This is a genomic window from Trinickia sp. (assembly GCF_051954495.1).
Lineage (GTDB): Bacteria > Pseudomonadota > Gammaproteobacteria > Burkholderiales > Burkholderiaceae > Trinickia.
In genome coordinates this window covers 1-44,500 of record NZ_JBQCHR010000149.1, presented here as the reverse complement: position 1 = coordinate 44,500, position 44,500 = coordinate 1, and the positions used below count along the sequence as shown (strand labels likewise).

General features: G+C 62.8%; 39 protein-coding genes and 1 pseudogene. 16 read left to right on the top strand and 24 right to left on the bottom strand.

Translation table 11 applies throughout. The features are described from left to right. Positions 1–159: 159 nt before the first annotated feature. Positions 160–2,397 carry a hypothetical protein gene (locus tag ACTHNR_RS20180; RefSeq protein ID WP_440549432.1) on the top strand — a complete coding sequence of 746 codons (2,238 nt, stop codon included), beginning with the start codon at positions 160–162 and terminating at the stop codon, positions 2,395–2,397. Between the two features lie 54 nt (positions 2,398–2,451). Here ACTHNR_RS20180 and ACTHNR_RS20175 read toward each other — a convergent pair whose 3' ends face one another. Together ACTHNR_RS20175 and ACTHNR_RS20170 are read right to left on the bottom strand one after the other, a co-directional pair. After that, entirely contained in the window at positions 2,452–3,861 is a 1,410-nt protein-coding gene (locus tag ACTHNR_RS20175; protein ID WP_440549431.1) for a hypothetical protein, read from the bottom strand. Between the two features lie 311 nt (positions 3,862–4,172). Next, positions 4,173–4,952: a ShET2/EspL2 family type III secretion system effector toxin gene (locus tag ACTHNR_RS20170; protein ID WP_440549435.1), complete on the bottom strand. Its 780-nt coding sequence runs from the start codon at positions 4,950–4,952 to the stop codon at positions 4,173–4,175. Between the two features lie 1,025 nt (positions 4,953–5,977). Between ACTHNR_RS20170 and ACTHNR_RS20165 the strand changes: the two genes are divergently transcribed. The 3 genes from ACTHNR_RS20165 (at position 5,978) to ACTHNR_RS20155 (ending at position 10,480) form a co-directional block, all read left to right on the top strand. Beyond that, positions 5,978–6,955 carry a FecR family protein gene (locus tag ACTHNR_RS20165; RefSeq protein WP_440549430.1) on the top strand — a complete coding sequence of 326 codons (978 nt, stop codon included), beginning with the start codon at positions 5,978–5,980 and terminating at the stop codon, positions 6,953–6,955. Positions 6,956–7,085: 130 nt separating this feature from the next. After that, on the top strand, positions 7,086–7,829 hold the full coding sequence (locus ACTHNR_RS20160) for an energy transducer TonB (protein WP_440549429.1): 744 nt from the start codon (positions 7,086–7,088) through the stop codon (positions 7,827–7,829). A gap of 362 nt (positions 7,830–8,191) precedes the next feature. Next, positions 8,192–10,480 carry a TonB-dependent siderophore receptor gene (locus tag ACTHNR_RS20155; protein WP_440549428.1) on the top strand — a complete coding sequence of 763 codons (2,289 nt, stop codon included), beginning with the start codon at positions 8,192–8,194 and terminating at the stop codon, positions 10,478–10,480. Positions 10,481–10,515: 35 nt separating this feature from the next. Here the strand turns inward: ACTHNR_RS20155 and ACTHNR_RS20150 are convergent, their stop codons facing one another. Both ACTHNR_RS20150 and ACTHNR_RS20145 read right to left on the bottom strand, forming a co-directional pair. After that, positions 10,516–10,830, bottom strand: coding sequence for a hypothetical protein (locus tag ACTHNR_RS20150; RefSeq protein ID WP_440549427.1), 315 nt, complete (start codon positions 10,828–10,830; stop codon positions 10,516–10,518). Positions 10,831–11,026: 196 nt separating this feature from the next. Next, on the bottom strand, positions 11,027–11,368 hold the full coding sequence (locus ACTHNR_RS20145) for a hypothetical protein (RefSeq protein WP_440549426.1): 342 nt from the start codon (positions 11,366–11,368) through the stop codon (positions 11,027–11,029). Positions 11,369–11,737: 369 nt separating this feature from the next. On the opposite strand from ACTHNR_RS20145, the gene ACTHNR_RS20140 reads away from it, so the two are divergent. After that, positions 11,738–12,313 (top strand): chorismate mutase, encoded by a 576-nt coding sequence (locus ACTHNR_RS20140; protein WP_440549425.1) that lies wholly within the window; start codon positions 11,738–11,740, stop codon positions 12,311–12,313. 104 nt (positions 12,314–12,417) lie between these two features. Here the strand turns inward: ACTHNR_RS20140 and ACTHNR_RS20135 are convergent, their stop codons facing one another. The 4 genes and pseudogenes from ACTHNR_RS20135 to ACTHNR_RS20120 all read right to left on the bottom strand — a co-directional run. After that, positions 12,418–12,729: a hypothetical protein gene (locus ACTHNR_RS20135; RefSeq protein ID WP_440549424.1), complete on the bottom strand. Its 312-nt coding sequence runs from the start codon at positions 12,727–12,729 to the stop codon at positions 12,418–12,420. A 423-nt stretch (positions 12,730–13,152) separates the two neighbouring features. Continuing rightward, positions 13,153–13,803, bottom strand: coding sequence for a GntR family transcriptional regulator (locus tag ACTHNR_RS20130; RefSeq protein ID WP_440549423.1), 651 nt, complete (start codon positions 13,801–13,803; stop codon positions 13,153–13,155). Between the two features lie 14 nt (positions 13,804–13,817). Continuing rightward, on the bottom strand, positions 13,818–15,449 hold the full coding sequence (locus ACTHNR_RS20125) for an HAL/PAL/TAL family ammonia-lyase (RefSeq protein WP_440549422.1): 1,632 nt from the start codon (positions 15,447–15,449) through the stop codon (positions 13,818–13,820). A gap of 118 nt (positions 15,450–15,567) precedes the next feature. Next, positions 15,568–15,702 (bottom strand): annotated as a pseudogene (locus tag ACTHNR_RS20120) (alpha/beta fold hydrolase); the annotation flags it as partial. A 205-nt stretch (positions 15,703–15,907) separates the two neighbouring features. Here ACTHNR_RS20120 and ACTHNR_RS20115 point away from each other — a divergent pair. The 3 genes from ACTHNR_RS20115 to ACTHNR_RS20105 are packed head-to-tail and all read left to right on the top strand — an operon-like array spanning position 15,908 to position 20,206. Beyond that, positions 15,908–18,265: a tetratricopeptide repeat protein gene (locus ACTHNR_RS20115; protein WP_440549421.1), complete on the top strand. Its 2,358-nt coding sequence runs from the start codon at positions 15,908–15,910 to the stop codon at positions 18,263–18,265. Continuing rightward, complete coding sequence (locus tag ACTHNR_RS20110; RefSeq protein WP_440549420.1) at positions 18,262–19,479, top strand: hypothetical protein; 1,218 nt, start codon at positions 18,262–18,264, stop codon at positions 19,477–19,479. Before ACTHNR_RS20115 ends, ACTHNR_RS20110 begins: the two co-directional genes overlap by 4 nt. Before the next feature lie 13 nt (positions 19,480–19,492). Further along, positions 19,493–20,206 carry a DUF1266 domain-containing protein gene (locus ACTHNR_RS20105; protein ID WP_440549419.1) on the top strand — a complete coding sequence of 238 codons (714 nt, stop codon included), beginning with the start codon at positions 19,493–19,495 and terminating at the stop codon, positions 20,204–20,206. Here ACTHNR_RS20105 and ACTHNR_RS20100 read toward each other — a convergent pair. The 3 genes from ACTHNR_RS20100 to ACTHNR_RS20090 all read right to left on the bottom strand — a co-directional run bounded on the left by ACTHNR_RS20100 (position 20,203) and on the right by ACTHNR_RS20090 (position 23,406). Beyond that, the gene (locus ACTHNR_RS20100; RefSeq protein WP_440549434.1) at positions 20,203–21,363 is read right to left on the bottom strand and encodes a porin; all 1,161 of its coding nucleotides are present in this window, start codon (positions 21,361–21,363) and stop codon (positions 20,203–20,205) included. The two genes, ACTHNR_RS20105 and ACTHNR_RS20100, sit on opposite strands and share 4 nt — an antisense overlap. Before the next feature lie 156 nt (positions 21,364–21,519). Further along, complete coding sequence (locus ACTHNR_RS20095; protein WP_440549418.1) at positions 21,520–22,404, bottom strand: amidohydrolase family protein; 885 nt, start codon at positions 22,402–22,404, stop codon at positions 21,520–21,522. A 21-nt stretch (positions 22,405–22,425) separates the two neighbouring features. Next, entirely contained in the window at positions 22,426–23,406 is a 981-nt protein-coding gene (locus tag ACTHNR_RS20090; protein WP_440549417.1) for a Bug family tripartite tricarboxylate transporter substrate binding protein, read from the bottom strand. A 365-nt stretch (positions 23,407–23,771) separates the two neighbouring features. On the opposite strand from ACTHNR_RS20090, the gene ACTHNR_RS20085 reads away from it, so the two are divergent. Genes ACTHNR_RS20085 through ACTHNR_RS20070 form a run of 4 tightly spaced genes read left to right on the top strand, consistent with a single transcriptional unit; the run spans position 23,772 to position 27,610 of the window. Further along, the gene (locus ACTHNR_RS20085; RefSeq protein ID WP_440549416.1) at positions 23,772–24,689 is read left to right on the top strand and encodes a Bug family tripartite tricarboxylate transporter substrate binding protein; all 918 of its coding nucleotides are present in this window, start codon (positions 23,772–23,774) and stop codon (positions 24,687–24,689) included. A gap of 13 nt (positions 24,690–24,702) precedes the next feature. Next, the gene (locus ACTHNR_RS20080) at positions 24,703–25,515 is read left to right on the top strand and encodes an amidohydrolase family protein (RefSeq protein ID WP_440549415.1); all 813 of its coding nucleotides are present in this window, start codon (positions 24,703–24,705) and stop codon (positions 25,513–25,515) included. A gap of 30 nt (positions 25,516–25,545) precedes the next feature. Then, on the top strand, positions 25,546–26,052 hold the full coding sequence (locus ACTHNR_RS20075) for a tripartite tricarboxylate transporter TctB family protein (protein ID WP_440549414.1): 507 nt from the start codon (positions 25,546–25,548) through the stop codon (positions 26,050–26,052). Positions 26,053–26,056: 4 nt separating this feature from the next. Beyond that, the gene (locus ACTHNR_RS20070; protein WP_440549413.1) at positions 26,057–27,610 is read left to right on the top strand and encodes a tripartite tricarboxylate transporter permease; all 1,554 of its coding nucleotides are present in this window, start codon (positions 26,057–26,059) and stop codon (positions 27,608–27,610) included. A gap of 50 nt (positions 27,611–27,660) precedes the next feature. Here ACTHNR_RS20070 and ACTHNR_RS20065 read toward each other — a convergent pair whose 3' ends face one another. The 11 genes from ACTHNR_RS20065 to leuC form a co-directional block, all read right to left on the bottom strand. Continuing rightward, a complete protein-coding gene (locus ACTHNR_RS20065; protein WP_440549412.1) occupies positions 27,661–28,560 on the bottom strand; it encodes a LysR family transcriptional regulator in 900 nt (299 codons plus the stop codon). A 185-nt stretch (positions 28,561–28,745) separates the two neighbouring features. Further along, complete coding sequence (locus tag ACTHNR_RS20060) at positions 28,746–29,678, bottom strand: SMP-30/gluconolactonase/LRE family protein (protein WP_440549433.1); 933 nt, start codon at positions 29,676–29,678, stop codon at positions 28,746–28,748. A gap of 35 nt (positions 29,679–29,713) precedes the next feature. Next, positions 29,714–30,736, bottom strand: coding sequence for an ABC transporter substrate-binding protein (locus ACTHNR_RS20055; protein ID WP_440549411.1), 1,023 nt, complete (start codon positions 30,734–30,736; stop codon positions 29,714–29,716). Between the two features lie 78 nt (positions 30,737–30,814). Then, positions 30,815–31,657 carry a fumarylacetoacetate hydrolase family protein gene (locus ACTHNR_RS20050; RefSeq protein WP_440549410.1) on the bottom strand — a complete coding sequence of 281 codons (843 nt, stop codon included), beginning with the start codon at positions 31,655–31,657 and terminating at the stop codon, positions 30,815–30,817. A gap of 121 nt (positions 31,658–31,778) precedes the next feature. Then, complete coding sequence (locus ACTHNR_RS20045; RefSeq protein ID WP_440549409.1) at positions 31,779–32,543, bottom strand: SDR family NAD(P)-dependent oxidoreductase; 765 nt, start codon at positions 32,541–32,543, stop codon at positions 31,779–31,781. A gap of 111 nt (positions 32,544–32,654) precedes the next feature. Then, entirely contained in the window at positions 32,655–33,461 is an 807-nt protein-coding gene (locus ACTHNR_RS20040; protein WP_440549408.1) for an ABC transporter permease, read from the bottom strand. Then, a complete protein-coding gene (locus tag ACTHNR_RS20035) occupies positions 33,442–34,296 on the bottom strand; it encodes an ABC transporter ATP-binding protein (protein ID WP_440549407.1) in 855 nt (284 codons plus the stop codon). The genes ACTHNR_RS20040 and ACTHNR_RS20035 overlap by 20 nt, the downstream gene beginning before the upstream one ends. Further along, positions 34,293–35,708 carry an MFS transporter gene (locus tag ACTHNR_RS20030; RefSeq protein WP_440549406.1) on the bottom strand — a complete coding sequence of 472 codons (1,416 nt, stop codon included), beginning with the start codon at positions 35,706–35,708 and terminating at the stop codon, positions 34,293–34,295. Before ACTHNR_RS20030 ends, ACTHNR_RS20035 begins: the two co-directional genes overlap by 4 nt. A 107-nt stretch (positions 35,709–35,815) precedes the next feature. Then, positions 35,816–36,880, bottom strand: a complete 1,065-nt coding sequence (gene leuB, locus ACTHNR_RS20025; RefSeq protein WP_440549405.1) for a 3-isopropylmalate dehydrogenase — start codon at positions 36,878–36,880, stop codon at positions 35,816–35,818. Positions 36,881–36,927: 47 nt separating this feature from the next. After that, on the bottom strand, positions 36,928–37,518 hold the full coding sequence (gene leuD, locus ACTHNR_RS20020) for a 3-isopropylmalate dehydratase small subunit (RefSeq protein WP_440549404.1): 591 nt from the start codon (positions 37,516–37,518) through the stop codon (positions 36,928–36,930). After that, positions 37,518–38,948: a 3-isopropylmalate dehydratase large subunit gene (gene leuC, locus ACTHNR_RS20015; protein ID WP_440549403.1), complete on the bottom strand. Its 1,431-nt coding sequence runs from the start codon at positions 38,946–38,948 to the stop codon at positions 37,518–37,520. Before leuC ends, leuD begins: the two co-directional genes overlap by 1 nt. Positions 38,949–39,087: 139 nt before the next feature. On the opposite strand from leuC, the gene gcvA reads away from it, so the two are divergent. Next, a complete protein-coding gene (gcvA, locus tag ACTHNR_RS20010) occupies positions 39,088–40,011 on the top strand; it encodes a transcriptional regulator GcvA (protein WP_440549402.1) in 924 nt (307 codons plus the stop codon). A gap of 55 nt (positions 40,012–40,066) precedes the next feature. Here gcvA and ACTHNR_RS20005 read toward each other — a convergent pair whose 3' ends face one another. After that, the gene (locus ACTHNR_RS20005; RefSeq protein WP_440549401.1) at positions 40,067–40,783 is read right to left on the bottom strand and encodes a FadR/GntR family transcriptional regulator; all 717 of its coding nucleotides are present in this window, start codon (positions 40,781–40,783) and stop codon (positions 40,067–40,069) included. Between the two features lie 121 nt (positions 40,784–40,904). Between ACTHNR_RS20005 and ACTHNR_RS20000 the strand changes: the two genes are divergently transcribed. Then, positions 40,905–42,431 carry a UxaA family hydrolase gene (locus ACTHNR_RS20000; protein WP_440549400.1) on the top strand — a complete coding sequence of 509 codons (1,527 nt, stop codon included), beginning with the start codon at positions 40,905–40,907 and terminating at the stop codon, positions 42,429–42,431. A gap of 237 nt (positions 42,432–42,668) precedes the next feature. Here ACTHNR_RS20000 and ACTHNR_RS19995 read toward each other — a convergent pair whose 3' ends face one another. Then, positions 42,669–43,301, bottom strand: coding sequence for a hypothetical protein (locus tag ACTHNR_RS19995; RefSeq protein WP_440549399.1), 633 nt, complete (start codon positions 43,299–43,301; stop codon positions 42,669–42,671). A 124-nt stretch (positions 43,302–43,425) separates the two neighbouring features. On the opposite strand from ACTHNR_RS19995, the gene ACTHNR_RS19990 reads away from it, so the two are divergent. Next, complete coding sequence (locus ACTHNR_RS19990; RefSeq protein ID WP_440549398.1) at positions 43,426–43,833, top strand: YciI family protein; 408 nt, start codon at positions 43,426–43,428, stop codon at positions 43,831–43,833. Between the two features lie 375 nt (positions 43,834–44,208). Then, positions 44,209–44,445 carry a hypothetical protein gene (locus tag ACTHNR_RS19985; RefSeq protein WP_440549397.1) on the top strand — a complete coding sequence of 79 codons (237 nt, stop codon included), beginning with the start codon at positions 44,209–44,211 and terminating at the stop codon, positions 44,443–44,445. The last annotated feature ends 55 nt before the right edge of the window (positions 44,446–44,500 follow it).

Below are 44,500 nucleotides of genomic sequence, written 5' to 3'. Positions count from 1 at the left end.
TTCCCCCGGGGTGGGGGGGGGTTGGATAAATTTAACCGCCGTCCGCCTGGCTCCCGGGGGGGGGCGCCCATCTTCCGCCCCCCCGCTGCCGGGTAGCCGCGGGATGCGATTCGTGAGCGGCAGGCTGCCTCCCCCTCCCTCGCACGACTTAGGATGCATATGGTTCGGCCAATCGGCACACAGCAGCCCGTACCGCCGCAAAGCACGGGCGCGCCCTCTTCGACCGCTGAGTCCCGCGAGACCGAGCGAGAACGCGGCACCCGTGAAACCAGCCCCGGCCCGTTGCGCGATCTCGCGCCGCGCACATCGACCGCGGGCGGCGCCGGACCGTCCACGCGGGGCCTGGCGAGCGCGCGCCCCGCGCCGCGGGCAGCCATGATCGATGCATCGATCACCCTCCTGAATCGCAGCAACGACGTGAAAACCGTCGTCGCGTTCGCGGACGGCATCGGCCGTTTGGAAGCGCAGCTTGCCGCGCTCAAAGCGCCGCCCGAGCCCCACGCGGAGGCGGCGCCGCCCCTCTCGGAAGCCGAACTGACGCAGGCGATCCGGCGGCTGCGCACGAGTCGCGAGCTGGCAAGCGGCAAACTTCAAGTGCTTGGCGCCAAATGCGACGAAGCGCGCGAGGTCGTCGAGCAGTTGAACGCGACACAGGCCGGCAAAGAGCAGCGGCTCGAGCATCTGCAGCGAGAGTACGACGCCGCGACCGCATCGGAGCCGGCGGTCGCTACGACGCCGTCACGTCCCAGCACGGACGCCCTTATCGCGGATGCCAACGTCAACCATGGTCGAATGAGACAGATCTCGCGGCAGATCGAATCGCTGTCGGCGAGCCGAGAGACGGCGGCGAACGAAGCGAAGACGATGGCCGAGCGCGCCGCGCTGAGGGAAGCGGCCGAGGCTGCTGCGCTGATCGGTGCCGCAAGTCCGGCTCTGTACGAGCAAACCACTCAATGGCTGCGGGGAGAATCGCAGGCATCGCGTCGTTCGGCGCGACCTCTTCGCGATCGGCAGTTCCAAGCGAGCCTCACGACGGCGTTCGAACTCATCGCGGCGCACCGCGGGGATCCACTCGAGGCTGCGCGGGCGTTCATGCGCGCTGCGTCGGGGACTGGGCTCGAGCATGTCTCCGCCAATGTCGAGCAAATGCTCGTCTACGATCTCGGACACAGCTTGCGGCTATGGAATAGGGAAGCGCACCAAGGCAAACTGCGCGGCCAGATCGACAAGGTGAAGGGTTGGATTGGGCAATCGCCGCCACAAGTCACAACGCGTCGTATATGCGGGGAGATCGAACGAGCGGCCATGCAGATGCACAGCGCGCTGCGCAGAGACGCCTCGGTCACTCAGCTCGGCGATCAGGTGCTCAGCAAGCCGGAAATCGAAGCGGCCGCGGCGAGGCTCGACGAATTGTCGACGAGACTGGATCGTCATCAGGACGCGTTCGCCACGATGGTCGGCGCGCTTGAACGGCATCTCATCAAGAGTCTGGAAGTCAACGACGCGCTCCGAGAAGCGATGGCGCAACGGGTTGCGCCCCAGCTCGACGGCTACTACGCCGCAAGGATTTCTGAACTCGCAGCTGAGAAAAAGGCGCTGACCCAACCCTCCGCGCCACTGCCGAAAACGCGTACCGCACCGGGCGCGCCGGGCATGCCCAGCACGAGCCGAACGAGCACCCATCTCGAACAGCTCGAAGCGAGGATTCTTCGCCTGCAGGGCGAAATTCCGCGATACGCCGAGCAGCACAGAAGCGAGTTCGAGCACTACGCGAGCCTCAGTGCGCGCCATTTGTCGGCGGCCGACGAGCTCGAGGCGATCGACGGCGAATTGGCCGACCACCAGAACCGGCTCGGCGAACTCCGTGCTTCGCGCCATCAGGAAACGAAGCAGCGTGGCGCGCGCAGCGGCGAAGCCGAGCGCGTCGAGGGTGAGCTCGAAGCGCGATGGAACGCGGCGATCCGCAGCCCAGACCTACACCGCATCATCTCGCCGGCAGCGCTCGTGCGCGCGATCGACGTTCATTTTGGACAGAGTCCCGAGCAGATGCGGGCGCGCCTGAACAAGTCCGGGGGTACGCTGTCGCGCACGGGGACGTTTTCGTCGCGGGCCGGGCTGCTGCGCGCAATCGCCGATATTGCCAATCACGAGCTGTCGAAGCCCCATTCAGCGCTGCTCGCGCGTAGCGAAGCCGAGCTTGAACGGATCGCGAGCGGCTACGCAGGCGGGCGCATCGACGCCCTTTGCAATCACGGCCGCGCGATCGGAGTCGGCGTGCGTAAAAGCGCGAGCGGCATCGTCGAAATGAGAACGAACACGAGCCAGTACTCGATCCAATGGGAGCGGGGAACGGGAGCACGCATCAGCCACTTGCATCCGTGGGTCTCGCCGTACTGAGCCCCGCATCGTCACCGGTGAAACATCCTCACCGGTGATTCCTGCAAAAACGCGTTAGCCGCCGGCGTTGCCGCTGGTGCTCGCCTCCTGCGCAGCCGCCTCGAGCAACTCCGCTATCCGAACGATCTGGAACATTTGCCGTGCGATCGATTCATGGTCGCCATCGAGGAGCCGGACAGGCGCCGTGTCGCTTCGACCGTCGTCCAGAAAGCCGACGTCGTCGTCGATGGCGTCGAGAATATCTGCCGCGATCGCCTTCGCCTTCGGCACGTCCCGATTCAACGCCGCCGCGCGCGCTTCATCGATTCGGCCGATGTAGCTGCGTGCTCTCGCTTTCTGCTCAGGCGTGGCTTCTCTCGCGGAGCCCAGGGCGGCGCGCTTCCGATCGAGTTCGTTCAGCGCCCCGATCACGCTGCGCCGAGGTTCCTCCGCACGCATCAGATCGAGCAGTTGCCGATAGCGCGGCATCACGCGAACCATCCCTTCTAGAATGCTGAAGGCATTGTGCCGATGATCGTCGGTTGCGCGCAGATCGAAGTCCTCGCGGCCGCGGGCGGCGTGCAATACCCCCGTCAACGTCGAGTTCAACCATTCGACATGCAGGTCGACGATAGCGGGATGAGCCAACGCCCCGGCCTGTGGCTGAAGCTGAACGATATGCGTCAGCGGCGTTCGCCCATTGGCGTGACGAGCCTGCGGATCGACCCGCGGATTCGCAACGAGGTCGTTCAGCATCGACTCCCAATGCGATGAGCGCCCGTGGTAGTTCAGGGCGTCTTCCCACTTTTCGAGTACCTGCCACAACGGCGTTCTTCCCTTGGCGTCGAGCCTGTTCGGATCCGCATTGGGATGTCGTCCGATCGCTTTCACGATGGAAGGACTGGCTCGTTCGATTGCGAGCTGCATCGGCGTTCGCTCGCCGCCCGGCGCAAGATCGGGCAACGCGTCGTCGCGCTCGAGAATCGCAAGGGCCACTTGTTCCGCCCCGCGCGCTCGCCTTCCGTTCATGTTCCTGAGTGCGAGATTGAGGGGCGTCAGGCCGTTTCGATCGGGCAGGTTGACGTCGAACAGATGCGCCTTGACGCCGGAAGCGGGCGCGGCATGCAGACCAAGGAACAGCTTCGCGATCGCGTCGTCGCCCTGGAGCGCGGCATGCGCCAGCGCCGTGCGTCCTTGTGCGTCGGGCAGATTCGCGATGTGGCGAAAATGGGTGTCGTCATCCGTACCGGGTTGCGCAGCCAACGCTTGCGCCAAGCCGGCCGCTTGAAGGACGACGTGTACGGCATCTCGATTGCCGGTGGACACGGCGTGAGTCAGCAACGTATGGCCCGTAGCCGTGCGCTGCGTCAGCAAATGCGGCAGCATGGTCAACAGTTGCCGCAGGCGCGGCGCGTTTCCCTTGTCGATGGCAGCGACGACTTCCTTGATGGCCGAGTCGGGAGCGGCCGCTCGGGCGCTCGCCATGCCCGGAATCGCCGAGCGGGGTCTTGGCGCGCCGGGCGATGCCGCCGCCCTGGTGGCAAGAGGCAGCACTTGCGCCCCTCGGGAAGATTGCGCCGCCGATGGCGAAGGCGAAGGCTCCAGCGGGTGCGCCTCGGGCGACGTGGCCGGATTCGATGCCGGGGTTTCCGGGCGGGTGGGTGCAATGGGTCTCATGATCGAAAGCGAATGCGCGGGCGGAAGAAACGATGCTCGAAGTTTGAGCGCGCGACCATGACCTATGCACGTCGCTCAGCGAAATCGCGTGGCCAACGTGGAAATAACCGATTGCGCGGCTACTCCGGGCTCGGAGTGCCGTTTTCAAGGTCTGCCAGCAACCGGCGCGCACTGTCGCCGTCCAGCTCGCCGCCACGCTCGAGGTCCTTGACCGCGTCTTCGAAATCGAAATGACCGAATGCCGGACGCATGCTCCGCAGATAGTCGGCCCGTCGCTCCCGCGGCTGCGTCTTGGCGGCCTCGACGAGCGCTGTGTGCGCCGGCATGCCCAGGGCCCGGAGATGCTTCCGATTGATGGCGTGCGAGACATCCTGGTCCGCGAGGTAGACGTTGACCGATCGATGGCCTCCGGGCGCGTAGAGCGGTTCGCCCGATTGCTTCATAAATGCGTCGTTCGGTATCGCTGCGACACTCGTCACCGGGCCGCCGGTTCTGAATTCCCGATCCGGCCCGTAGTAATACGCCCGCGTGTCAGCGTCACGGATGAAATCCTTCATGCTGAGCGTGGCGAATTTCGAGTAGTCCGTTTCCTTGACGCGAACATGCTCCGACATGCTGTTCGGGTCGAAAAACCCGACTACGTATTCCATGTCGTCCGTGCCCGGCGGTTGACCTTTTACCCGCTTTGCGGAAAGAAACATCGCCATGGCGTGCTTGTTCGTCTCCAACAAAAGGCTCACCCGACCAGGCTTCGGCATGTGCGCGAATCGATCCGCGATCAATTGACCCCACTTCTCATGGCTCAGCAGATAGTTTTCGATGCTGCATTGCTTGATCTCGTGGTACCTCGTTTCGATCGATACGTCGATGTGTCGGCTCATTCTCGAGCGCGTGCCCATCAAACTATGACGGACATCGGCCCGTCTCTGGGGGCGCGTTGTCACGCCCCGATGCGCCTGATCGGCGTCGGATCGTTCCGCGTCTAGGAGCTCACGGAGCGTGCGTCCCGTCGCCGGCACGCCATGTTCCTTCCGCGCGTCGAATCGCTGCGCGTCCAAAATCTCTCGAACCGCGATATGCCGGCACCAGATCAATTCGCCGCGACGGCCCCGGAACGCAACCTCTCCATTCAGGCTGTCGGAACTTCGCGCTTTACCCTTCGATAGATAGACTTGGCTGGTAGCCGTGCTCGTGCCGACCGTCTCACCCGCGACGACATGCTTGACCAGCGTTTTTTGGCTTGCATTGGTTCGGTTCTCCACCTGCGTCGCCGGCGGCACCTTGACCTTCGTCAGCTTTGGCGCGCGCAACGTCAGTTTTTCTCCCGCGAATCCGCTTGCATCGACGCTTTTCAGCCCCCTGCATGAAGCCGCCCTGCCCGCTGCGCGAATCGTCCGCGTTCCTCGCACCTCGCTCCTCGACCGGCGATGTTGCGTCGGCCGAGTGGGAATTCACATTGGCGGGATGAACCGCGGAGATGGGCCGCAGTGGCATGGGAAATCGCTCCTTGCGCGGGCTTTGTTCGGCCCCGAGTAGGGCGCAACGGGTCGCAAGGTATCAAGCGCGGCGGCCGACGCCTGCGCAACGGAGCGAAAACGGCGGGCCGGCAGCGAAGCGACTAGTCGCCCACTCGCTATGCGAGCGGTGGGCGAGCGCTGAATGCAAGCGTAGTCAGCCGGTCTTTGACTTCGCCGCATGTTTCGCATTGTCATACTATTGACATGATTTTCGTTTAGTCTTCCGCCTCCGGTGGCCGTCTACCCCTCCATTTCCCTGATTGATAGGACTTTTTCGTTCCCTTACTCTGCAACATGACGCACGCCGAAATCGCCGAGCGGCCCAGCGTGTCGAAACGAACAGTCCCAGACTATCTCTCCCAGGCGACGCACGCGTGCTGTCTGGCTTCGCTCCGGTAATCGACGATATGGCCCAGAACACAGCTTTCAGCACAGGCGCCAACGAGACCGAGCAAGCCATCAGCGCCGCAATTCGATGGATGGTGCTGCTGCGTTCGGGCGATGCCACGGAACGCGATCGTCAGCACTTCGACGCATGGCGCAAGGCCGATCCCGCCCATGCGAAGGCGCTGGCGCACGTGGAGGCATCGCTCGGTGCGCTCCTACCGCCCACCCCAGCCGGCGTACCGCGCCGCGCCGTCGGCGATGCGAAGCTGCCTGCCCCCTCGCGCCGCAAGCTCGTGCGCGGCGCGCTTTCGTTCGGGGCGATCGCCCTCGGCGCCGGCGCGATCGTCGATAGGCTGACGCCGATCGGCCAGTGGACAGCGGATATCCACACCAACACGGGCGAGCGCAAGGAGACGATGCTCGCCGATGGTTCCACCGTCACGCTTGGCGCGCGCAGCGCGCTCGACCTGGCCTATAACAACGAAGCGCGCGGGCTGGTCCTACGCAACGGGGCGGCGCTCGTCAGAGTGGCAAATCGCGATGCCCGTCCGTTCGTGGTTCGCAACGGCAACCGTCGCGTGCGCGCGCATGCCGGTTCATTCTCGGTGCGCACGGAAGGGCAGTGGCTGCACGTCGCGGCGCTCGACACGCCGCTGCAGATCTCCGTGGCCGGCGGCGACGCCATGACGCTTGCGCCGGGCCGTACTGCTCGAGCCGGCAGGCAGCGGATCGAGCCTCTGCGCGAAAGCGCCGCGTTCGAGACCTCGTGGACGTCGGGCCAGCTGCAAGTCGACGAAATGCCGCTCGGCGTCGTCGTCGAGCGCCTGCGTCCCTATTTCCCGGGGGTAATCCGAGTGGCGGACGATGCGGCCTCGCTCCCGGTCACGGGTGTGCTGCCGCTCGACCAACCGGTGCGCGCGCTCGATGCGCTTGCCCATACGCTGCCCCTTCAGATCAGCCGCTACGCGGGTTATCTCGTGCTCGTCGAACACGCCTGAATGCCGTCACGCTCGATACCCCGCCTAAGATAACCGGCCGTTGAAAAGATTTTGCCCGCGAATGCCGGGGCGCAAACGCGCACCGACCAAGCAATCGATAGAGATGACGAGTACGGTCCGCCCCCCAGCGATGCAGCCTCCTCCGGCCGAGCCCAACTCGAACGCGCGGACAGCCGGCGTCGTCCTATTCGTCGTCTTGGCGCATCTCGCGCTGTTTGCAGTCCATACCCACGCCGTGCGCTCGGGTGTATCCGGTCTGCGCGAAGCACACGCCGTCGCGCCGTCCGGGCCGCTCGAAGTCACCTTGCTCGCCGCACCGTCTGCGATCGATCGGCCGGCGCCCGCCGGTCCCCCATCCCATGCCTCGGTCAATCCGCACGTGTCGCCGTCCCAACGCCGTGCGATTTCGCGCAAGCCTGCGCCAACCGAGTCGCCTACGGCGGCGCCGCACGCCGCTGCGCCGCGAGAAATCGCGCTAGCCGAGCCGGCTGCCGCAACGGCCGGCGCCGCCAGCACGCCCGGTGCCGCTGCTGCTAACGCCGGGAAAGCGCCGACCGCGGCGGACGCGGCGCGATTCAGCGCCCGCCCCGCGATCAAGCGATCCGATGAGGTGGTCTGCCGGATTCCGACACCGTCGTATCCGGCCCGAGCACGACGGCTCGAAGAGGAAGGCACGGCCACGGTGCGCATGACGCTCGATACCGACGGACGCCCGACGGCCGTGAGCGTCGAGCAAGGCACCGGCTTTGCCGACCTCGATGCGGCCGCGCTCGACGCGGTACGCAGCGCCGCCTGCGAGCCGTATATGGAGCGCGGGGAGGCCGTGCCGGTAAGCGTCGTCCAATCGATCGATTTCGAGCTCACCCAGCCATGAGGGCGGACAGACGTCTCAGCCCGCTCGCCACGAAGGGATCGTCGTGAATTTCGTATGCCTGCGATCGACGCGCTCGCCACCGATGCGGCCCCGTGCACGGTCGTCAGCCACGCGGTCAGAAAACCCTGACGCGACAATCAGCCCCTTCTGACACCCGCGAACCCCGATAAATCGCTATTTTGGCCGCTTCATCCGAAACCGGCGCGCAGACATCGAGCGCGTTTTTTTTCTAAACAGTAACCGCACCGGATTCGCATCGCGCTAACGGAAGCGATAGTGTCGACCGTGCTTTAGTCGAGATCAATGTAATGGCGGGAATGGGGCGCGTTTCGCGCGCGCGTTGGGCATGGCTTGCAATGGCCATGGGGTGTTCGACTGCCACGCCGCATACCTGGGCCGCGGATGCGCCGCCCATCGAGTTTCATGTGGCGGCCGGCCAACTCGACAAGGTGCTCCTGCAGATCGCGAAGCTCGGGCACGTCGTCCTCTCGTTCAACGCGTCACTCACGCGCGGCCTCTCGGCTCCCCCGATCGACGGCACGATGACGGCAAAAGAGGCGCTCGCCAACGCGCTTGCCGGCAGCCACCTCGAACTGATCGAGATGGCGGGCGGCACGCTCACGCTGCGCCGCGCCGAAACGGCTGGCGAGCCGGGCGCCGAATCGGCGACGGACCATGTGCTCCCCAACATCGATGTGCGGGCCCGTGCCGACGACGACGACGCAACTCGGCACAGCTTCGTCGTCGAGCGTTCGTCGACAGCCACGCGCACCGACATGGCGCTCTCGGACGTGCCGCAATCTGTCGGGGCCGTCAGCCAGGAAGTGATCGCCACTCAACAAGCCGCGACCGTTGCCGACGCGCTCGCCAATGTGAGCGGCGCCACGCCGTTCTACGGCTTCAATAGCTCGGACTACGACGTCAAGGTGCGCGGCTTCCAAACGACATCGCTGCTGGCCGACGGCATGCTCTACGAAGCGATGGCCTATCCGCCGCTCGAGGGAATCGAACGCGTCGAAGTGGTCAAGGGGCCTGTCACGTTGATCGCGGGGGGCGTGCCTGCAGGCGGCATCGTCAATCTGATCACGAAGAAGCCGGAGTTCAAGACACAGCGCACGCTCGCGACGCAGATCGACTCGAACGGCCAGCGCAGGGCAAGCGTCGACCTAGCCGGCACGTTCGGCGACGCTTCGCATTTGGGCTACCGATTCGTGGCGGCCGGCGAATTGGACAACCGCAACTACGGCGGCTACGACGGAAAACGCGAGTTTTATCTGGCGCCGTCGCTGCGCTATCGCGATTCCGCAACCGACATCACGCTCGGCGTCGAGCATTACCGCAATCGTTTGCCGATCCTGCCGTATACGGTCGGCGGACCCGACGGCAATCCGCTGCCCGATACGCCACTCACACCGGTCAGCGCGCCGAGCGACTACATCTCCAATGAAATCACCGAGGTGCACCTGCTCACCGAGCACTCGTTCGGCGATGGTTGGAGCGTGCGCGCGCGAGCGCGGCTGCTGCGCTATGAGACCGATACGTTTTGGGACCTGCCGCTAGCCGTATTCGACTCCGCCGGCGACGTGGGACTCGATGCAATCCATGCCCGCACGGTCCAGCACGAGGCCACGGTGGCGAGCGAACTGGTACGCAAGTTCAAGCTGGGTGGGGTGTCCGGTACGCTGCTCGCAGGGCTGGATTTCTGGCGGTTCGGCTACGCCAACGATCAAGCGCCCGATAACTTTTCGCTGCAGAACCTCTATACGCCGCAGCCGTTGCAAACCGTCCCGGGCGGCCCTCTCATGCCGTTCTCTTCTTATGATTCGAGGCAATGGAGCACCTATGTGCAGGCGCAACTAGCATTCGGATCGCGCCTTCGCGTGCTGGCCTCGCTGCGGCACACGAACGTCCTGTTCTCCGATCAGCTCAATCAGTTCAGTCAGCACAACAACGCCTGGACGCCGAATCTCGGCGTCAGCTACCGGCTGACGTCGTCCGCGACGCTCTACGCCAATTGGCTGCACGGGTTCGATCAATCGCTGGGCAACCAGACGTCGAGCGGCACAGGTTTGCCGCCGATGCGCAGCGAGCAGATTGAGACGGGCGTGAAATTCGATTTACTCGACGACAAGCTGTATGCGACAGCGGCTGTCTATCGCGTACGCAACGACTTTTCGATCGGCGTCGACCCGGCGAATCCGCTCTATGCGTCTCAGGCGCCGGGCCAGCACAGTCGAGGGTTCGAGTTCGATGTGCAAGGAGAAGCGCTACCAGGTTGGAACGTGATCGGTACGCTCACCGTGGCGAGCGCGAACGCGGACAGCGGCGATACAGGTTCCCCCGGGATCCCGGCGCGCAGCGCAAGCCTGTGGTCCACCTACGCGTTCAGCCACGACCCATCGCGCGGCTGGAGCGTGGGCGGCGGCATCTTTTGCCATTCGCGCGAGCCGACCGATATGCCGGGCTATACGCTGCCGGGCGACGCGCGCGTCGATGCGACTATCTTCTATCGCGCCAAGCACTGGTCCGCGCAGCTAGGCATGAGGAATGTATTCGATCGGCGCCTGTACGGCGCATCGATGCACGCGATCGCCGTTCCCGTGCTGCCGGGCCGCAGCGTCACATTGACCACGACATTCGATCTGAGCTGAACATACCGTCTTGCACGGACATGACGGCGCTATCGCTAGTGCAGTGTCGCCCTCTCAGGGCGCTCATCGCCGAACAGGACGTGCTTGCTTTGGACAGCCCCGCTTATGGCGTCGAGAAGCTGGATTGCCGCTTGCGCGCTGAAGCGGATTCGGCGCTCGGCAAAGTACTCGGTTTCGTCCCGCTGCATTAAGTCGATCACGACGATGTCGATGTCGCCGGACGCGTGCTGGACCATCGAAATCGGCACGGACACGTTGAATGCTTCGTCCGGCGCATCCCATGCGTCGGACGGTTCGTTGTTCTCGAAAATCACCCGGATGTTCTCCCGATTGCAGTTTTGTTCAGCCATGCAACGATTGTCCGCAAACGGTCTCGCGCTGCCCGGCTATGAAACGAAATGTCGAACACGCTGGCGAAGCGCGATCGGCATGCCAAAACGGGCGCACGAAAAAAAGGCCGTCGATCGACGGCCTAATGAGCACCAACGCAATGACGCGTGGGGAACGCTGGCGCTACAGGGGACTCGTCGCACCGATTGTCAATGCTCAAGCCGATGTGTTCGGTGCAAGTGCGGTCAGATATCGGTTCACTTCCTTCACCAGTTCTGTTGCATAGATGCTGGGCAAACCGTCGTCGTCACCGAGCGCGAGTAGCCGCTCGATCCGTTGACGAAACGTACGTTCGACGTCGGAACGCGTCTGCGCCGGCAAATGCGCTGCGATCGAAGCGAGCATCTCGCCCGCGACCAACATCCATGTGCCGTGCTGAACGATGGCGTTGCTATGCGCTGCGCACAGCTCGGCAATCGCTGCTCTGAGCTCGTCGAAACTCTCATAATCGTCGCGCCTTAGCAGTTCATCCCCCAGACGGTTTTGCTTCGCCACCAATCTTCCTATATTTCGTTTACGTCGGCCGTTGCGTTCACTCAACGTGGGTTGGACCTGCTCCGAGCTGATTTTAATGCGTGATCATCATGATGTACGGACCGAAAAGGATGAATCGACCGTCAGGATTTCCTGATAAACCCATAAGGGATACGGATGCAGGCACGCCCAGTTCGGCATCGGTCCGAGAAAACGCCGTGAACCACCGGTTCAGCTTGTCGATAACGAATCGTTTGAAACATCGAGAAAGATGAGCGCTCTTAACGCATTTGACATCACTGAAAATAATGCTTTCCCATACACTAAAAATTATTTATATTGATTCGATATTTAATTTCCTTTCAATTTCATCAACGATAGCTTTCGATATAAATGATACTTTCCCGTTTGAAGGTGGTTCTAGCTGCGGCCTGCGTCGCGTTCGGCATGCAAGCTGCACACGCGGCAGACGCCAAAGATCCGCTGCGCCCGCTCGTCGAAAGCGCTGCGCAGCGGCTCGGAATCGGCGAAGAAGTTGCGCTGTCGAAGTGGGACAGCGGCACAAGCGTCGAGGACCCGGCACGCGAAAGCGCCGTCATCGCGCACGCCGTTACCGAAGGTCAGCATGCGAATCTGGCCGCCGCTGACGTAACGCGATTTTTCAGGGCGCAAATTGAAGCGAACAAGCTCGTGCAGTACGAGTTGCTCGCCAGATGGAGACGGGCCGGCTCGGCGCCGCCGCACAAGCCGATTGACCTGGGTCGGACAATCCGCCCCGAACTCGACCGTCTGCAGACGACGATGATCGCCCAGCTCGTGGATGCGAATTCGGTGCTGAACAACACGGAATGTGCACGCGAGGTGGCGGGTGCGGTTGGCCGCTATGCATTCGAGCATCAGTTCGATCCCGCCGATCTGCCGGTGCTCGCGCTCGATCGCGCGATGGCTGGCTTGTGCCGGGTCGATTGATAAAGAGATAACGCCCGGGGCCCAGTCTAACCGCCGGGCTGAACAGGGCCCGAGCTATTAGCGCGTTTGGCGCGCGGGCTGCGCCTTACCTGCGGCGCCAACGGCTAATGGAACTGCGCTGCGACGAAGTACGTGGCGGCGACGAGTGCGGTACCGAAGCTACAAACGAACGTCACCAGCCGCCAAGTTTGCGCGTTGACCTCCTTGTGGAGATCACCACGAGTGGCGACGGAATCCAAGCGCGTCTCGATCCTTGCAAGCCGATCGCGCGTTTCAAAATTGGCCGCTTCAAGGGCTACGATTCTGGCTTCCATGCCCCCATGATCGCCGCCGCCGCCTCCGTTGTCAAACGGTGGGGGATGTGGCCCGAGGTCGGCACTTCTCAATCGGCGGCGAATATCCGAGATCGTCATCATGTCGGTCGTGAGAGTGCCGCAAGCCGTTGAGGGATTTCATTCGGCAGCGGCAAACATTGATCGGCCGATACTATGCGGAAATGCGGCCCTTGGGTGGTTCTTCCAATTTTCTCGGACCGATTACGCTCATCGATAGAGCGCAAATCCGCAATGAGCGGGAACGCGAATCCGACAGCAAACCGCTCGAGCAAAGTCCTTTGCGAAGGAAGGGGACATCGTCTGATTTTCCGGATCACCCGCACTGCAACGCCCGCACCGATGGCAAGATTGCCGGCTCTTGTTCCAGCCCTTCTTTGGCGCCGGGTCAACGACCCGATGGTGCTGGAAACGCTGCGCAAGGGTGTCATTCAGCAAGAGCCGGTCGAGCTCCGGCGACAAGACCCAAAGCGCCCCATCCCTACCTCTCGGGGCAACAACATCCGCTCAGGGCTGCAGCGCCCCGACAGCCGCCACCAGAATTTCCCCGGCATCGTCGATATGCTTTTCCAACAAAGCACAGGCCGCCTCCACATCGCGAGCCCTAATGGCATCCAACAACGCCGAATGCTCTTCCGCCGATTTCGCCTCCCACTCCACCATCGTGGCGGTCGCGTACATATATCGAAGTCTCGCCTCATGGAGCGCATCGATGTTCGCTAAGAGGCGCGGCATATTGCAAGGGCGATACAAGCTCGAGTGGAAGTTCCGATTGGCCTCTTCCCAAGCGCTTATATCCTGACAGCCGTCCGCTTCGTTTATGGCGGCCTCCGCCAAAGCAATATCGTTCTGCGTCAAGTTCGGTATCGCATACCTCAGCGCGAGCACTTCGAGCGCCGCGCGCATGCGCGTGATCTCGACGATCGACGCTTGATCGAGCAGCGGCACGTACACGCCCTTGCGCTCGCGCGAGACGAGCAAGCCGCGTGCTTCCAGCCTGCGAAACGCCTCTCGCACCGGCACATGACTCGCGTTGAATTCCGTCGCCACCGTTTCTTGGCGAACGCGATCGCCAGGCTTCAGCGTTCCCCGGATGATCTGCTCCGCCAACGCGGTTGCAATGCGCGCGGGTAGCGATTCCGAGCTTTCGACATTCACTTGTGTTTTGTCCTCTAAGGGGCGGGCGCCCACATGTCACCGCAGGCGGCCGTCACCGCACCGATCAGTTTGCCGTCACGCACGAGACGCCTTACGGATTCCACGTCGTCGTAGACCCAGCGATCGTCGCCGAGCATGGCGGGAACCTCGGATCTTACCGTTTCCAGTGCGGCCTTGGCCCCCTGCCCCAACGGAAACGCCGTCATAGCGTGGTCGACGATGTCCAGCGCCTGTGCCGCTATGAGAATTTCGGCGCTGACCACCGCTTGTGCGTTTTCCACCACCGTGCGCGTGCGCCGGGCGGCGAAACAAGCGTTGCTGATGTGGTCTTCCTGGTTTCCCTTGGCCGGCAGACTCGTCACGCTCGCGGGGCTGCAAAGGCCCATGTTTTCGAGCACGAGGCCTGTGCCCATGCTTTGAACGACGGCGAAACCCGTGTTGATGCCCGGTTCAGTCGCGATCATATTCCGGGGCAATCCATAGTTGCAGGCGGGATCGATTAGTTGATTGTTCCGGCGGTCGCATATCGCACTGAGATCGGTCACGACGAGCGCCAGGAGATCCATCGCCTGAGCCACGTACTGACCATGAAAATGACCGCACGAGACGATATCGTAGCCGCCGTCTGCAGCAAAGATCAGGGGGTTGTCCGTCGCGCTGTTCATCTCCGTAACGAGGATCCCGTCGATATAGTCGAGCGCATCGAGCACCGGCCCATAGACTTGCGGAGCGCAACGGAATGAATAGACGTCCTGTATGCGCGGCTGCGCGGCTGTCGAACTTGCGGCGCCATCGATCGACGTGGCGCGCGCCTCGTTCGTGCAGCGCGATGTGCCCTGCAACAACCGTCTGATGGCCGATGCGACTCGGCGCTGGCCCGCATGCGGTCTTGCCGCCATGACTCGGTCGTCGAAGCAGCTGCGCTCCGCTCTCATCGCCTCGAGCGAAAGCGCCAGCGAAATCGTGGCGTTCGACAGCAGACGACGGGCATCGAATGCCGCGATCACGGCATAGGCCAACGATGCGGTAGACCCGTTGATCAACGCCGTCGCATCCTTCGCTTCGACATCGAAAGTGGGTTCCAATCCGATCTGCTCAAAGGCCGATCGAGCACTCATCACGGCGCCCCGGTACGACACGTTCGATTGTTCGAGCCCGAGCAATGCGCCGCTCATGAGGGCCAAAGGCGCGAGATCCCCGCTCGCGCCAACGCTGCCCTTTGCCGCGATCACCGGGGTAATGCCCGCGTTCAACATGGCAATGAGTCGATCGACCACCTCGATGCGAATGCCTGAATGATTTCGGGCGAAGGTGTTGGCTCTGATCGCCATCATTGCGCGGACCACTTCGTCCGGCATGAGTTCGCCCGTGCTGGCCGAATGGGAGTGGATCAGGTTCCGCTGAAACCGTGCGATGTCGGTCGCGCTAATTCTCTGATTCTTGAGCGCCCCTACCCCTGTGTTGAAGGCGTACATGAGCGGAGCGTCGTCCACGAGCCAGCTCTCGTCGATGAATTTTCGCGTGGACACAAGGTTCGTCCGCACGGTGTCGCTCAAGCAGACCTGCGCTCCGTTTCGCGCTATGTCGATGATTTGGTCGATGCTCAGGTCGTCGCCGGTGAGCGCGATCGCACGTGCTTCACTCATGGGTTGTTCCTCCGATGTCGTTTTATCTATTATCTACAAAACGTCTGGACCATGCAATGGAAAGAGTGGGGTACTGTGCGCCGCCGCCCGCATCGACGTCCGGCGTGCGTTCCGGTTCGATGACGTCGGCAAACGCCTTGGGCGCCTCTTGCGGCAAGTTATGACCGATGACGCCACCGATGTCGCGATGTCGATACGCGCCTCGGAACTTCTTGGCGTAGGCCGCGGGTTGGGGATGCGGCGCACCGTTCGTTGATTTAGTGAGCCAAATTCAAATCTGCAAAAATAAAACCCAGCGGTGATTGCGCATACCGCATGTGTTCGCTCGCTTGCCGATAAAGCCCTGTTGAGCCCATCCGGTAATGTCGCCCACGTAGTGGACGAATTACGCAACGGTGTTGATCCAATGCTGACGCTGTTAATCTATTGCCATTCCAAAAGAAATCGTGGAGAAGTGAATGGCTCCGATTCCCAGTGTCGTAACGGGCCGGCAACTGGATCAATTTCTAGATCGAATTGAAAGCGATCTGGAAGAAAACGATCGGGGCGAAACCGACGATTTGCTTACGAGGCTGCGCGCCCAACCGTTGCGCGCACATTCAATCGAGGCAATCGCCCGGCTTCACGCCCTGTGGATGCGCGCCGGCGATACGGCCGCCGCACGCACCGTGCTCGATGCCGACGGCGCGAGCGTGCTGGCGAGCGCCGCGCCCGACGCGCGTCCAGACATCCGAATGTCGCTGGCGCTTTACCGGCTGCAAGTCGGCACCTTCCTGAAGGAAGACGATGCGATCGCACACGCGCTCGTCGAAATGCGCAACGTCATCGCGCAAGAGCCTGGCCTTCATGCAGACCGCTACCGCCGCTGGGGCGGTCTCGACAGCATCGAACACCATCACCCGGCGCATGCGCTTGCGGCCATCGAGCTGCGCCATGCGCTATGCGCCGCGATCCCCGAACGCGCGGCGCTACGCGCGGTGGACGAGGCCGACCGGCAACGCCGGCGCGCGTGGGCGTTAGCGCGAACAGGAGCCAACGCCGACGCGGTGGCCGCGGCGGACATCGCGCTCGCCGCACTGGCCGGCGCCGCGTCGGACCAGACGGTCAACGCACTGGACTGGCTGCAGCTCGGCGATTCGCTGATCGAGATCGCACCGCATGGATTTCCGATCATCGAGCGTGCCGTCGCCGCGCTGACGTCTAGCTGGCCGCTGGCGAGGCGTCGCGAATTCGAGATCCGACTGGCACGCCTCGCCGCGCGGGCCGCTTACGCACGCGATGGCGTGGCGGCCGCGCTCGCGGCCTGTGAGCTGGCCCGTCACAGCCTTTCGTCGGACGGCACTGACGATTTCATCGAATACGAGCTGCGATGGCTGATCGAAGCCGGACAGCTGGACGATGCCGGCCGACGTGCGTTCTTCCATCTATACGAATGTGAAGAACAGACATGGGCGCCGATGTCGCGCATCATCAACGAGCGACTTGCCGACGACAGCGACACGTCGGTGTGGTGGCCGCTGTGCGTGATGCTGGCCTGCGACACGGCGCGTTTGCTCGAGCGCCTGATCGCGACCGGCCAGGCTGGCGGGGCGAATCTTAAGCTGCGTTCGCCCACGCACGGCGAACTGTTCGCCGAGTTCGGCGAAACGCACGGTGACGCACTTCACGAAGCCGTCCACGCGGCGGCCCGCGCGCTCGCGCAGCGGCGTGCTCCCGGCCACCCTTGGATCGCCTGCGTGAGCGCGCTGCACGACGCTCGCGCCGGGCTCGACGACCCCGCCGCGCGGGCCGACCGCCTGCTGACGGCCATCGAGCAAGGCGCAATGAACGACGACCGTTCGCATTACGCGCTTTTCGTCGCCCGCCAGCAGTCACTCGGCCTGGCCGCCGCAATCCGGTTTCCGCTACCGGCGCTCGCGAGCGGAAGGGCTTTCTACCGGTATGCAGCCGGACTCGATGAAGACGACGACGCCTTCCTAGAAGGCGTGCCGGCGCCGTCGCGCGCCGACGTACGCGTCGAACTGCAGCGGTTCAAGATCGCCGCCTATGAGCAAGGTCTCGCGCGCATGGAACGCTTTCTCGAAACGGGGAGGGGGCACCCGTACGACGGCTGCGCGCAACTTTACTCGATGCTTTGCAACAATCTCGGCATCCGCTATACGCACGACGGACGCCACTCGGAGGCGATCGAACTACATCGGCGCGGCATCGACGCAAGTCCTTTCGCCGATCACTACGCCAGCTTGATGAGTGCGTTGCGAACAAGCGGCGAGCACGCGGAGGCGGTCGACACGGCCGAGCAGCTCTGGCATTTCTCGATCGAGCACGGCTTCGGCGATTACTCGCCGAACTGGTTCGTTCGGAATGTCGTCAGGTCGCTCTCGAAGCTCGAGCGCGAAGATGAAATCCTGATCTGGCTCGAACGGCTCGTGACATGGCAACGGAAAAAGGAGCGTGTCGACGAAGCCCGACTCCCGCTAGAAGCGCTCGGCGCACGCCTAATCGTTGCGTTGGAGCTGGCCGCCAGGCGGCCGAACGAAGCGACGTCGCTTTGGGAAAGCCTGCGGACTCAGCTCGAGGCGAGCAACGACCCCTGGATCGTCTGGAATGCCGCATCGACGCTGTACGACCTGCAACGCTATCCCGAAGCGCGCGCATGGTACGAGCGCGTGTTGAGCATGAACGCCGCGCGGCCCGAGCACGAACGCATCGACACCCAAAATATCGAAACGCTTCTGGCGTCATATCCCGATGAAACCGTCGCGCAAATGCAGGGTGAATCTGCGCGCAAGCGTCGATGGAGGTTTTGGCGTTGAACACCCCAACGGTCAGGCTCGGCTACGCGCCGCGCAATGCGCTCAATGCCGGTGAATTGAAAGCGGGCATCGCCGCGCGCAGCCGCACACGCGGCGACGGCGACGACATCCGTGCGTGGCTGCTCAATCATTTCTACCGCCACGTCGTTGCCAACTTCGAGCCGGCGCGCGCGATCGCATCGCTCGACGATGCACGCCGCACGCTTGCGCCGGCTCCGGTGCCCGCGTGGGTCGTCGCCCGTTTCGGCGACGCGGCCGACGCGCGCGGCGGTCAACCGGCTACGGAGCTCGCCCCGGTCGTCTGGGTCGATCCGGCCGATCCGTCATTGCTCGCGCTCGAAGCGCGCATCGTCGAGTTTCTCGAATCGCGCGTCGGTACCTCGCTCGCCGGAAAGCTCGATCGCGTCAACTGTCCGCAGGCGCTGGCGGTATGGGAGCAAGAGCATGCGCGGATCGCGGCCCGCGTCGAGCGTGGCTGGCGTGAAAGCAGGCCAGAGGCGGTCCGCTCGCTGCTCGATTTGCCGGGCGGACAGTTCATCGAGTTTCGTCACGACAGCCCGCTGCTTCGCGCGGAGATGGCCTACGAAAGCTATGCGATGCGCCATTGCCTCGGACAGTTCGAGGATCGACGCTCGCTCGAGGGCGGTTACGGTGAACGCTACGCGCAGGCGATCGAAGCGCAGCGTATGCGGCTGATCAGCTTTCGCGATGCGAGCGGGCAACCGCACGTCACGATCAGCGCGATCGTGCACGAGGACGGCGCGCTCGAAATCGAGCAGGTGAAAGGCAAGCAAAACCGGCCACCCGTCGCGCGCTACGTGAACGAAGTCGTTGCTTGCCTCAATGCGCTCGGCACGAACGACGCAATGCCGGCCGACTGCATCGCGATCGGCGTCGTACGCACGCCCGCGGGATGGATGCACATCGACCATGTTCCGGACACGGCCGTGCAGGCGTGCTTGGTCGCGCGCCACCCGACACTGTTCTCGCACCTTCGCGCGCCGACGCCGGCGGTCGAATGGTTCGTGGCTGCCCGTGCGCCACATTTGCTGCACGCGCGTGCGCCGCGCGCCGCAGCGGTCCGTTATGCGGTGCGCAGGGCCGACGGTGCGAACCACGGCGAAAGCGCATCGTTCGTGACTGAAGGCATCGAATGGCCCGGATTCCACGAAGCCGACGTCGATCCAATGGATGCATCCGGATCCACCGAATGAGGAAGCTCTGACGATGTCCCAGCCGTGGTGGTTCAACCTCTTCGTCATCGTGTTCGCAGGCTGGTGGATGTATCGCTTCGTCCGGCAACTGCGCCCTGAACCATTACCTGCGCGGCGGCGCTGGGCGCTCGCGTTGGCCCAGCCGTTTGCCGCCGCGACGCGGTTCGGCACCTTCCACGTGTCGGCCCACCTCGTGCTGACCGATACGATGCGCGCCCGGTTCCGGCCACAGTTGCTGCACCAAATGGGTTTGCGTACGGACGCAAGCGGCGACGACGCCCGCGCGCATCTTGCGGGCACCCTCGAGTCGCATTGGTTCCGTACCGATCTGCACGAACTGTTGCCGACCGACGATCCACGCGCGGCGCTCGCGTTCGCGTGCGCGCGCACGGCCTTTCTGGTGCGCATGACGATGCTGATGGGATGGCTCGAGCCGCAGGTCGCATGGCGCGTGCTGCTGCTCAACGCGCAGCGCGCGCAGGATTGTTTTGCAAGTTGGGAAGATTACGGGCGGGCATTCATCGAGGGCCGCCGCCAATGGGTGGCGGCGTTTCGCGCCGATCCGTTCGGCAAGCCGTTCGACGAGCAAACGCTCGCAGCGTGGCTTGCCTCGCGAAATCGCGGCTGGCGTAGTTTGCCGTGGCCGGGGCCGGCGGCGTTCAGCCCGGTTGTTGCGCCGGGCCGCCCGAACAACGCGCATGCAACAGGGCGCCCGCAGGCACATTAGAACTTCTCGCGCAGACCGACCCGCACCACCGCCTGGCGATTCGAACTGGACGGCGTGACCGTGTTGATTGCCGCGACAGCTGGGGCGCCCAGAGAATTGGTGCCGTTCGCGAGTTCGTAGGCAGCGCTCGCATAGACATCGACGCGTTTGGACAGGAAGTAATCGGCGATCATGCTGAACTGGCTGTAGTGTTGCGCACCGTGACCGCCGACGGCCGCACCGTCGGTGAACTGGTAGGCGCCCGCCAGCATCAATGCCGGCGTCACACGGTAGCGGCCGTTGAGTTCGAAGGTATTGAATGCCGCCGTGCCATCATGGAAATGCATGGGATTAGGCCCCCCGTTCGAACCGAGCCCGTTGAAGCGGTAGTTGGTGTAGTTCACGTTCACACTCGCCGCGCCGTTGTCGTAGCCAGCGCCCACACCTGCAATCTTCAACGAATTCGCCGATGCATAGCCGCTGAAAATCGGAGCGGAGAATAGAAGTGGGCCGAGCGAGGTCGAAGTGCCGTCCCACATCGACGTATTCGGACGGTTGTAGTTGCCGTATGCGGCGCCCACCGCGAACGGGCCGTGCGCGTAGCGTAAGCCGACGCTGAAGGTGCTGTTGGTGGAGACCGAACCCGCCTGGCCTCCGAGACTGCCCATCACGGTAGCCGCAAAGCCATGCAGCTCCGGCGTCGTGTACGAGACAGAGTTGTTGATGCGGTAAGACCCGACCAGATCGTCGACATCGCCGGGGTGGCCGCTCATCGAGCCGATCGAGGATTGCGCGCTGCCAAACGGGCCAACGTAGGTTGTCATCGCGTCATACATGCGGCCAGCCTTGAGCGTCCCGAAGCGGCTGCTCGACAAACCCACGAATGCCTGCCGGCCGAACATTCGGCCGTTCTGCGACAAGTTGCCATTATTGGGATTAAAACCGTTTTCGAGCCTGAAGATCGCCTTCAACCCGCCGCCGAGGTCTTCGTTGCCTTGCAGCCCCCAACGGCTCAGCCCAGGTCCGCCGTCGATCATCTGCACATTGTGTTTACCGCCCTGATTGCTCGTGACGCTCAACGTTGTGTCCACGATGCCGTACAGCGTGACCGAACTTTGTGCGGCACACACCGCGGGAATGCCGAACGCGGCGATACCGCACATGATGATAGATTTCATTGAATTGTCTCCGGACTGATTGTTTTTTGCTTCGGTTACAAATGGGTAGTGAGCGCGGGATAGGAAAATCGCCGCGGCAAGAAACGCAATGCGAAAGGCCAAACTAGGCGAGCAGCCGATCTGCGGCCATCGTCGTGAGCGTTGTGATGCTCGGCTTTACTGCCGTGCGTTGCCGAACTGTCCGTAGACCTCGCGCGGATTCGTCACCAGGATCTGCTCGAGCGTGTCGGCGTCGTCGATCCAATCGCTGAGCAGATCGACGAGATCGCCGTCGTTGGGCATCCCGCGTCCGTTCATGTTGACGTGCGGCCAGTCGCTGCCCCACAGCAGGCGCTGCGGCGCATGCGCGACCAGCGCGCGGGCAAGCGGAGTGACCGGTGCGTACGGATAGTCGCCGGGCGTGCAGCGCATCGGGCCGGACAGCTTGACCCAGATGCGGCCGGTGTCGAGCATCTTCAGCAACGCGGTGAACGCAGGCTGGTCGACCCCACCCTCTGCTGGAATGCAGGCGAAATGATCGAGCACGACCGGCACCGGCAAATCGAGCAGCGCCTGCGCTTTTTCCAGCAGATCGTCGGGGCCCGGATAGAACTGCACATGCCAGCCGAATTCGGCTATCAGCGCGGCGATGCGGGGCGACAGCCGCGGCAGCGCACCTCGATGAGCCGATCCGACGAAGCGGGCGCCCCGCACGCCGAGCCGGTCGAGCCGCCCGACGTGCGCGGCATCGGCATCGTCCGGCAGCAACGCGACGCCGCGAAAACGCTCGCCAAAGTTTTCCAACACATGCTCCAGGTGCCGGCTGTTCTGACCGTAGCCGCCCCCGCTCACGACCACCGCGCCGGCAAGGCCTAGGATGTCCTGCTGGGCAATCTGCGTCTCGGGCAGCGCGTCGGCGGCAATGTATTTGCTGTCGGGATGAAACGAATATTGAGCCGCCGGGCCGAAGAGATGAATGTGCGTATCGATGGAGCCGGCAGGCAGCCTAAGCTTTGGCGTCTTGGGACATGGGTCCGGTGGTTGGGTCAGTGATGCAGGCATGTTCGCGATTCTCCTTGCTGCTCAATTGGCGGTGATATTGGCGCGACGGACGACCGTCGCCCACTGCTTGAGTTCGTTCGAGATTTGGCTCTGGAACGCGGCGGGCGTGCTGCCGACCGGCTCGACGCCGTACACCGCAAATTGCTTGAGCAAAGCCGGGCTCTTCAACGATCGAACGACGGCTTGATTGATCGTGTCGACGACCGCCTCAGGCGTGCCTTTCGGCGCGACGATACCCATCCAAAGCGTGCCTTCGTAGCCGGCCACGCCGCATTCGGCGATCGTCGGAACATTGGGCAGAAGGGGCGAGCGTTGAGCGCTGGCGAGCGCAAGCGGCTTCAAGCGGCCGGCGTCGATCTGAGGCAGCGATGTGACGATGGTGTCCATCTTGATCGCCACCCGGCCGCCGAGCAGATCGTTCATCGCGGGCGCGGCGCCCCGATAGGGAATGTGCGTGACCCTGAGGCCGAGCTTTTGCAGCAGCAGTTCCATCGTCACGTGGGGCAACGTGCCGATGCCGGCGGAGCCGTAGTTCAGTTGACCTGGATGGGCTTTCGCGTATGCGACAAATCCCTTGAAGTCCGAATACGGCTGCTTTGCGTTCGCGATCAGCAGTTCGGGGATCTGCGCGGCGAGCGAGATCGGTACGAAGTCGCGTTCGGTATCGAACGGCAGATTGCGCAGAATCGCGGGATTGATCGTGTGGTTGGGCGTCGCGAACAACAGCGTCAGCCCATCGGGTTTCGCGCGCGCCACGCGCTCCGTGGCGATGGTGCCGCCCGCGCCCGCGGCGTTCTCGACGATCACGTGGGTTTTGAGTTCGGCGCCCATCTGGGCGGCCAACATACGCGCGACCGAATCGACGGTGCCGCCGGCGGAAAACGGCACGATCAGCGTAATGGGGCGGTCGGGATACGCACTGTGCGCAGCGGGCGCCACGCAACAAGTCACAGCCGCTAAAACGGTACACATGTGCCGCCGCAGATGATGGATGACCTTCAAGATCGTCTCCGTTTGGGATGCGCTGGATCCCGATTCATTTAGTAGAGCGAAACGATAAAGTGTGAGGACGAGCCCGACAAATGATTGGTTTTCACCTTCCCATGAATTGTTTGAGATGACATCGCCGCAGCTCGCGCCGGTGAAAAAAACGAATCGCCTCAGCAAAACAATTCATTTGATACGGCGGATGGCGCTCTCTAGACTAATGGCGGACCGTTCGTACGGGATCGCTCAGCTCGCCTGCCCGACAGACAGAAACGGCCTCTCATGGAGACAGACAGATGATTTCTCAACACGCCGGATCGCCGCTGCGTCTTGCACGCCGCCTGCTGGCTTCGTTCGTTCTTACCGTCGGCGCCATAGGCTTGTGCGCCGCCCCCGCAGCCGCGCAGTCGACCTACCCGACGAAGCCCATCCGCGTGGTGGTGCCGTTCGGGGTCGGCGGGTTAGCCGACATCACCATGCGCATCGTCGCGAAAGAATTGAGCCTGCGTTTCGGCGACAACATCATTATCGAAAACCGCCCGGGCGCGGGCGGCATCGCCGCGGCAAACGCCGTGCTGAGCGCCGCTCACGACGGCTATACGGTCGCACTGTTTGCCAACGGCACCGCGATTGCCGGCTCGCTGATGAAGCTGCCGTTCGATCCGGAAAAAGACTTCAAGCCGGTGTCGCGGATCGCGTACTTCGACCTGCTGGTGCTTGCCAAGGGCGGCGGCAAGCTGAAAACGCTCCACGACGTGCTGGCGGCGGCGGCCAAGCGACAGATCACGATGGGCGCGATCAACCCCGGCAGCACACAGAATCTTTCCACTGAACTATTCAAATCCACCGCGAAGCTCAATGCGGTTGTGGTGCCCTATCGCAACACCGGGGACGTGATCTCGGGGTTGGTGCGCGGCGATATCGACGTCGGTTTCGAATCGTACGCGGCGGTCAAGGGCTCGATAGAAGCCGGGCAAATCCGCGCGCTCGCCACCACCGGCTCGAAACGCACCGCATGGCTGCCGGATGTACCGACGGTGGCCGAAGCCGGGGTCCCGAATTACGAGGTGACCGGCTGGAATGCGCTCTATGTCGCGAACGGTACGCCGCAGGTAGCGATCGACACACTCAACCGCCAGCTCGGCGAGGTGCTGTCCTCACCGGCGCTGCGCAAGCAATTGCGCGCACTCGGCACCGAGCCGATGGGAAGTACGCCTGCCGAAATGGCAAAAATCTTTCACGACGACGCAGTGAAGTGGCATGCGGTCATCGAACGCGCCGGCATCAAATCTCAATGAACAAAGGAACAATGTGCAAGCAAATCTGGTGGAAAACGACCTCTTGATCATCGACACGCACGTGCATGTCTTCGAACGGAGCATGCCGCTCGTCGACAACCCTCGTCATACCCCGACTTACGATTTCTCGACCGATCAGTTGCTTGCGGTCATGGAAAGCAATGGCGTGAAGCAGGCGGTGATTGCCGCGGCAAGCCCCTGGGGCGACTACAACGACTACGTGATCGCCGCCGTGCGTCGTCATTCGAGACTGCGCGGCACGGTGATTCTCGAGCCCGGCGTCGAACGCGTCGTACTCGACGAGATGGACCGCGCCGGCGTGGTTGGCGTGCGTCTGCCGTTCATCAGCATGAGCACGCTGCCCGATCTGACCGAATGGGAATACCGCAAGTTGCTGCGGCGTATCGCGGACCTCGACTGGCACGTGCATTTGCATCTCGACGGTCCGCGTTTGCCACAGGTGCTGCCGCTGCTCGAAAAGTCGGGTGTGAAGATCGTGATCGACCATATCGGGCGGCCCGATCCGCAGACGGGCATCGAAAGCGAAGGCTTCAAGGCGATGGTGCGCTCGGTCGAAAAGGGCCGAACATGGGTCAAGCTTTCGGGCGCGTACAGGCTTGGCGCCAATGCGCGGGCGTGCGCACAGGAGCTCTACCGCCGGGTGGGTGACGACAAGCTGATGTGGGCAAGCGACTGCCCATTCGTAGGCGCGGAAGGGCAGTTCGAATATGCTCAAACCATCGAGTGGCTGCGCGACACCATTACCAGCCCGGAATCGCAGCGCAAGATTTTTGGCGAAAATGCGCAGACGTTCTACTTTTCGTGAGCCCAGTACGGGACAGCCATGGAGATTCGCATGAACGACCTGATCGACCGCATCGGCAAAGACCGTCTTGGGGGCGCGCTGATGCTCGTGATCGGCGCCGGCGCCGCACAACAAGGCATCGCTTATTCGCTGGGCTCGCTGGCCGCGCCCGGTCCGGGTCTGTTTCCGGGCGGGCTTGGCGTCTTGCTCATGCTGATCGGTCTAGCGATCGCGTTCACCGGCAAGCGCCGTCCCGCTAAAGGCAGCGAGGCCGCGGGCAAGCTGGAGAGCGGCGACGCAGCCCCGCTCGATCCCCGCCCGCGGGCAGAATGGCGGGGCTGGTTCTGCATCGTGCTGAGCATCGTTGCATTCATCGTGCTGGGCAGTCACGGCGGCCTCGTGCCGGCGAGTTTCGCGGTGGCGTTCATCGCGGCGCTCGGCGATCGTGACAATACGCTGCTCAGTGCGTGCGCGCTCGGCGTGGCGATGGCGGTGGTGTCGGTCGTGGTGTTCTGGTGGTTGCTGCAATTGCAACTACCGTTGTTTCAATGGGGTTGATTCAATGATTGCGCAATCGATTCTCGATTTGTTGCAGGGCTTCGGCGTCGCGCTGCAGCCTCACAATCTGATGTGGTCGTTCGTCGGCGTGCTGATCGGCAATCTGATCGGCGTGTTGCCCGGAATGGGTGCGCTGTCGGCGATTTCGATGCTGCTCCCGCTCACGTACACCATGCATGCCGTACCGGCGATCCTCATGCTCGCCGGGATCTTCTATGGTTCGCAATATGGCGGCGCGATCGGCGCGATTCTCCTGAATCTGCCTTGTCATCCGCCTCACGCCGTCACCTGTCTCGACGGTTACCCGATGACCCGCCAAGGCAAGGGCGGGAGTGCGCTCGGCATTACGATGATTGCGTCATTCTTCGCCGCGTCCGTGGGCATCGTCGTCATGATTTTCGCTTCGCCGCTGCTGGTGAAGATCGCCTTCAAATTCGGGCCGCCCGAAATCTTTTCGATCATGCTGCTCGGTTTGCTGGCGGGGGGCACGATGTCGCGCGGTTCACCGCTAAAGGGCATCGCAATGACGATCTTCGGGCTGCTGGTCGGCAGTGTCGGCACCGACGTGAACAGCGGGCTGATGCGCTTCACGTTCGGCTTACCGGATCTCTCGGACGGAATTGAATTGGTCGCGCTGGCGCTGGGGTTCTATGGCGTCGCCGAATTTCTGCGCAACGTGAACCGTATGCACGCGGTGGGCCACAGCACCACACTGCGCATGCGCGACATGCGCCCCAGCAAGGCTGAAGTGAAGCAGGCGTTTTGGCCGATGGTGCGCGGCACCGCCGTCGGCACGCTATTCGGCGCAATGCCCGGCACCGGCCCGACGATCACCACGTTTATCGCATACGCCCTGGAACGGCGCATTTCGAAGAATCCCGAACGTTTCGGCCATGGCGCGCTGGAAGGCGTCGCAAGCCCGGAAGCCGCGTCGCACTCGAAGACTCAAGTCGATTTCATCCCGACCATGAGCCTGGGTATTCCCGGAGATGCCGTGATGGCGCTGATTTTGGGCGCACTGCTGATTCACGGCATCCAGCCGGGGCCGCAGTTGATTACCGAACACGAGGATCTCTTCTGGGGACTGATCGCGAGTTTCTGGATCGGCAACATTCTGCTGGTGCTGCTGAACGTCCCGATGATCGGCGTGTGGGTGAAATTACTGCGCGTGCCCTATCGTTTTCTGTTTCCGTCCGCGCTGTTCTTCATCTGCGTCGGCGTGTACAGCACGAACAATAGCCTTTTCCAAGTCGGCGAGGTGGCCGTGTTCGGGCTGATCGGCGCGTTGCTCGTCGCGCTCGATTTCCCCGTATCGCCAATTCTGCTCGGCTATGTCCTCGGACCGATGGTGGAAGAAAACTTTCGGCGCGCGATGCTGCTCTCGAGGGGCAGCCTGACCATCTTTACCGATCGCCCCATCGCGCTCGGTTTCCTCATCGTTGGCGCGTTGTTGATCTTCGCTCAGTTGTTCTTCGCATCGCGCACCTGGATGCGGCGGCGCGATGTGCCGCTCGAGCCGGCCCTGCCGGCGGGGACAGCGTCGATGGCGGACGACTGAGCGGCACGGCTGCTCTCTGTCTCATCGGGCTCGCGCACGCCTTGCCGGCGTTATCTCGCGGCGGCAGGCTCACTGAATGCCGCGAGGCGCTTGTCGATGTCCTCGGTGATCATGTCGCACAACGTGGCCGCCGCGGGGACCAGCAAGGTTTCGGGCCGCATCACTGTCGCGAGGCAGCGCGTGATTTGCGGCTCGACCAGCGGCAATGCAACCACGCCCGGATAGCTGGTAGCCGCGAGACACGGCACTACGGTCAGCCCCAGTTCGGCGCGCACGAAGTCGATTGCGGCGCCCGTGTGCTGCGTCTCATACCCCCAGCAATACTGCATACGGCGATTGCCTAGCGCGTCGTCGATCGTCGTGCTATTGCCGGCGTGCAAACTGATGCGGATCAACGTCTCATCGACCAGATCGTCCCACCGCACCACATCGCGTTCGAGCAATCGGTGGCCGAGCGGGCAGACCAGTGCAAACGGTTCCTGAGCGAATCGTTCGACGGTTAGATTGAAGCGCGTCGGCGAATTGACCGATATGCCGAACGCAGCCGATTCAGAATCCACGAGTTCGGCAATCTCCGCGATCGAGTTGTCGAACATGCGTACGGCGACGTCGGGATAGGCCGTCGCAAATCGTTTCAGCACGCTCGGTATGTGCGAGGCGGCCAGCGTCGGCAGGCAAGCGAACGTCAACCATTGAGGCGCGCTGCTGCGATGCTGCCGCAAAGTGTCGTACGAGGCTTCGAGTTCACGGATCGCACCGCGCACGCGCGGCAATAAGGCACGGCCCGCGTCGGTCAGCGTCAATTCTCGTGTCGTGCGCGCGAGCAGGCGCACGCCCAGCGCTTCTTCGAGCTTACGGATGCGGTGGCTGACGGCGGTCTGCGACAGATTGAGCTGTGCGGCGGCGGGCTGGAAACCGCCGTTTTCGACAATGCTCAGAAACGCCTGCATGCCAAGAAAATCGATTTGCATCCGGGGACGGTAAAGGCAAGCGCGCGATCGTGCAATCGTGGCTTGCCCGGAGATCGACTCGATAGAATTGCCGAACCGATCGTCGATGGTTCCCATCCACCGGAATGTGCGGCAGACAGTCCCCAAAGCCGCGGACGCACATCGACGTTCCTTTCATCTGGTTTTCAACCATAGTGCAACGGCAGGCCGGGTTCCGGCCAGTCCATCGAGACGAGCTGCCCGGTCCCGGACAGCGTGATGAACGCGGTTTTCATATCGGCGCCGCCAAAACAGATATTGGTGACCATCGGATCCGGCAGCATCGTCTGGCGCAGCACTTCACCGGTCGGTGCGATCACCGTAATGCAACCGGTCACCAGGGTCGCGACGCAGATATTGCCGTGCGCATCCACTGCCATGCTGTCAAAACGCTGGTACCCCGGCAACCCGCAAACCAGACGGCCGCCATGCGGCGAAGGGTGCGGATGCTTCTTTGCGCGGCCCGGTTCTTCCAGATCGAAGGCCCACAGGCGGCCGGTCTCTGTTTCCGACACGTACACCACCGAATCATCGGGCGACAAACCCACGCCATTTGCCGTGGTCAACGGATAAGCGACCGGCACGATCATCGAGCCATCAGCGCGCGCATAGTACAGGCCCGCATGATCGCGTTCGCGTAAGCGGTTCTTACCGAAGTCCGTGAAGTAGAAGCCGCCGCTCCGATCGAAGACCAAATCGTTCGGACCGCAGAGCGGGAAATCTCCGCAGCGATCGTATAGCGTGCGCAATTCCCCGGTATGCGGATCCAAGCGCTCGATCCGTCCGCTGGTGTAATTCGGATGAACACCCGCGCGCGTTCTGTTGAAGCCTGCGATGGTCTGGAACAGAAAACCGCCGTTGTTGCAGATGTAATAGGCGCCATCGGGGCCCACGGCCAGCCCGTTCGGTCCGCCGCCCACCTGGGCCAGCACGCTCACCATGCCATCGGGCGACACGCGGCTGATCGTTTCCCGTTGTATCTCGACCAACGCGACCGACCCGTCCGATAGCGCAACCGGTCCTTCGGGAAACTGAAGCCCCGTTGCCACGACATTGAATGACTGCGTTGAATTGACCATCATCGCGTTGATAGGTTGGCGCAAGCGCGCGGGCCTCAGTGTTTTCCGGCTCGCAGGACGTAGCTGTTGTCATAGGTCGCAGCGAGGTCGATGTGCGCCTTCGCCACGTCGGCATCGAACGCGGCCAGTACGCTGCGCACCGTCTCCGGCGCGTCGGCCGCCATCAAGCCATCGTGCGACAAACATTGGTGCATGTTGGTATAGGCCCGCACGAATGCGGCCTTGTCGGCCATCGCATACTGCGGCGGCACGGCCTGGGCAACCTGCTGCGGCGTAGCGCCCGCCATCCATTTCTCCGCCGTCACCATCGCGTTTGCGATCGCCTGAACAGTCCTCGGATTTTTTGTGACGAAGTCCCTCGTGGCGTAAATGCTCGCCTCGGGATAGTTGCCGCCCAACGTGGCTTGCGTCTCCTTTTCATTGCGCATTTGCACGAGCGGAAACAGATCGCCGCTGTCCTGCAGCACCGTTGCAACAGGATCGTTCGTCATCAACGCGTCCACCTGGCCGCTGCGCGCCGCGGCGATCGCGCCGGAGGAGGATCCCACGCCGATGATCGACACGTCTTCCGGCTTAAGGCCGGCTCGGCTCAACAGATAGTTCACGCCCATGTGAAAACTCGAACCCGGCGAACTCACGCCGATCCGCTTGCCCTTCAGGTCTGCATAGGTCCGAATCTTGTCATGGCTCGCCTTGGTCACGCCAAAAACGAAACCGGGGCATACCGCCTGGGTGACGAACGACACGAGCTTCTGCCCCTTCACGGCCATCGTGATCGTGTTCGAGTAGGCCCCCGCGACGATGTCGGCGCTGCCGCCCAGCAACGCCTGCAATGCCTTGGCGCCACCACTGTAGACACCGATCTCGACATCGAGCCCCTGCTGCTTGAAATATCCTCGGCCACTGGCGATCAAGAACGGCAGATAGGGAAATCCAACGCCGGCCGCCGCGAGATGGAGCTTGGGCTGCTCAGGCGCGGATTGCGCATGCGCGTCGACGCAGGCGATGAACGCCGACGACAGGGTCAAAACTATCGCGGGGGTATAAAGACGCTTCATGAGTGTTCAGCTCCTCAACGCGGAGACACCGGCACGGTCCCATCGCGTACGCAACGGCGCCGCGCCGGCCGACGACGATCAAGCCTGCAAGACTTCCTGACGCTGCGAACCCAGCCCTTGAATGCCGAGCGTTACGACATCGCCGCGTTTCAGATACACCGGCGGCTTCTGTCCAAGCCCCACACCCGGCGGCGTACCGGTAGAGATGATGTCGCCCGGGTGAAGCGACATGAATTGCGACAGATACGACACGAGGTAGCGCACGCCATACACCATGGTCGCCGTGCTGCCGCTCTGATAGCGGCGGCCGTTCACATCCAGCCACATGGGCAACGCCTGCGGATCGGCGATCTCATCGGACGTGACGAGCCACGGACCGATCGGCCCGAAGGTATCGGCAGACTTCCCCTTGGTCCACTGACCCTGGCGCTCGGCCTGGAATGCGCGTTCCGACACGTCGTTGATCACGCAATACCCGACCACGTGAGCCATCGCCTCGCTCTCGTCGACATACTTCGCGGGCTTGCCGATCACCACGCCCAATTCGACCTCCCAATCGGTCTTCTCCGAGCGCCGCGGAATTTCGATGGCGTCGTTGGGACCGACAATTGCGCTGGTCGCTTTCATGAAGATGATGGGCTCGGGCGGCACGATCGCGCCGGTTTCAACCGCGTGATCGGAGTAGTTGAGCCCGATGCAGATGAATTTTCCGGTCCCGGCGACGCAAGCGCCAAGACGCGGACTGCCTTCGACCAGCGGCAGTGTCGTCGGATCCAGCGCCTCGAGCCGTGCGATGCTCTCAGGCAGCAATGCATCTCCCCCAAGCTCCGCGATCCGGAGCGACAAATCTCTGATACGCCCCTGCGCATCGAGCATTCCAGGCTTCTCTTGGCCGCTCGGGCCATAACGAAGTAGCTTCATATCGAATCGGGTGGCAAGTATTTAAAGGTTGAACCGCGCTCGAGGCGCATTTGCGCCGTGTCCGCAACGTGCTTGCATCGGGTGGTCGGCCACGCGCGTTGCGCTTCGCTCGGCAAGTGGCTCAGTAAGTGGCCCGGCCACCGGAAAGATCGAACACCGCGCCGGTGGTAAACGAGTTTTCCTCACTCACGAGCCATGCGATCATCGCAGCTGCTTCGTTCAACTCTAGGAAGCGGCCGCGAGGAATCTTGCCCAACATGTACGCGATATGATCGGGCGCCTGCTCCATCGCCCCCGGCGTTCGCGCTACCGCCGGCGTCACGCAGTTGACCGCGATGTCGTGCATTGCGACTTCCTTGCCGAGCGATTTGGTCATCGCGATCACCGCCGCCTTGGCCGTGCTGTATGCCGACGCATTTGGATTGCCCTCCTTGCCCGCAATCGACGCGACGTTCACGATGCGGCCGTACTTCTGTTCGGTCATCACCGGAATCACCGCACGGCAGCAATAGAACGTGCCATTGACGTCGACATCGATCACCTGACGCCAGTCGTCAAGCGGGTAGTTGGCGAGCGTCGCGTTCGGGCCCACGATCGCCGCGTTGTTGATCAGAATATCGATGCGGCCCATCGCGCGAAGCGTGCCCGCGGCAGCTGCTTCGACGCTGTCGTAATCCGCGATGTCGACCTGTTCGGTATGCACGGCGATATCGCCGCATGCGCTTAGTTCCGCTTTGGCTTGGGCAAGACGTGCTTCGTCGATGTCCCAGACCGCCAGCTTCGCGCCGGACGCAAGCAGGCGATGACCGACGCTCAGGCCAATCCCCCGAGCACCGCCGGTCACGACCGCTACGCGGCCGGTCAAATCGATGGCGTTGGTTTGCAAGATGTTCCTTCCTATTAGCAATGAAATGAACGCCAGGGCTTGATTTCCCGGCTGGAAACGCGAATCCGAAAATTCAGGCCGTCCGCACCCGGCTTCGCCGACTCGCGCCGTTCAGGCGCGGCTCTGCACCGTCTGCTCCGCGCCCGGTTGCCAGCGCATGAAGTGATTTTCGAACATGGAAACCGTGGTATCGAGCGCCAGTGCGAACACGGTAAGCAGCAAAATTCCGGCGATGACCGAGTTGATGTCGAACACGCCCTCGGCCAACAAAATCAAATAACCCACACCCTTCTCCGACCCGAGGTACTCCCCCACCACGCTTCCGACGAACGCAATCCCGACCGCGTTGTGCAAGCTGGAAAAAACCCAGCTCATGGCCGACGGCAGATAAACGTGACGCATCAACTGGCGTGAATTCGCGCCGAGCATGCGGGTATTCGCCAGCACCGCCGGGCTGACTTCACGTACGCCCTGGAATACGTTGAAGAACACGACGAAGAAAACCAGCGTCACGCCAAGCGCGACTTTCGACCAGATGCCCAAGCCGAACCACAGTGCGAAGACCGGTGCGAAAATCAACCGCGGCATCGAGTTGAACGCCTTGATGAAAGGATCGCTGACGACTGCAAGAAAGGGATTCAGCGCGAGCCATAAGCCGCACGCGAGACCCAGGACCGTGCCGATAAAGAACGCCAAAATCGTTTCGATCAGCGTGGTGTAAAGATGCGTATAGACCGAGCCGGCGGCGAACCATCCGATCAGCCGTTGCATCACGCCCACCGGCTCGCCGAAGAAGAACGGCGAGATCAGGCCGCTGCCCGTCAGCCCCCACCAAAGTGCGATGAAACCTCCCAGCAACAGGCATCGTGCGAATACAACCGCGAGACGGCCCCTGCGATCAACGATGATTGCGCGCATAGCCTTTTAATACCTCCCCTCGAAGTACCTGCCAGATCTGCGCATGCAGTTGCAAAAAACGTTGCGTCATGCGGATTTCCGACACCTCACGCGGACGCTTCAGATCGATTTCGAATTCCGCGATCGGCCGAGTTGCGGGTCCTGCGGACATGACGATCACGCGATCGGACAACGAGATCGCTTCTTCCAGATCGTGGGTGACGAAAACCACTGACTTGCGATCGGTCGACCATAACCGCAACAACTCATCTTCCATCAGCTGACGGGTCTGAATATCGAGTGCGCTGAAGGGTTCGTCCATCAGCAAGATGCGCGGGTCGAGCGCGAGCGCCTGCGCGAGGCCCGCCCGCTTTCTCATGCCGCCCGACATCTGATGGGGGTACTTGCCGCCATGACCATCGAGGCCGACCCGCACCAACCAGTCACGCGCGGTGCCGAGCGCTTCCGCCTTGCCCCTGCCATGAAAAATCAGGCCTGCGACGATATTGTCTTGCGCCGTCTTCCACGGCATTAGCGCATCGACCTGGAACAGATACGAGGCCTGCGTATTGAGCCCCTGATCGAGCGGCTTGCCGAATACGCTCAAGGTGCCCGACGAAGGCCGAATGAGGCCGGCCGCGACGTTGAGCAGTGTCGACTTGCCGCAACCCGTCGGGCCGACCACCGAGACAAATTCACCGTCGCGCACCGTCAGGTTGACGTCACTGACAGCCGTATACGCGCCGCCGCGACCGTCGTTGCCGGCGAATGTGCAGGTCACGCCCTCGAATCGCAATGCTTCCAGTGCGTCGGCCGGTCGGCGCTCCGTATCGACGCTGCGCAGTGCCGCGGTCATTGCGACAGCTCCTCCAGACTGCGATTGAGCGTCCGCGGCCCGAATCCGCCGACCGCCACGATCATCACCAGCATTGCCGCGCCGATGAACAGCGCGACGCCCATGGTGCCGCCCGCATGCAGGAAGAAGCCAATCATCAAGCCAGCCAGCGCCGCGCTCACGCGGCTCCACGAATAGACAAAACCGATCGCGCGCGCGCGGATGCGCGTCGGGTACTGCTCCGCCTGAAAACCGTGAAAGACGAACGAAATCCAGTTGTTGAACAGCGTGACAAGGACGCCGAAGCCGATGATCCACATCGGATCAGTCTGTTTGGCGAAGCACAGCATGAAGACACCGATCCCCACGCCCGCCGAAACGATCTGCCACTTGCGCTCCATCTTGTCCGCGATCCAGATGCCGAGCAGAGGCCCCACCGGATTCGCCAGCGCGATGATGAACGCGTACTGGAGACTCGTGGTCACATGAATGCCCTTGGAGATCAAAAGCGTCGGCACCCAAGCGCCGAAGCCGTAAAAAGCGATGGTCTGCGCGAGGTTGAATACCGACAACACGAGCGTGCGTTTGCCGTAGGGCGCTTCGAACAGTTCGGAAAACTTGCCGTCGCCGACGACCGCTTCCGTCGCTGGCGCCGGCGGCAAGGCGGCGACCCCGGCCTCGCGGGCGATCCGCGTTTCAAGATCGCGCATGATCTCCTCGGCTTTGTCGTTGTGACCGTGCAGCGCCAGCCAGCGTGGACTTTCCGGCAAGCCCCGCCTCAAGCCCCAAGCGGCCACCGCGCCCACGGCGGCAATCATCGCCACCCAGCGCCAGCCGTCGATACCGAACGGGCTGATCGGCACCAGCAGCCAGCCGAGCAACGCCACCACGGGCACAATCAGGAATTCGATGAATTGGTAGAACGCGAATGCCTTGCCGCGCCCTTGAGGCGGCACGAGCTCGGTTAAGAACGTATCGATCGTGACCTGTTCGAGTCCCACACCGATCGCGGCGATGAAGCGGCACAGATCGATACCTGCCGACGAGCTCTGGCAGGCCATGACCGCGGTGGCCAGTGAATACCAGATCAGCGAGAACGTGAACATCGAGCGGCGGCCAAGCCGGTCCGCCACCGAGCCGAACACCATGCAGCCGAGCCACATCCCGGCAAACGTGCAGAAGACGAAGAAACCTATGCCGTTGGTACTGAAGAACCCCACCGATCCGCTCGTGAACAACCCGCTTCGCACCAGGCCCGGGGCGATGTAGGCCGTCATGAAGAGGTCGTATAGTTCGAAGATACCGCCGATGGAAATCAAGAACACGAGCCGCCAAAGGGCGCCGGTGAACGGGAGGCGGTCGAGCCGCGCCGCGACTTGTCCGGCGTAACTGTCCGCGACGGGAATCGTCGCATCGGCATAGATGTCAGTCATCTTTGTCTCCGCACGGCGTGCTGTCGCCACCGTGTTTATCGTGGGGAATCAGGCTGCGCGCCCGACGCAGGGTCAGGCACGCCTACCGAGGCTGCAATCCGGCTGAATCAATGAAGCGCGGCGAGTACCGCCTCGCCCATCTCACGGGTTCCAACTTTGCGCGTGCCGGGCTCATAGATGTCCGCGGTGCGATAACCTTCGGCCAGCACGGTACTCACCGCGCGCCGGATGCGCTCGGCCGCGGCGGGCAGATCGAACGAAAGGCGCATCATCATTTCCACCGATAGGATCGCTGCGAGCGGATTCGCGATGTCCTTGCCCGCGATGTCCGGAGCCGTGCCGTGTACGGGCTCGTAGAGGCCAAGCGTGCCGCTGCCGAGCGAAGCCGAGGGCAACATCCCGATCGAACCGGTCAGCATCGCGGCGGCATCCGAGAGAATGTCGCCGAACACGTTGCCGGTTACGATGACGTCGAACCGGCGCGGATCGCGCATCAGCATCATCGCGGCGGCATCGACGAACATATGCGTCAGTTCGACGTCCGGATATTCCTTGCCGACTTCCGTCATCACGTCGCGCCACAATTGCATGGTCTCGAGCACGTTCGCCTTGTCGACAGAACAAACCTTGCGATTGCGCAGACGCGCGGCACGAAACGCCGCATGTCCGATGCGACGCACTTCGCTTTCCGAATAACGCATCGTATTGACGCCGACGCGTTCGCCGCCTTCAGGCGCAACGCCTCGCGGTTCGCCGAAATAGAGGTCGCCGGTCAGCTCGCGCAGGATCATCAGGTCCAGACCGTCGACGATCTCCGGCTTGAGGCTCGAAGCATCCGCGAGTTCGGGAAACAGGAAGGCCGGTCGGAAGTTCGCGAATAACCCGAGCGCCTTGCGCAAGCGCAGCAAACTCGCGCCGGGCCGCATATCGAACGGGATTTTTTCGTCGCCGGGCTCGCCGGCCGCGCCGAACAGAATGGCGTCCGAGCGGCGTGCCACTTCGAGCGTCGCATCGGGCAACGGATCACCCGCGGCCTCCACCCCGGCGCCGCCGATCGGCGCGTGGGTCACTTCCAGCGCCGCGGTTCTCGGCGCCACCGCCTGCAATACCTTCAAAGCCTCCGCGGTGACTTCCTTTCCTATTCCATCACCTGCGAGTACGGCAATCTTCATGTCCTGTCCTTTAGTATGACGATGAGTGAAGCGAACGACCGGGCCGGTCAATGCGAGTAATCGCGCTCGAACGCTTCGATCCGGTCGAGTAGGGTCAGCGTGTAGCCGAGTTCGTCGAGCCCTTCCCGGAGACAGCGCTTCCGGTAGGGGTCGATGTCAAAGCGATGGGATACGCCGTCGGGCGTGGACACCGTCTGCGCTTCCAGGTCGACACTGACGGTCAGCCCGGGCCGCGCCTCCAGCTTGCGGATGATCACGGCCACGTCACGAGCCGGCAGCAGCACGATCAGCAAGCCGTTCTTCGATGCGTTCGACGCGAAAATATCGCCTACGCTAGGCGCAATGACAGCCCGCACGCCGTAGTCGAAGAGCGCCCACACTGCATGTTCGCGCGACGAACCACATGCGAAGTTCTCATTCGCGACCACGATCCTCGACCGCCGGTACGCGGGGGCATTGAGTAGGAAGTGCTCGTTCTCCGAGTTGTCCGCGCGGTATCGAAGGTCGTGAAACAGATAGGCGCCAAAATCGTCCGAACGCGGCTTCTGCAGATAACGCGCGGGCAAGATCTGGTCGGTATCGAGGTTCGATTGCGCAATCGGCAGCGCTACCGCTTCGAGGCGAACGAATTTTTCCATCAGTTATCCCGCTCAAGAAAGAGCCTGACATCCGCGAGGCGGCCGCTCAACGCGGCGGCGGCGACCATCGCGGGACTCATCAGGTGAGTACGCGAGCCCGGGCCCTGGCGGCCGACGAAGTTGCGATTGGTCGTCGAGGCGCTCCGTTGCCCCGGTGCGACCGTGTCGCCATTGGTGCCCAGGCACATCGAGCAGCCCGCTTCGCGCCATTGAAAGCCCGCCTCCTTGAAGACCCGGTCCAGACCGAGCGATTCCGCTTCTTGTTTGACGAGCCCCGAGCCCGGGACGACCCAGGCCTCGACCGACGGCGCAACCTTGCGGCCTTTCACGACGGCGGCCGCCGCCTTCAGATCCTCGATCCGGCCATTCGTGCACGATCCGATGAACGCGCGATCGATTTTCAAGCCGTCGAGCCGCATGCCGGGCGTCAGACCCATGTAATCCAGGGCGCGCTGCATCGCGGCGCGGCGCTGTGCGTTCGGCGCAGTGGCAGGGTCCGGCACACGGCCGTCGATCGGCAGCGCGTCCTCGGGGCTGTTGCCCCAGGTGACCATCGGCCGCAGTGCGCCGACGTCGATCGACACTTCCTTGTCGAACGGCGCATCCGGGTCCGATGTCATGCTGCGCCAGCGTGCGAGTTCGCGATCCCATTGGACCCCGGACGGCGCAAAGGGGCGACCGGCGAGATAAGCGAAGGTGGTGTCGTCGGGCGCGATCACGCCGGCGCGCGCGCCCGCTTCGATCGACATATTGCAGATCGTGAAGCGCCCTTCCATCGACAAACCGGCGATGACCGAGCCCGCGTATTCGATGACATGACCGGTGGCGCCGCCCGCGCCTATTCTTGCGATGATTGCGAGGATCACGTCTTTCGCGCCGACGCCCGCTTCGAGCTTGCCCTCGAGCACGATGCGCAACGCTTTCGGCTTGCGCTGCCAGAGCGTTTGCGTCGCCAGGACATGCGCGACTTCCGTTGCGCCGATGCCGAATGCAAGCGCACCGACCGCGCCGTGGGTCGAGGTGTGACTGTCACCGCATACGATCAGCATGCCGGGCCGGGTCAAGCCCTGTTCCGGCGCGACGACATGCACGATGCCTTGGCGCACGTCGTCGAGTCCGAAGAAGGTGATGCCCAGGCTCGCGCTGTCGTCGCGCAACGCATTGGCCATGGCGCGTTTTTCGGGGTCGGCGATGTTCGAGAGGTCCCGGCTATGGGTGGGGACGTAATGATCGGGCGTTGCAAAACTGCGCTGCGGCGCACGCGCTTTCAAGCCGCGGCTGCGCAGCATTTCGAAGGCGGGCGCCGAGCCGTCTTGCAGCAAATGACTATCGACGTACAGCAAGCTCTGTCCGTCTTCGCGCGCCATCACGTGATGCGCGCGCCAGATCTTGTCGAAGAGCGTCTGGGGCGCTCGTAGCGTTGCGTTCACTTCATCGTCTCCGTCGGTTGACGCCGTGGCGGGCGCTCCTGCGCGTTACGCTGCGCAACGGAGACGATGATTAGGTAGTTCTAGGTCCTGCGCAACGACCGATATATCATGGGCGGCATGAGAAAATCTCGTGCCAGCCATGCGACGACAACTTCCTCCGCTCAATGCATTACGCGCCTTCGAAGCGTCGGGGCGCTACTCGAGTTTCACCGGCGCGGCGAAGGAACTGCTGGTCACCCAAGGGGCGGTGAGCCGCCACGTCTCGCTGCTCGAAGAGTGGCTAGGCGTGAAGCTTTTCGTGCGCACGCATCACGGCATCGAGCTCACGCGTAAGGGCGAAACGTATATCCGCGCGCTTGGCAGCGCGTTCGATCAGATCGATTACGCGACCCGCGAGGCGCGCAACGAAATGGACGGCTCCGTGCTGCGGCTTAAGTTGCCCCCCACCTTTGCGATGCGCTGGCTGGTGCCGCGGCTAACGCGTTTTCAGGCGCTGCACCCAAAGATCGAGATCCAGATTTTCACTTCGCACGAGCCGGCCAATTTCCGCCGCGAAGACATCGATCTATCGATTCACTCACACGCGTTCCCGCCCGAGGATACGAGCCAGCGCCGCCTACTGCGCGAAGTGCTGATGCCCGTGTGCAGCCCGTCGTTACCCGTGGAAGATCGGCCGTTGAAGCGGCCGAGCGATCTCGCGAATTACGCGCTGCTGTCGTCGCGGCACCGGCCAATGGACTGGTCGCGCTGGTTGGTGGAGGCGGGTGTCACCGAGCTGGGCAATCACGGCGCCATCAACTTCGATAACGCCGCACTGGCGTATCAAGGCGCGCTCGATAAGCTCGGCGTGGTCATTGCGGTGCGCGCGTTGATAGAAGATGACTTACGTAACGGGCGGTTGATCGCGCCGTTCGATCTGCAGGTTGCCACGCCGGGCGCTTACTACCTGGCCTGCTCGCAGGTCAGTTCGCGATCGCCGCAGCTGGCGGCGTTCGAAGCGTGGCTAGTCGAGGAAGCGATGACGTACGAGCAGAGCCTTGCGCCGCTAAGATCCGATCGATAGACATATTGCACTGCAAGGCGACGCGACCCCATGCGCCGTGCGGCGCGACGAATCTTCACCCTTGCGTGAACTGATTGCCGACGAAGGCGATGTGCGCGTGCATCGCTCGGGACGCGGCATCGGGACGGTGCGTGCGAATCGCGCGAAGGATCGCCGTGTGCTGCTCCAGCCGCCTCAGCGCCAGATCATTCGCCTCCGCCTGCATGCGTGATGCTTCGTACGTATTGTTGGTGATGTGCTCGCGCAGCAGCGTGATCACGCTGGCGTAGAAATGGCTCAGCATCGCGTTGTGCGATGCGACGGCCAGCGCCGCATGAAACTCGGCATCGGCTTGCGCCTCGGCCTCGACATCGTGGCGATGCACCGCTTGATGCATGCGCGCGAGAATCGATTCGAGGTCCGCCAATTCTTCCGGCGTCGCGCGCTGTGCGGCGAAGCGCGCCGCGGCGCACTCGAACATCAGCCGGAACTCCAGCGTGTCCTCGCGAACCGGCGGATTTTCCGCAAGCAGTTGCAGCCACGGCGCGCTCAGCCGAGCCGGTTGCTGCGCGCTGATGAAAAGCCCGCTGCCGCGCCGGGTTTCAAGCACCCCACGTGCGGCCAGACGCTGGATTGCCTCCCGTATCGTCGCTCGTGAGGTGCCGAATTGCGCCGCGAGCTCTCGCTCCGACGGCAGGCGCGTTTCACCTCGCCGATTGGCCCGCAGGATGCAGCTTTCCAGTTCCTTGACGACCCGCGCGAGCGCGTTTCGCGTGGTGCCAGACAGTGCCATGACGCCTCCAGAATCGCTCGGTGGCCTGACCAATTTCCCGATTGCCCGCGATTATCCCACTATTGCCGGGGCCTGATCCACGCGCCCAGCAAGCGCGATTCGTTCAACTGGGAGGACGACCATGACCCCGCTTTCACGTGCGCTTAAGCTGCACGACTCCGACGACGTCGCCATCGCGCGCAACGCAATCGCCAACGGCACGTCGCTCGATGAATTCGGGGGCCTCGTCGCGCGCGGCGACATCCCTGCCGCGCACAAGATTGCCTTGCGTGCGATCGCGCAGGGCGAAGCGCTGCGTCGCTACGGACAGATCATCGGCTTCGCCACGCAGCCCATTGCACCGGGCGACCACGTTCATACGCACAACGTATCGATTGGCACGTTCGACCGGGACTACGCGTTCAGCAGCGACGTGAAACCCGTCGGCAAGGTTGCGCAGCCGTTGACGTTCCAGGGCTTTCGCCGCGCCGACGGCCGTGTCGCCACGCGCAATTACATCGGCGTGATCAGCACGGTCAATTGCTCAGCGACGGTCAGCAAGCGCGTCGCGCAACATTTCGCGGCGCCCGGAGCGCTCGATGCCTACCCGAACGTCGACGGCGTCGTGCCGATCACGCACAGCTTTGGTTGCTGCATCGATCACAACGGCGAAGGTATCCAGCAGCTGCGCCGCACGATCGGCGGCTATGTGAAACACGCGAATTTCGCGGGCGTGCTCGTGATCGGGCTAGGTTGCGAAGCGAATCAGATGGGCGCGCTGTTCGTCGCCGAGAACGTCGAAAGCGGACCGATGATCGTGCCGCTCGTCATGCAGGAACTCGGCGGCACACAAAAGACCATCGATGCCGCGATCGCCGCTGTCGAAGCGATGCTGCCGCAAGCCAATCAAGTCGAACGCGAACCGCTGCCGATCTCGCACTTGAGCATCGCGCTGCAATGCGGCGGCTCGGACGGCTACTCCGGCATCACCGCCAACCCGGCGCTCGGCGCGGCCGTCGATTTGCTGGTGCGGCACGGCGGCACCGCGATCCTGAGCGAAACGCCTGAAATTTACGGCGCGGAACATCTGTTGACGCGGAGGGCGATTTCGCGCGAAGTCGGCGAGAAGATCGTCGAGCGGATTCGCTGGTGGGAAGACTACGCACAGCGCGAGAAGGGCAGCATCGACAACAATCCGACGCCGGGCAATAAGACGGGCGGCCTGACGACGATTCTTGAAAAGTCGCTCGGCGCGGTGGCGAAGAGCGGGTCGACGCCGCTGATGGGCGTGTATCGCTATGCCGAACCGGTCGACACGCACGGCCTGGTTTTCATGGATGCGCCGGGCTACGATCCGATGGGCGCCACCGGTCAGATCGCGAGCGGAGCGAACCTGGTGGTGTTCACCACCGGCCGCGGTTCATGTTTCGGCGCGAAACCCGCACCGTCGATCAAGCTCGCCACCAACACCGGCATGTTCAACCGCATGCGCGACGACATGGACATCAACTGCGGCGACATCATGGAAGGCAGCGTGACGGTCCAGCAAAAGGGCGAGGAAATTTTCCATGCGATCTTGCGCGTGGCGTCGGGCGAGAAGAGCCGCAGCGAAGCGCTGGGTGTCGGCGACGATGAGTTCGTACCGTGGATGATCGGCGCGCAGATGTGAGGCACGGGGGCGGGCGGTTGGGCGTTAGCGCCCAATGTTGGATTGGCCGGCTCATGGTGCGCCCGGGGCTGCCGAAGTAGACTTGACGCCATAAATGGGTTGCGACTACGTGGCCGGCGCTAGGCTCCAGGGACTACCTTGGGGCCTTTCGCTTTTCTAAGGGAAGATTTTTAGGCTCTTGGATCTGTTGTCGCCGTCACTAACTGTCGAATTGGCCCACGACGATGAAGCGCGCTTTCATGGCGTCCAGTACTTAAAAGGATCGTCATGCCCCGGGTATTCGCGATCGAGCCACGCCCGCCATTTCGCCCACTCGGGATGCCTGGGGCCGCTCTCGGGCGCATAGGCAGAGAATTTCAGAGGCTTCCCGTCGACCTCGCCATCGCGCACGACAAGCTGACACCGGTCGTCCGACTGGTCGAACTTCGACTCGATTCGGTATCGGCAGAGCAGCCGTAGCTTTGCATGCTCGCCAGTTGCCCACTCGGCTCGGAATGCTTTCCCATCGTAGATTTTCGTGCCGCCGGTTTGGGGGTGGACAAGTTCCCAGCCATCCGCAAGCCGAGCCATCAGCCCCTCGCGCGTCTCGCTGATCCACGTCATTCCCCACGCGCGCGACATCGCTTCACGAACCTCATCGACCGTTTTGTAGCCGGGCGGCACCTCGATTTCGAGCGGGAGCCATACCGTTTCTTTGCCCCAGATCGTCGGCTCGTTTTTGGGGTGCTCGCTTTTGGGGCGCTCGACTCCGTCGCGATCGTCGTCGAACGGATTCACCGGGCGGCTCGCCGACCTCGTCCCGGTGGGCGCGAGACCGCCGAATAGACGCTCTGCGTCGCCCCGTGTGTATTTTGGTTTGCCTTTCGCCATCGTTGCCCTCGTTTCGCTATGCTCGGAAATATACGCCCAGGAATGACCCGTTTGCCAGTTGCGTTCCTAGTCAGTTTGTCGATTTACACCATCGTCATCCGTCGTGTGGGGAGGAGCGGGATGAGTGGCCTTCGTCGGCATCCTGGCTCCTTCACCCATTCACGGAGATACAAAAATGCGCTTCCTGTCGATGGTAAGAATCAGTGAGAACACAGGCCTGCAGCCCAGTACGCAGTTGATGACCGAGATGGGCAAGCTCATCGAAGAGCTCACCCGCGAGGGAAAGTTGCTCGACACCGCAGGGCTGACTCCCACGTCCGACGGCGTGCGCGTCAGGCTAGCCGACGGAAAGATCAGCGTGACCGATGGTCCATTCACCGAAACAAAGGAAGTCATCGGCGGCTACGCCCTGCTCCAGGCAGAGTCGAGGGAGGAGGCCATCGAACTGGCCAAGCGCTTCCTACGAGTCCATGGCAACGAATGGAACATCGAATGCGAGGTGCGCCAGGTCGTGAACCCATGCACCGAATAGCGGACCGTATCGGTTGATTGGACGAATTCCCTACCGATCACTAACAGACGTCAGAGCACGCGCTGCGATCTACCTGCGGGTCAAGCGTGCCGTGTTGGGCAACTTCGGCGACCGCCACGCCGGAGACGGCCCACGCTTAGCTTGAAGAATCATTCGCAGCCGCCTTCCGTGCGCGCCGGATTTCCCCGCTTCCTTGGAACGCTTCGAATGGTGGGCCGGGTGCCCTCCACATTTCTCTCTCTGATGCTTTATGGGCTTGGTTTGTTCGAATTTTAGAGCTAACCGATGCCCCCTTGCATGCCCCCTTCTTGCTTTTCTGGGATTCGGGAGTCTAACCGACGGCACGAGGGCTCGTTTGACGCGGAGACCGCAAGAATGAACACGAATGAAGGAATGAACCGAGTCGTATTCGCCCTGAGAGCGATCGGGTTTTTGATCGCCACTCTCGGGTTCCTCAATCCGATAGACCCTGAGCGCACGGCGTGGCTCGTCCTGGTGATAGCGGCAATTATCGCCGCAACACCGTTCTTTGCCCTAGCCTGGATCATTGACGGCTTTGCTGGAGCAGCTCGGCGCGAGGAACGCGAGGCGGCCTGCGGTGCGATCTCATGACCGCACGACATGCACCGCTTGAAGAACGGCTTGTAGCAACATTTCGGGCAGCACG

Excerpts from the sequence above, each read along its gene's own strand:
- ACTHNR_RS20180 (WP_440549432.1), top strand. The coding sequence starts at position 160 with ATGGTTCGGCCAATCGGCACACAGCAGCCCGTACCGCCGCAAAGCACG.
- ACTHNR_RS20175 (WP_440549431.1), bottom strand. The coding sequence starts at position 3,861 with ATGGCGAGCGCCCGAGCGGCCGCTCCCGACTCGGCCATCAAGGAAGTC.
- ACTHNR_RS20170 (WP_440549435.1), bottom strand. The coding sequence starts at position 4,952 with ATGGGCACGCGCTCGAGAATGAGCCGACACATCGACGTATCGATCGAA.
- ACTHNR_RS20165 (WP_440549430.1), top strand. The coding sequence starts at position 5,978 with ATGGCCCAGAACACAGCTTTCAGCACAGGCGCCAACGAGACCGAGCAA.
- ACTHNR_RS20160 (WP_440549429.1), top strand. The coding sequence starts at position 7,086 with ATGCAGCCTCCTCCGGCCGAGCCCAACTCGAACGCGCGGACAGCCGGC.
- ACTHNR_RS20155 (WP_440549428.1), top strand. The coding sequence starts at position 8,192 with ATGGGGTGTTCGACTGCCACGCCGCATACCTGGGCCGCGGATGCGCCG.
- ACTHNR_RS20150 (WP_440549427.1), bottom strand. The coding sequence starts at position 10,830 with ATGGCTGAACAAAACTGCAATCGGGAGAACATCCGGGTGATTTTCGAG.
- ACTHNR_RS20140 (WP_440549425.1), top strand. The coding sequence starts at position 11,738 with ATGATACTTTCCCGTTTGAAGGTGGTTCTAGCTGCGGCCTGCGTCGCG.
- ACTHNR_RS20135 (WP_440549424.1), bottom strand. The coding sequence starts at position 12,729 with ATGATGACGATCTCGGATATTCGCCGCCGATTGAGAAGTGCCGACCTC.
- ACTHNR_RS20125 (WP_440549422.1), bottom strand. The coding sequence starts at position 15,449 with ATGAGTGAAGCACGTGCGATCGCGCTCACCGGCGACGACCTGAGCATC.
- ACTHNR_RS20115 (WP_440549421.1), top strand. The coding sequence starts at position 15,908 with ATGGCTCCGATTCCCAGTGTCGTAACGGGCCGGCAACTGGATCAATTT.
- ACTHNR_RS20105 (WP_440549419.1), top strand. The coding sequence starts at position 19,493 with ATGTCCCAGCCGTGGTGGTTCAACCTCTTCGTCATCGTGTTCGCAGGC.
- ACTHNR_RS20100 (WP_440549434.1), bottom strand. The coding sequence starts at position 21,363 with ATGAAATCTATCATCATGTGCGGTATCGCCGCGTTCGGCATTCCCGCG.
- ACTHNR_RS20095 (WP_440549418.1), bottom strand. The coding sequence starts at position 22,404 with ATGCCTGCATCACTGACCCAACCACCGGACCCATGTCCCAAGACGCCA.
- ACTHNR_RS20075 (WP_440549414.1), top strand. The coding sequence starts at position 25,546 with ATGAACGACCTGATCGACCGCATCGGCAAAGACCGTCTTGGGGGCGCG.
- ACTHNR_RS20070 (WP_440549413.1), top strand. The coding sequence starts at position 26,057 with ATGATTGCGCAATCGATTCTCGATTTGTTGCAGGGCTTCGGCGTCGCG.
- ACTHNR_RS20065 (WP_440549412.1), bottom strand. The coding sequence starts at position 28,560 with ATGCAGGCGTTTCTGAGCATTGTCGAAAACGGCGGTTTCCAGCCCGCC.
- ACTHNR_RS20060 (WP_440549433.1), bottom strand. The coding sequence starts at position 29,678 with ATGGTCAATTCAACGCAGTCATTCAATGTCGTGGCAACGGGGCTTCAG.
- ACTHNR_RS20055 (WP_440549411.1), bottom strand. The coding sequence starts at position 30,736 with ATGAAGCGTCTTTATACCCCCGCGATAGTTTTGACCCTGTCGTCGGCG.
- ACTHNR_RS20050 (WP_440549410.1), bottom strand. The coding sequence starts at position 31,657 with ATGAAGCTACTTCGTTATGGCCCGAGCGGCCAAGAGAAGCCTGGAATG.
- ACTHNR_RS20040 (WP_440549408.1), bottom strand. The coding sequence starts at position 33,461 with ATGCGCGCAATCATCGTTGATCGCAGGGGCCGTCTCGCGGTTGTATTC.
- ACTHNR_RS20035 (WP_440549407.1), bottom strand. The coding sequence starts at position 34,296 with ATGACCGCGGCACTGCGCAGCGTCGATACGGAGCGCCGACCGGCCGAC.
- ACTHNR_RS20030 (WP_440549406.1), bottom strand. The coding sequence starts at position 35,708 with ATGACTGACATCTATGCCGATGCGACGATTCCCGTCGCGGACAGTTAC.
- leuB (WP_440549405.1), bottom strand. The coding sequence starts at position 36,880 with ATGAAGATTGCCGTACTCGCAGGTGATGGAATAGGAAAGGAAGTCACC.
- leuD (WP_440549404.1), bottom strand. The coding sequence starts at position 37,518 with ATGGAAAAATTCGTTCGCCTCGAAGCGGTAGCGCTGCCGATTGCGCAA.
- gcvA (WP_440549402.1), top strand. The coding sequence starts at position 39,088 with ATGCGACGACAACTTCCTCCGCTCAATGCATTACGCGCCTTCGAAGCG.
- ACTHNR_RS20005 (WP_440549401.1), bottom strand. The coding sequence starts at position 40,783 with ATGGCACTGTCTGGCACCACGCGAAACGCGCTCGCGCGGGTCGTCAAG.
- ACTHNR_RS20000 (WP_440549400.1), top strand. The coding sequence starts at position 40,905 with ATGACCCCGCTTTCACGTGCGCTTAAGCTGCACGACTCCGACGACGTC.
- ACTHNR_RS19995 (WP_440549399.1), bottom strand. The coding sequence starts at position 43,301 with ATGGCGAAAGGCAAACCAAAATACACACGGGGCGACGCAGAGCGTCTA.
- ACTHNR_RS19985 (WP_440549397.1), top strand. The coding sequence starts at position 44,209 with ATGAACACGAATGAAGGAATGAACCGAGTCGTATTCGCCCTGAGAGCG.